Raw genomic sequence first — 55584 nt, 5'->3', positions numbered from 1 at the left:
AAGCTGGCCGGACTGCCCGTGGTCCCGGTGCCGGGCGGCCTGCGCTGGCAGCCCGTCGACTCCCGCGACGTCGCGGAGCGGCTCGTCGAGCTGGCCCTCGGCAAGCCCGCCGGGCTCGTCCCCGACCTGGCCGGACCCGCCGTCCTGGGCCTCGGCGACCTCACCCGCGACTACCTCCGGGCCCACGGCCGGCGCCGCCCGACGCTGCCGGTGCGGATGCCCGGCAAGGTCGGCCGCGCCTACCGCGCCGGGGTCAACCTCTCCCTCGACGGCGCCGTCGTGGGAGAACGGACCTGGGAGGCCTTCCTCGCGGAACGCGTGGGCTGAGACGCGGGAACCGAGGACCGGAAGAGGCCCTGGGGCCGGGACCCCGGCCCCGGCCCCGGCCCCGGCCCCCGGCCCCCGGTACCCGGCCGCCGTTCAGCCCGCCGCCCCCCGTCAGCCCGCGGCCGGGGCCGTCCCGATGACCACGGTCGCGTACCGCTCCTCCGAGGTGACCGCCCGCACCGCCAGCCCGCCCGACGTCAGGGCGGACGCCGTCAGCGGCGCCTGCCGGGCGCTGGTCTCGATCAGCAGCCGGCCGCCCGGGGCCAGCCACCGCACGGCGTCCGCGGCCACCCGCCGGTGCACGTCGAGCCCGTCCGCGCCCCCGTCGAGGGAGACCAGCGGCTCGTGGTCGCGGGCCTCGGACGGCATCAGCCCGATCTCCTCCGTCGGCACGTACGGGGCGTTGACCACGAGAACGTCCACCCGCCCGCGCAGCTCCGCCGGGAGCGCCCCGTACAGGTCGCCCTCCCAGACCGCGCCGCCGTACGGGGCCACGTTGCGCCGGGCGTACGCCAGCGCGGCCGGGTCGATGTCGGCCGCGTGCAGCTCGACCCCGCCCGGCACCTGCGAGGCCACCGCCGCCCCGAGGGCGCCGACCCCGCAGCACAGGTCCAGCACGACCGCGCCGGGCCCGGCCAGCGCCACCGCCTCCTCGGCCAGGAACTCGCTGCGCCGGCGCGGCACGAAGGCCCCCGCGCCCACCTCCACCCGCAGCCCGCAGAACTCCGCCCAGCCCACGACGTGCTCCAGCGGTTCACCGCCCGCCCTGCGGGCCACCAGGTCCGCCAGGTGGCCGTCGTCGGTGGCGGCCGCGACCAACAGGTCCGCCTCCTCCTCGGCGAACACGCAGCCCGCCGCGCGCAGCCGTTCCACGATCGTCAACACGTCACTCTTCTCCTGGTTTCTCACGATGGTGTCAGAGCGGAGGATCAGAAGATGTCCGGGCACCAGGGCCTGCGCGCGGTGCGGAAGACGGCGTCCGCGAGCTCCACGGCGCCCGGCCGCTCCCCGGCCACCCGGCCCAGCTCGGCCAGCCTGACCGCCGAGGCGTCGCCGAGGTACAGGGCGCCCAGCGCGGACACGTCGAGCCGCAGGTCCGCGGGCTCCTCCGTACGGACACACGTACCGGCGCCCGCGTCGAGCCGGTAGCGCCCGCCCGCCGGGCCGTCCGGGTCCGCGACCTCCAGGACGAGGGTCCCGGGCACGGCGTACGTCCGCGCGGACAGGGCCCGTACGACGTCCAGCACGCGCACCCACAGGAAGTCGGCGGCGGTCACCAGCCGGGCCGCGCGCGGGTCGGGCAGCAGGTCCGGCACGAGGCTGTCGGGGGCGCGGTAGCCGGTGCGGACCTTGAGCACCCAGTCGATGGAGCACAGGAAGTGCCACAGGGCCCGCTCCGCCCGCGGGGTCACGGCGATCAGGTCCGTGACGTACAGGGTCTGCTGCGGGACCTTCGCATCGGTCCAGTGGTCGTCGGCCCGGTAGGCGGCCAGCCCGGCCACCTCGCCGTCCGGCGTCCGGTACACCGCGAACATCTTCTGCTTGTAGGGGCGGTGGGACATCTGGGCCAGCCCGGTCACCAGGTCCCACCAGCGGTCGTCCCGCCCGATCGTGCCGTGCGCGGTCGCGCGCAGCCGCTCGTGCAGGGCGGGCCCCACCCGGCGCGCCTCCGCGGCGTCGACGAGGTCGATCCGGCTCCCGTCGGCGGGGAGCGGCCGGTGCCGGTCCAGCCCGGTGCGCGGGACGTCGATCTCCCACTCGGCGAGGGAGGCGGCGGGCCCGAAGCCGTAGCGCCCGTAGATCGGGTACTCGGCGGCTATCAGGGTGGCCAGGACGTCGCCGCGGGCCTGGGAGGCGGCGAGTTCGGCGGCCATCATGCGGGTCAGCAGGCCCTGGCGGCGGTGGGTGGCCAGCACGGTGACGTTGGAGACCGCGCTGCACGGGACGGTGGCCCCGCCGGGCACGGTCAGCTCCTGGGTGAAGGAGCGGAAGGTCGCCACGCAGCGGCCGGTGACGGGGTCGAAGCCGCCCTGCACGCGGGCGAGGTCACTGTGGGCGGCGCGCTGCGCCACATCGGATTCCGTCGGGGTGGCCGGGGTGAGGAATCCGGTGTTGAGGGTGGTCAGCCAGTCGGGAAGTTCGGATGCGGCGATCGGCCGGACGTCAGCACTCATAACCGGCCACGCTAACGGCCGTACCGCGCCGGGTCGCCCGAATTTCCGCTGGTGGGGCGGAGGGTGCCGACGGGGTGCCCGGGGGCCTGCCGGGGGGGCCGGGTCCGGCCGCTACGCCAGCAGGTCGTCCACCTGCGCCTCGCCCTCCCGGTAGCGGCGGGTGATCTCCGCGCTGGAGTCGTCCGCCGTGCGCTGGAGCTGCTGCCGGCGCCGCGAGACCTGCTGTTCGTACCCGACCAGCCGGCCCATCGCGTCGTGCAGTTCGGCGTCCGTGCGCGCGGCCAGGTCCGACAGCTCGACCTCGGACAGCATCTCCGCCGCCAGCAGCCGGAACTCCTCGTTGTGCGGGGTGCCGAGCGTGACGTGCCGGGCTGAGGCGCTGCGGCTGGAGGGGGCGTCGGCCAGGATCTCCGACAGCCGGTCCACCACCGGCGCCTCGGGGTCCGTACGGCGGGCGAGCTCGGCGCGCAGGATGTCGATGCGGCCCTGCAGGAGTCTGCGCACGTAGCTCAGGTCCGCCTCGTCGCGCTGGGCGTCGCGGCGCAGGGCGCGCAGTTCGGGCAGGCCGAGCGCGGTGGCGGGGGTGGTCGGCCCCGGGTCGCCGGTCCGCTGCGCGGGTGGCCGGGCCGCCGGTGCGGCGGCCTGTGGCACGGGTACTGCGGGTGCTGCGGGTACAGGTACGGAGGTACCAGGGATATTCATGTGAACGTGTCCGTCCCCTCGACCGGTGCTGGGGGCACCGCCTGCGTGCATGGTGCCACTCCGTGTGGTGTGGACGCAGTCCCACTCCACCCGATCGGCCCCGGACGGGTGCACGCCTGGTACACAGGTGGTATGCGAGCAGTGGTGCAGAGGGTGGACGGCGCGAGCGTCGTCGTGGCGGGCGAGACGGTCGGCGAGATCGTCGGCGAGGGCTTGTGCGTGCTGGTGGGGGTGACCCACGACGACACTCCGGAGAAGGCGGCGCTGCTGGCGCGCAAGCTCTGGTCGGTGCGGATCCTGGAGGCGGAGAAGTCCTGCAGCGACGTGGGCGCGCCGCTGCTGGTGATCTCCCAGTTCACGCTCTACGGGGACGCCCGCAAGGGCCGCCGCCCCACCTGGAACGCGGCCGCGCCCGGCCCGGTGGCGGAGCCGCTGGTCGACGAGGTGGTGGCGCAGCTGCGGGCGCTGGGCGCGACGGTGGAGACGGGCCGGTTCGGCGCGGACATGCGGGTCTCGCTGACCAACCACGGCCCGTTCACCATCGTCATCGACATCTAGGACGCTTCCCGGCGCACGGCCCGGCGCGCCACGCCACACGCCACGCCACACGCCACGCGGCGCTACGGCGCTACGGCGCTACGGCGCTACGGCGCTACGACGACCTCCTGCGCGGCGGCCGTGTTCCCGGCCAGCAGCGGGGCGTCGACCGGAACGTTCCGCTTGACCAGCGCGAGGGCGATGGGCCCGAGCTCGTGGTGGCGCACGGCGGTGGTGACGAAGCCGAGCTGACGGCCCTCCTCGCCGTCGGCCGCGAGCCGTACGGGCGCGCCGTGCGGCGGGAGCAGCACCTCGGAGCCGTCCAGGTGCAGGAAGACCAGGCGGCGCGGGGGCTTCCCCAGGTTGTGGACGCGGGCCACCGTCTCCTGGCCGCGGTAGCAGCCCTTCTGGAGGTGGACGGCGGTGCCGAGCCAGCCCAGCTCGTGCGGGATGGTGCGGTGGTCGGTCTCCAGGCCGAGCCGGGGCCGGTGGGCCTCGACGCGCAGGGCCTCGTAGGCGAGGAGTCCGGCGGCGGGGCCGTGCGCGGCGGCGAAGGCCTCCAGTCCGTCGCGCGGGAGGAACACGTCGCGGCCGTGGGCGGTCTCGCGCACGGGGTGTTCCGCGGCGATCTCGGCGATGGAGCCGGCCGGGAGGTGGACGACGGCGAAGGCGTCGGTGCGATCGGCGACCTCGACGCGGTAGAAGAACTTCATCGACTCCAGGTAGGCGATGAGCGCCTCCTGGGTGCCGGGCTCGACGTGGGCCCACACGGTCTCGCCGTCGTCGACGAGGTAGAGGGCGTGCTCGATGTGCCCGTTGGCGGAGAGGATCAGCGCCTCGGTGGCCTGGCCGGCCGGGAGGTCGCTGACGTGCTGGGTGAGCAGCAGGTGCAGCCAGGCGAGGCGGTCCGGTCCGGTGACGGTGACGACCCCGCGGTGGGAGAGGTCGACGAAGCCGCGGCCGTCGGCGAGGGCGCGCTGTTCGCCGTAGAGCTCTCCGTAGTGGGCGGCGACGCCCTCGTCACGGCCTTCGGCCGGTACGGCGCCGCTGAGGTGGAGCAAGGGGCTGCTGGTCATGACACCCAGCCTACGACCCCGCCGGTGTCCTCACTGAGGGCGCTCGGCGGCGCACTTCGCGCACCGGCCGAAGATCGCGAAGTGCTTCATGTCGGTCTCGAAGCCGAAGGTGGTGCGCAGCTTCGCGGTGAACTCGGCGGCGACGTCGAGGTCGGCCTCGATCACCTCGGTGCAGTCGCGGCACACCAGGTGGATGTGGTGGTGCCGGTCGGCGAGGTGGTACGTGGGGGCACCGTGCCCGAGGTGGGCGTGCGAGACCAGTTTCAGCTCTTCGAGCAGCTCCAGGGTCCGGTAGACGGTGGAGATGTTGACCCCGGAGGCGGTCTTGCGCACCTCGACGAGGATCTCGTCGGGGGTGGCGTGTTCGAGGGCGTCGACGGCTTCGAGCACGAGCTGGCGCTGCGGTGTCAGCCGGTAGCCGCGCTGCCGCAGGTCGGTCTTCCAGTCGGTGGTCGCCACCCGGCCAGTGTAAGCGCGGGAAGGGGACCGCGGGCCAGGCCGCGGTCCCCTTCCTTCGTCATCGTGCGCAGCGGCTCAGCGGGCTCAGCGGAAGAAGGCGATGCCGTCCTCGGGGAGCTCCGGGAGGTTGCGCGCCATGTCGGCGATCTCCTCCGGGGTGACGACCTTCTTGAGCTGGGCCGACATGTAGGGGCGCAGCTCGACCTCGGGGGTGGCCTTCTCCCCGACCCACATCAGGTCGCTCTTCACGTACCCGTAGAGGCGCTTTCCGCCGCTGTACGGGCCGGAGGCGGCCGTACGGGCCACCGCGTCGGTGACCACGTCGATCTGGGGCTTCTGGTCGGCGAGCTCGCCGTACCAGACCTCGACGACGCCCTGGTCGCGGACCATGACGATCTCGACCTTGCGGTCGGCGTCGATGCGCCAGTAGCCCGACTCGGACTCCAGCGGGCGCACCTTGTTGCCCTCGGCGTCGAGGACCCAGGTGTGGGAGGTGTACTCCAGGAAGTCCCGGCCGTCGTGGCTGAAGACGACTTCCTGGCCGAAGTTGCACTTCTCTTCACCGGGGAAGTCGAAGACGCCGGCGCCTTCCCAGTTGCCGAGGAGGAAGGCGAGGGGGACGAGGCCCGGGTTCAGGTCGGACGGGATCTGGATCATGGTTGGCTGCTCAGGCGATCTGTGGGAGGGGTTCCGGGGCGGTCGGCCGGTCGGCTGCTGCTCAGCGCTGACCCTGGTACAGCTTCTTGACGGCCAGGCCGGTGAAGGCCGTGACGCCGACGCAGACCAGGACCAGCAGGGAGGTGAAGACTGCCTCAAGCACGGTGTGCTCCTCGGAGGATTCGGTGCGGTGTACGGGCCGGTCCCCAAGCCTACTGGCCCGGGAACCGGCACACCGTAGGAGGTAGGCCGTACCGGCCCCGCCCCCGGATGGTCAGCCCAGCAGCTGGCCCTGGAGGATCACGGCCTGGTGCAGGGGGACGGCCGGCGCCGCGCCCTTGCGGCTCTGCAGGATCACGGCCTGGACGTCACCCGACTGCACGCAGCCGGCCCTGATCTGCTCGTCACCGAACGGGACGGATTCCTCCAGGACCTTCACGCCGTCGGCCGGCGGGGCACTGTTGGCGGTGCGGGCCTCGTCCCAGGCGTCGTCCCACCGCATCTGGCTGACGCCGTTCAGGTTCATCCCGGTGCCACAGCCCTTGAAGGTGTCCGCGAAGCCCGACGCGTGGAAGCGCAGCAGGTAGACCCGGGTCCGGACGCCGTCCGGGGTGGTCCAGCCACGGCCCACGATCTGGCGCAGCCCGTCGTCGGTGAAGTCCTGCTTCATCTTCGCGCGCGCGTCGGCCGCGTACTCCTCCAGGAAGGTGTCCACGGTCACGGCCGAGTCCTTCTCCGGCTTCAGCGCGGGGTCCGGGGTGGATCCGAGCGGGGCGGGCAGGAGCAGCTGGGTCAGGCCCGCGTAGTGGATGCCGTCCGCGTTGTCCGGGGCGAAGGGCACCGGAGCGCCGGGGGGCAGGGTGGGCTTGCCCAGCGCCGGGTAGGCCCAGCGGCCGTCGGACCGGGTCGACAGGCCCGGGATGTCGGTGCGCTCGGGCTGCACCAGGCCGTAGGCGGCCCCCGTGCCGGCGACGCCGAAGGCGAGGACGGCCGCGCTCCAGCGCAGGACGGCGCGCAGCACGCGGCGGTCCTTGGGGGGCGCGGGCGCCACGGGGCCCTCGGTGGGGGCCGGCGGGGGCTCGGGTGCCTCTGGGGCCGCGGGGGCTCCGAGGGCGTTCTGCTCGGTCACACGGACTCCCCGGGGGACTTCAGGTGGGTCAGCTGGTTCTTGAGGAACGTCGCGGCGTCGGACTTCGAGAAGCTGTCCTTGGGTCCGTAGGCGCGGAAATTGACCATCACGTCGCCCTCGACGGCCACGCAGTAGAGGGAGTCGATCCTCTCCTGCTTCTCCTCGCCCACGGCCAGCAGAGAGCACTTGGCATCCGGGAAGCCGTCCACCTTCGGCGCGTCGCGGTCATCGCCGATGAGGTCGAGGAGCTTCTTGGAGACCTCGGCGAACGCCCCCACGGCCCGCGGGTCGGCCTGCATGATGCGGATCTCCACCACCAGCCCTCTGTCACCGGTGTAGCTACGCCCGGCCAGGCCCTTGAGCTTGAGGTCGGCCAGCATGTCGTCGCGCTTCTTGCGTTCCGAGTTCGACAGGCCCTTGCGGGCTTCCTTGAAGCCCTCGGTGGCCTTGTCCCCGGAGACGAAGAAGTTGTTCCCGTCGCCCGCGAGGTCGGGCCCCGGAGCGAAGCCGGAGGGAACGGGGAGCAGCTTGCCCGAGAAGGCGCTCTCGGGCACCGGTTCGGGCTTCTTGACCTCGGGCAGCTTCCCGCCCGCCTCGACCCAGTAGGCGGTCGGCGCGGTCCGGTCGGCGTCCGCGAGGGCGGAGGACGCCCAGACCCCGCCGCCGACGAGGGCGAGCGCGGCCACAGCCACGGCCGTGAGAGTGACCGTCGTCCTACGGCCACCCGTCCGCGGGGTTCCGGCCGGGTCGGCCGGGGCCTCGGGTGCCGGGGTCGTCCCGGTCTGCGGCTCGGTCACAGTCGCTCCAGCTGTCGCTTGGCCAGGTCGATGACATCGCTCTCGGCTATCCGGCCGCCGCGCGTGTCGACGTAGAAGAGGTCCAGAACGATGTCACCGCGACGGACGATGGCCCGGCCCTCGCGGATCGGGGCGGAACCCGGCTCCTCATGGGTTTTCGACGCCACCCAGACGCGCCCGAGCTCCGCGGGGACGCCGGGGATGGCTACGCCGTCGTTGCCCGCGTTCCTCTCGAAGCGCATGTAGCCGCTCTGCGCCCTCTGGTAGCCGTTCGCGCCGGAGAAGTCGCGGAACTGCACCAGCCGCACCTCGACACGGATGTCGTCCTGCCTCCAGACGGTCGTCGCGAGGCGCCGGAAGCCGTCCTTCGACAAGTTGCGCAGGGCGCCGTCCGGCGTTCCGAAGGTTGTCGCGAAGGAGTCGAGGCTGTCGTAGCCGCTGTCCTCGGCCTTCGCCCCGGCCGGCACCTCGATCAGGAGCTCGGTGAGGTCGCCGTCGGTCTTGTGCCAGCGGTTGGCGTTGACCGTCTTCCACGTCGTGGTGTCGTCCGGCGCGAGCGCCTTGGGCGTGTCCAGCTTTTGCTGGGCCAGCGGGGGCAGCGGGGTGGGGTCTCGGTCGTACTGGACCGCGTAGCCGGTGGCGGTGCCGGCGAGGGCGCCGAGGACGACGGCGGCAGCGATCAGGAGGGTCGTGCGGCCCCGGCGCCGGGGCGGGCGCGCGTCAGGAGCCGGATCGTGCTCGTGTTCCAAAGGGGTCCCCCACAGGACTGGAGGCGTCGGGTTCGTTTACCCGCGCACACCGGAGACACCTTCGAGGGGGGAGCAGTTGTACGCATCTTTATTACGGTCTTATCTCCGGACGCGTTCAGTCCTCGCGGCGCCGTTTTCCGTCCAGTTCGTCCCACCACTCGTCCGATTTCGGATCGCCGGACGGGTCGTCCCACCAGCGGTCGTCGGGGCCCCGGCGGTTCGCGACCATCGCGGCGACCGGCGGGATGACCATGGCGACCACGCACATCGCCACCGCCGCCTCCACGGAGAACAGGCGCACGAAGGACCAGGCGGAGACGAAGAGGAACAGGCATCCGCCCATCAGCAGGAAGTAGGCGCGCCGGCGCCGGGCGTACATACCTCCAGCGTAGGGCCGTCCCCCGCCGGTGCAAGGGTCCGGACGGCACGAAGGGCCGCACCCCGGTCCAGTGGCGTCCAACCCCCGGGGGTGCGGCCCTTCGGCCGGTTCAGCTGGCGGTCGTTCAGACCGCGATCGCGACGTCCGTCACGCCGCCGGCCTCGGCGACCACGACGGCACGGTCGGCCTGGGCACCCGGGACGAGCGCGCGCAGCGTCCAGGAGCCGGTCGCCGCGTAGAAGCGGAACTGGCCGGTCGCGGAGGTCGGGACCTCGGCGGTGAACTCACCGGTCGAGTCCAGCAGGCGGACGTATCCGCTGACGGGCTCGCCGTCCTTGGTCACCTGGCCCTGGATCGCGGTCTCACCGGGCTTCAGCGTCGCGAGGTCGGGCCCGCCGATCTGTGCTCCACACATGTTCTCTGTCCTGTCCTAGAGAGGTTCTGCTGCTACGGGGCGCCGGGCGTCGCGTGCCCAGGCCTCCGGCGGGATTACTTGTTGGGGCCGAGCTCGATCGGCACGCCGACGAGCGAGCCGTACTCGGTCCAGGAGCCGTCGTAGTTCTTGACGTTCTCCTGGCCCAGGAGCTCGTGCAGCACGAACCACGTGAGCGCGGAGCGCTCACCGATGCGGCAGTAGGCGATGGTGTCCTTCGTGTCGAGGTCGACGCCCTCCGCCTGGTACAGGGCGGTCAGCTCGTCGTCGGACTTGAAGGTGCCGTCGTCGTTGGCGTTCTTCGACCACGGGATGTTGCGGGCGCTCGGCACGTGGCCGGGGCGCTGCGACTGCTCCTGGGGAAGGTGCGCCGGGGCGAGCAGCTTGCCGGAGAACTCGTCGGGCGAGCGGACGTCGACCAGGTTCTGGACGTTGATCGCGGCCACGACGTCGTCGCGGAAGGCGCGGATCGAGCTGTCCTGCGGCTTGGCCTTGTACGCGGTGGCCGGGCGGTTCGGGACGTCCTTGCCGTCGACCAGGTCGCGGGAGTCGAGCTCCCACTTCTTGCGGCCGCCGTCGAGGAGGCGGACGTCCTGGTGGCCGTAGAGCTTGAAGTACCAGTAGGCGTAGGACGCGAACCAGTTGTTGTTGCCGCCGTAGAGGACGACGGTGTCGTCGTTGGAGATGCCCTTGGCGGAGAGGAGCTTCTCGAAGCCCTCCTGGTCCACGAAGTCGCGGCGGACCGGGTCCTGGAGGTCGCTCTTCCAGTCGATCCGGACGGCGTTGGTGATGTGGTTCTTGTCGTACGCGGACGTGTCCTCGTCCACCTCGACGATGACGACGTTGGCGTCGTTCAGGTGGGCCTCGACCCAGTCGGCGTCGACGAGGACGTCGCTGCGGCTCATGGTGTTCTCCTCCGGGGCAGTGTGCGGCGGGGCGGTGCTGGTGCAGTGCAGCTGCGGGGCGGTGCTGGTGCGTACGTGCCGTTCCGGGTGGCGCGCTCGGGACCTGCGCGGGGAGCGACAGGGGGCAGGAGGCGGGAAGCGGGGGCGGTCACGCCGCGGATGAAGGGCCGTCGTCCGGCCGGTGGAGCGGAAGGCTCACACCGCTCAAATGGAGCGACAGAGCATGGCGGCGACGCGACACAGGTCTACTGCCCGCCGCTTCGTGAGGTCCGCCTGCTGATGCTTCATAGCCATGGATCGTAGGGACGAATCAGCCGCCCTGTCACCGGCGTGTCATATTCCGAGACAGGATCGTCCGCATGGCGGGATGAGAAAGCCCCGGACGGCCGCCTCGCGGCCCCCGGGGCTCTTCGCACGGCCCGTCCTTCTGCAGGTCGGACCGGGTCGTCTCACTATCCGGCCAGCACCACGTCCGTGCCGCTCAGCGTGACGTGTACACCCTCCGCGTCGGAGGTCAGCCCGGTGAGGCCGAGCCCGGACGGCAGACCCCCGTCGATGCGGCGATCGAAGTCGGTCCGCTTGCGGACCAGGCTCTCGATGCCCGGTATCCCCTCGCCCGGCACGGACTCCGCGCGGACCCTGACGACCTTCCCGTTCTTCCCGTCGTTCGCGTCCACCAGCGTGACGGTCGACACCACGTCACGGGTCAGGCGCTTGCCGAGGACCTCCACCGTCGCGGTCACCTTCACCTTGCCCGGCGCGCCGCCGTAGGTGAGGTTCACCCCGCTCTGGGAGGCCTCGGTGAGGTCCGCGTAGGAGATCAGCGCGGTGCCCTCCGCCCGCTTGGCGGTTCCACCGCTGTAGCCGGCGTTCAGCTTCACCTCGCGGAAGCTGGCGTCGAGCTCCGTCAGACGCGTCTTGCGGCCGTCGGCGGCGGCGTCGACGCCCTTCAGCTTCAGGTCCACCCGCTCCAGGTCGTGGCTGAGCGCCTGGGTCAGGAACGGGAAGCCGTGGATGTTCACCTCCACGCTCCCCGCGAGCCCCTGACGGGCCTGGAGGCGGTCGGCGAGCCGGTTCTCGGCATAGCCGACCGCCCAGCGGTCCGCGCCCACGAACAGGGCCCCCAGAACCACTCCGACGATCAGTACGAAGCGCAGGAAACGCAACGGACCCTCCCCCTACTTATCGGTACGTGCGTTCTAGTGGACCATGGTCCGCCGTCGGGACCCCGTCAGCCCACCACCCGGCCCAGCAGGTAGACGGCGGGCGCGGCGACCGCCAGCGGCAGCGCGACACCGGCCGTCATGTGGACGAACTTCGACGGGTAGTCGTACGCGGCCACGCGCAGACCCACCAGCGCGCAGACCCCGGCGGCCAGGCCGAGCAGCGCCCCGCCCGCCCCGATGCCGGTCAGTCCGCCCACCGCGATGCCCGCACCGGCCGCGGCGGCCAGCGAGACGCCGACGGAGGGCGCGGTCGGCAGCGGCAGGGCCCGCGCGAACACGGCGACGGCGACGGCGGCGGCGCCGACGCTCACCGCCTCCCCGTCGGCGGCGAGGAAGCCCGCGCACACGATGGCCAGGGCGGCGGAGGCCACCGAGGCCATCAGTCCGTACATCCGCTCGTCGGGGTCCGCGTGGCTGCGCAGCTGGAGCACCAGCGTGAGCAGCACCCAGGCCCCGATGGTGCCGATGATGGCGCCGGGGCCGTACGGCCGGTCCACCGCGAGCACCGCGCCGTCCGCGACCACGGCCCCGGCGAAGGCGAGGGCGATGCCCTGGCGGGCCGGCCACATGCCGTTGAGGCGGAACCAGCCGGCCGCGGTGAGCGCCTGGAGGGCGATCAGCGGCAGGAGCAGGGCGTACGGGCCCAGCACGGCGGCCCCGGCCAGCAGCAGCCCGAGGCCGGCGGTCAGCAGGGCCGACTGCGGACCGGGGTCGATGATCGGCGACCGGCCCTCGGCGCGGGCCTGGGCCGGGTCGACGGCGCGCAGGGTGTTCCCGCCCAGCGTGGGCGGGGAGTACTCGGCCTCCGGGCCTCCGGGCACGGACGCGGGAGCCTGCGGGGCCGCGGCGGCGGAGGGCACGGGCGGCAGGTACGCCGTCCGCTCGGCCGCCGCGTCGGGGGCGGGCGGCTGCGGCGGCAGGTAGGCCGTCCGCTCGGCGGCGGCCTCCGTCACCGGCGGCAGGTACGCCGTCCGCTCGGTGTCCCAGGCCTGCGGCTGCGGCGCCTGGGCCTGGACGGGGGGCAGGTACGCGGTCTGCTCGGCGGCAGTGTCCCGTACCGGCGGCAGGTACGCCGTCTCGGCGGCGGCGTCGGCTCCGACCCCCGGACCACCCGGCCACGGAGCCTGCGGCGCGGCCGCGGGCTCCCGTACCGGCGGCAGGTACGCCGTCTCGGCGGCGGCGTCGGCACCCGGAGCACCCGGCCACGGCGCGGCCGCGGGCTCCCGTACCGGCGGGAGGTAGGCCGTCTCCGCTGCGGCGCCGGGCACCGGGGACTGCTGCTGCCACGGCTCGGCCCGCTGCCGGTCCGGCGCGGCGTGCCGGCCGTGGGACTGGGCCTGCGGGGCCTCGTCGCGGAACCAGCCCTCGGGCGCCACCGGCTGCGGCTGCACCTGGGGCTGCTGGAACTGCGGGGACTGCTGCTGCTGGTGCTGCTGGTGCTGCTGCTGGTGCTGATGCACCGGCGGCAGATACGCGGTCTGCTCGGCGGCACCGCCACCGGCACCCACGCCGGCCCCCGTGCCGTCCGGCCACGGTACGGCGCCGGACGGAGCGGCCCACTGCTGCGCGGGCGGGCCCTGGGGAGCGGGCTGGGGCACGGCCGGGGCCTCGTCACGGAACCAGCCCTCGGGCGCCACCGGCTGCCCGGGCACGGCGCCCAACGGCGGGTGCACCGGCTGCTGGACCGGCTGCTGGACCGGCTGGTAGCTGGTGTCCCAGGTGTCGGACTGCCAGGTCTGGGTCCCGTACGGGTCCTCCTGCGCGGCCCGCTGCTGTTCTTCGGGAGTGCTCATGGTCTCCGCTCACCCGCCCGCGAACGGCGGGAGCACCTCGACGGTGCCCCCCTCGGTCAGCAGGACGGCATCGTGCGGGCGCTTGCCCACCGGCTCGTCGTTCACGAGGAAGGAGCAGCGCAGGAGCACCCGGGTCAGCTCCCCCGGATGGCGTTCCCGCACTGCGTCGAGCGCCTCGGCCAGGGTGCGCGCCGAGTACGGCTCCTCCGCCGTCTTGGCCGCGGCCTTCGCCGCCGCCCAGTAGCGGATGGTTCCGGTTGCCACTGCAGCTCCTCTCGTGGTCGGCTCCGTCGGCTCTCTACCGTCGGCCTCCATGATGACCCCTCCGGGTCACCACCCCGGCGTGCGCCAGCGCGCCCCGGGTGCGCCCGGGGATCCCTCCGGGGGTCCACCGATCCGGTGAAACCAGGGCATACGCAGGGGGAAGGCGTGGCAGGAACCACAGAATGCGGTGCACGGCAGCCCTCGGCCCCGAAAGGGAGGGTGGGCTATTCTGGCGGCGTAGAGGATCCGGGCAACGTAGCCCCCGGGTCCTTTTGTGCTTTCAGCACGTTGAACGAACCGAGAACAGTGGTATCCATCCGGACCCCAGGGCGCGGGGGCCGGGCCGGACGCCAGGCCAGTCGTACGAAGCAGTACCACGCACGTCCTCGACGGGACCGAGGAGGAACCGACGTGATGGACCAGCGAACCGTGCACCCGCACGTGCACGACCACCCGACGCGGGCAGGTGGTCGGGCATGAGTTCTCTCCTGCTGCTGACCAATGCCCTCCAGCCGTCGACCGAGGTGCTGCCCGCCCTCGGCCTGCTGCTGCACAACGTCCGGGTCGCCCCGGCCGAGGGTCCGGCCCTGGTGGACACCCCCGGCGCCGACGTGATCCTCGTGGACGGCCGCCGCGACCTGCCGCAGGTGCGGTCGCTGTGCCAGCTGCTGAGGTCCACCGGACCGGGCTGCCCCCTGATCCTCGTCGTGACCGAGGGCGGCCTCGCGGCCGTCACCGCCGACTGGGGCATCGACGACGTCCTGCTCGACACCGCCGGACCGGCCGAGGTGGAGGCGCGGCTGCGGCTGGCCACCGGCCGCCAGCAGCTGGGCTCCGACGACTCCCCGATGGAGATCCGCAACGGAGACCTGTCGGTCGACGAGGCGACGTACAGCGCGAAGCTGAAGGGCCGGGTCCTGGACCTGACCTTCAAGGAGTTCGAGCTGCTGAAGTACCTCGCCCAGCACCCGGGCCGGGTCTTCACCCGGGCCCAGCTCCTCCAGGAGGTGTGGGGCTACGACTACTTCGGCGGGACCCGGACGGTCGACGTGCACGTACGACGGCTGCGCGCGAAGCTCGGCCCCGAGCACGAGTCGCTGATCGGCACCGTCCGCAACGTCGGCTACCGCTTCGTCACGCCGGAGAAGGTGGAACGGGCGGCGGCGGCGGAGGCGGAACGGGCCGCGGCGAAGCAGGCGGCGGCCTCGGCCCCGCCGCAGGGCGCCGACCTGGCCGCCACGGACCCCCGGACGGAGGAATCCCCTGTGACCATCCACTCGGCAGGACGCCCTGCCCAGAGGTAGGTCACCCCGCGTAGACTGCCGCGCGTGGCCAAGGTGACGCGGGATGACGTTGCACGACTTGCGGGTACGTCTACCGCCGTCGTGAGCTACGTCATCAACAACGGACCCCGGCCGGTTGCCCCGGCCACGCGCGAGCGTGTCCTCGCCGCGATCAAGGAGCTGGGCTACCGCCCGGACCGGGTCGCGCAGGCGATGGCGTCACGGCGTACGGACCTCATAGGCATGATCGTCCCGGACGCCCGCCAGCCGTTCTTCGCGGAGATGGCGCACGCGGTCGAGCAGGCCGCGGCCGAGCGCGGGAAGATGGTCCTGGTCGGGAACTCCGACTACCGCGACGAGCGCGAGGTCCACTACCTGCGGGCCTTCCTCGGCATGCGGGTGTCGGGCCTGATCCTGGTCAGCCAGGGCATGAGCGAGCGCGCCGCCTCGGAGATCGAGGCGTGGGACGCCCGCATCGTGCTGCTGCACGAGCGGCCCGAGGCGATCGACGACGTCGCGGTGGTCACGGACGACATCGGCGGGGCCCAGCTCGCCACCCGGCACCTGCTGGAGCACGGGCACGAGTACGTCGCCTGCATCGGCGGGGTCGAGAACACCCCGTCCGTCGGCGACCCGGTCGCCGACCACGTCGAGGGCTGGCGCCGGGCCATGCTCGAAGCGGGCCGTTCGGTGGAGGGCCGGCTCATCGAGGCCCCGTACAACCGCTACGACGCCTACACGGTCGCCCTGGAGGTCCTGGCCCGGCCCGACCGGCCGACCGCGATCTTCTGCGCGACGGACGACCAGGCCATCGGCGTGCTCCGGGCCGCCCGCGAGCTGCGCATCGACGTCCCCGAGCAGCTGGCCGTGGCCGGCTTCGACGACGTCAAGGAGGCGGCGCTGACGGACCCGCCGCTGACCACGATCGCCTCGGACCGCCCGGCGATGGCCCGCGCGGCGGTGGACCTCGTCCTGGACGACGCCCTGCGCGTGGCGGGCTCCCGCCGCGAGCGCCTCAAGCAGTTCCCCTCGGCCCTGGTCATCCGCCGCTCCTGCGGCTGCCGCTGACCCTCCCGCGGCCGTCAGGACCGGCCCTGAGGGCCAGGTCCGGGCTCTCAGACCAGGTCAGGGCCAGGTCAGGGCCCTGATGGCCACGAAGAGGACGAGGGCCCCCAGGCCGACGGCGCGAGGGGCAGCAGCAGCGCCCCGATCGCCAGGCAGGTCCGGGCGAACACCGCACGATCCCCCCCTCCTTATATCGGGCATACGCGGTTCTGTCGGGCTTCTCAGCCGGGACTCAGGAAGCTCTCATGATCCGGCGGGACAGTCGGAGACATGACCGAGAGCTTCCGCCGCGAAGGCGAGTACCCGCAGGAGAACCGGCCGGCCCAGAACCCGCCCTTCGGCGAGGACTGGCAGCGCGGCCGCGACCGGTTGGCACAGGACACCGCGGCCGGGGCGTACCCGCCGCCGCCCGCGTACCCGCCGGCGCCGGCACCCGGCTGGCACGAGGCGCACCAGCCCCCCGTCATCCAGGGCGAGACCGTCCCGGCCGACGGCAACGGGGACAACGGCAACGGGGGCAACGGGGGCCACACCGGCAACGGCTGGGCCGCCTGGGGGTCCGCCGCCCCGGCCGCCCCCGCCCACGCGGCCCGCGCCAAGCGCCCCGTCGCGCTGCTCGCCGCCGTCGCCCTCGCGGCGGCCGTGGTCGGCGGCGGGACGGCCGCAGCCGTCCAGCAGTTCCTCGGCCACGACGGCTCCGCCGGCGGCGGCTTCAACGGCACTAACGTCTCCCAGTCCAGCAACGGCACCGTCTCGGGCGTCGCCGAGCAGGTCAGCCCCTCCGTGGTGCGGATCGACACCCGCACCGGCTCCGGCCAGGGCACCGGCTCCGGCATCGTGGTCACCGCCGGCGGCGAGATCGTCACCAACAACCACGTCGTCAGCGGCGCCTCCGAGATCCAGGTGACGATGAGCGACGGCAAGAAGTACGCCGCCAAGACCGTCGGCACCGACCCCGACAAGGACCTGGCGCTGATCAAGCTCCAGGGCGCGAGCGGCCTCAAGCCCGCCAAGCTCGGCAACTCCGACCAGCTGCGGGTCGGCGACGAGGTCGTCGCCATCGGCTCCCCCGACCGTCTCACCGGCACCGTCACCAGCGGCATCGTCTCGGCCCTGGACCGGGACGTGAACGTACCGAAGTCGGAGCAGCAGCAGTCCCCGCAGCGCGGCCAGGGCGGCGGCGGCTGGCCGTTCTCCTACGACGGGCAGCAGTTCAACGGGGACACCGGCTCGAACACCACCTCGTACAAGGCCATCCAGACGGACGCCTCCCTCAACCCGGGCAACTCCGGCGGCGCCCTCGTCAACCTGAACGGCGAGATCGTGGGCATGCCCTCCGCGATCTACTCCCCCTCCAGCGACAGCTCCGCCGCCGGCAGCGTCGGCCTCGGCTTCGCCATCCCGGTCAACACGATCAAGGCCGACCTCGACGGCCTCCGCAAGGGCGGCACGGGCGGCTCCGACTCCGGCACCGGCGGCGACGGCTCGGACAGCGGCCGTTCCGGCACCTCCTGGTTCTGATCCCGCCACCGGCTCCGCGCCCGGTACGGCCCCCGCCCCCCGGGGCGCAGCCGCACCGGGCCGCGGTGCTCCCGTGCGACGCTGGGGGCGGACCTCCGCGGGACGGATCCCGCACGTCCGCCGCCCACGCCCCCGGGCGCGACCGCGACCGCGGCCGCCACCCCGCGGACACCACCACGACCACCACCCAGGGACCCGCCGATGAACGCCGCCGAAGGCGAACCGCAGCGCATCCTCGTCGTCGACGACGAGCCGGCCGTCCGTGAGGCCCTGCGCCGCAGCCTCGCCTTCGAGGGCTACGGGACCCGGACGGCGGTCGACGGGCTCGACGCCCTCGACCAGGCGGCCACGTACGCCCCGGACCTGATCGTCCTGGACATCCAGATGCCCCGGATGGACGGCCTGACCGCGGCCCGCCGGCTGCGCGCGTCCGGCAGCGTCACCCCGATCCTGATGCTGACCGCCCGCGACACCGTCGGCGACCGCGTCACCGGCCTGGACGCGGGCGCCGACGACTACCTCGTCAAGCCCTTCGAGCTGGACGAGCTCTTCGCACGCGTCCGCGCCCTGCTGCGCCGCAGCTCCTACGCCGCCCCCTCCGCCGCACCGGAGAGCTCCGCCGACGTCCTGTCCTTCGGCGACCTGCGCATGGACCTCACCACCCGCGAGGTCACCCGGGGCCACCGCGCCGTGGAACTGACCCGGACCGAGTTCACCCTGCTGGAGATGTTCCTCGCGCACCCGCGCCAGGTCCTGACCCGCGAGCAGATCCTGAAGACCGTGTGGGGCTTCGACTTCGAGCCCAGCTCCAACTCCCTGGACGTGTACGTGATGTACCTGCGCCGCAAGACCGAGGCCGGCGGAGAGCCCCGCCTCGTCCACACCGTGCGCGGGGTCGGGTACGTCCTGCGCGCCGGCGAGGGCGGCCCCGAGTGAGCCCGGCCGCCAGATTCCGCGCGCTGCCGCTGCGCTCGCGGCTCGCGCTGCTGGTGGCGGTCGCGGTGGCGGTGGCGGTGGCGGCCGTCGCCGCCGTCGCCTGGGTGATGGTGCGCACCCAGCTGCGCGACCAGCTCGACCGCTCCCTGATGTCGACGAACGTCAGCGCGCAGGTCGCGCGGACCCTGCGGGAGGGCTGCGTCGTCCAGCCGCCCAAGCCCACGCAGCAGATCGCGGGGAACCTGAACGCGACCGTGCAGATCGTCCTGTCCGACGGCACCCGCTGCTGGGTGGGCGGGCAGCCCGACCTGCCCGTGACCGGCACCGACCGGCAGGTCGCGGCGGACGTGGAGGCCAAGCCCGTCCTGCACGACGTGACCACCCCCGACGGCGTCGACATGCGCGTGTACACCCTCCAGGCCAACCCGGCCGGGCCCGCCTTCGGCGTCTCCATCGCCAAGCCGCTGGGCGACGTGGAGAAGCCCCTGTCCACGCTGGCCTGGGTGCTGCTGCTGGTCAGCGGCGTCGGAGTGGTCGGCGCCGGGGCCGCCGGGCTGTGGGTGGCCCGGACGGGGCTGCGGCCGGTGGACGAACTGACCGGCGCCGTCGAACACATCGCCCGGACCGAGGACCTGACCGTACGGATCCCCGACCAGGGGGACGACGAGATCGCCCGCCTGTCGCGCTCCTTCAACTCCATGACGGCGGCCCTGGCCTCCTCCCAGGAACGCCAGGCCCAGCTGATCGCCGACGCCGGCCACGAACTGCGGACCCCGCTGACGTCCCTGCGCACCAACATCGAGCTGCTCGCGCGCAGCGAGGAGACCGGCCGGGCCATCCCGCCGGACGACCGGCGCGAGCTGCTGGCCTCCGTGAAGGCGCAGATGACGGAGCTGGCCGCGCTGATCGGAGACCTCCAGGAGCTCTCCCGCCCGGACGCGGCCCCGCACGCCCCGCTCGGGGTGGTGGCCCTGCACGAGACCGCCGCCGCCGCGCTCTCCCGAGTCCGGCTGCGCGGCCCGGAGCTGGTCTTCACCTCCGCGCTGGAGCCCTGGTACGTACGGGGCGAGGCGGCGGCGCTGGAGCGGGCGGTGGTCAACGTCCTCGACAACGCCGTGAAGTTCAGCCCTCCGGGCGCGGCCGTCGAGGTCTCGCTGCGCGCGGGCGAGCTGACGGTACGGGACCACGGACCGGGCATCCCGGCCGAGGACCTCCCGTACGTCTTCGAGCGGTTCTGGCGGTCCCCGTCGGCCCGCGCGCTGCCCGGCAGCGGGCTGGGCCTGTCCATCGTGGCCCGTACGGTCCAGCGGGCGGGCGGCACCGCCGTGCTGCGCGCCGCGGCCGACGGGGGCCGGGGCACGGAGGCGGTGCTGCGCCTGCCGGGCGCCCCGACGCCGCCGCCGTCGACCGCGTCAGTTGTGCCGGATCAGTGAGGCGACCAGGCCCGAGCGGGTGTTGGGGAAGTCCAGGGGGACGATGCCGAGGCCGGTGCGGCCGGCCAGTTCGCCGCCGTCGACGAAGGACTGGACCTGCGGGTTGAGCCGGTCGGAGTTCCAGCGCGGCGGCATGTAGGCCGAGGTGCTGACGTAGTTCACGAACAGCTTGCCGGGCTGCCCGACGGCCTTGCGGAACTGGTCCTCGATCTTGCCGCGCTTGGCGAAGGGTTCGGCGTTCCAGTCGTCCTGGACGTCGAAGACGTTGCCGTCGGCGTAGCGCAGGCCGGGCAGGCCGCCGTTGTCGGCGAGGAGCACCACCTTCCCGCGGGCCTGGCCCAGCGAGGCGGGCAGGGTGTCGGCGATGCGGAAGAGCGGGCGCCAGCCGCGGTGGTCGAGGTAGTCGTCGAACACGGCGCGGAAGGTGGCGTCGCTCTCCTCGGAGTACTCCTGCTTGACGCGCATCAGGACGGTCTCGGAGGGGTGCGCGGAGAGGAAGTTCCAGCAGGCCACGAGGACGTCCCCGAACATCAGGTCCTGGAAGAAGGCCGCGTGGTGGATGGCGAGGGAGCCGCCCGTCACCCGGCAGCGGACGTCCAGGAACCGGATCCCGGAGTCGAGCTGCTGGGCGATCGAGGTGTTCTGGCAGGCGACGTAGAGCCCGCCCTTGGTGGCGCCCGAGTCGTGGGTGCCGGGGATGGTCATCCGCTGGAGCGGGGTGGAGTCGGCGAGGCCGGCCATCCAGTCCTGGGTACCGAGGGTTCTCGCGGACGCGGGGGCCGCCGCCCCGAGTCCCGCGAACGCCGCGGCGCCCACCGCCGTCGCTCCGGTCAGAAACGCCCGCCTGTGCAGTGCCATGCCCGCCCCTTCGCCGCTCCGCTGTCGGGACGGGATTATGGCCTGCGCGGACCGGCCTTCACTACCCGTCGGTAGGCACGGATTCTTCGAGCAGTTCCACCATCCTGCGCAGCCCGCGGACGAGTTCGCGTCCGGTCGGTGCCTGCTCCGGATCGGTCAGGGCCTGCACCATCACCCCGCTGAGCAGCGCGAGGTGCACCGATCCGAGGGCCCGTACGTCCTCCTGCGCGACCGCTTCCTCGGACACCCCGGCCAGTTGCGCGGCGACCATGCGCCGGGACGCGCGCTGCCCCTCCGCCAGCGCGGCGAGCAGCTCGGGCGAGGACTGGGCGTGCACGAAGGCCTCGATGTTCGCGAGCCAGAGCCAGCGCATGTCGAGGAAGTCGCGGCTCTTGCGGTCCCAGGTGTCGGCGTAGCGCTCCTCGGGGGTGGCGCCCTGCCCGGCGAGCCGGCCCGAGCCGGCGGCCCATTCGTCGATGGCCGCGAACAGCGCCTGGTTGAGCAGGGCCTCGCGCGATCCGAAGTGGTAGCCGATCGCGGCCATGCTCACCCGCGCCGCCGAGGCGATGTCGCGCACGGTCGTGCGCGCGTACCCCTTCTCCTCCAGGCAGCGGCGCGCTCCGGCCAGCAGGTCCTCGCGATTTCCCATGCCGGGATCGTATCCGCGCCAACGTTTTGGGCATGCGCCCAAGACAAGCGTATTGCGCGCTTGCCCAAATACTGGCAGTCTTGATCACGTCACCGCAGGACAGACGCAGGACACACAGGGGAGAGCGGAACCATGCGCCACACGCTGACGATCGACGACCGCACGCTGTCGTACCTGGACTTCGGCGGCCCGGGCCGCCCGCTCCTCGCCCTGCACGGGGGCATGTCCGAGGGCCTCGCCTTCGCCGGCCTCGCCGAGGCCCTGGGCGACGCGTGGCGGGTCATCGCCCCCGACCAGCGCGGCCACGGCGACTCCGACCGGGCCCCCGACTACAGCCGCGCCGGATACGTCGCCGACGCCGTCGCACTCCTCGACCACCTCGGACTGGACGCGCCCGTCGCCCTCCTCGGCTACTCCCTCGGCGGGCTCAACGCCGTCCACCTGGCCGCCGCCCACCCCGACCGGATCTCGGCGCTCGTCAGCGTCGACGCCGCCGTCGAGATCAACCCGGTCGACGGCGCGTGGATGGACTTCCTGCGGGGCATGCGGTACTCCGCGCCCACCCGGGAGGAACTCCTCGCCGCGGCCGGGCCGGTCGGCTCCCAGTTCGTCGCCGAGGCGCTGCGCCCGCTGCCCGAGGGGGGCTGGCGGCTCCCGTTCCACCCCCAGGACATGCTCGACTCCGTCGAGGCCTGCCGCGGCGACCACTGGGACGCCTGGCTCGGGAGCGCGTGCCCGGCCGTACTGGTCCACGGCGTCCGCAGCACGTCGCTCCCGCAGGCACAGGCCGACGCGATGGTCTCCCGGCGGCCCGGGACCTCGTACACGCCCCTGGAGGGGGACCACTTCGTGCCGTTCACGAACCCGGAGGGCTTCCAGGAGGCCGTCGCGAAGTTCCTCGCGACGCTGTAGCCGCGTGCGGCAGACGCGCCGCGAAAACGCCGGAGGGGCGGCGGGCCGAACGGCCCACCGCCCCTCCGGGCGCGCTGTACGCGGGTGTTGCCCGACCTACTTGACGACCGTGATCCGGTCCGCCGCCGGCGGGGCGATCGGGGCCGCGGCCGAGGACTTCGCCAGGAGGTTGTTGAAGGCCTCCAGGTCGGGGATGCCGACCAGCTTGTTCTTGTGGTCCTTCAGGACGGTGAAGCCGTCACCGCCGCCCGCGAGGAACTCGTTCATCGCGACCCGGTAGGTCTTCGCGGGGTCGATCGCCGCGCCGTTCAGCCGCACCGAGTCCACGACGATCCGGTCCGCGCCCGACTTCGTCATGTCCAGGGTGTACGTGAAGCCCTTCGACACCTGGAGGATCTTCGGGTTCGGGCCGTTGACCGTGCCACTGACCTGCTGCTGGAGCGCGGTGATCAGCTGCGCGCCCGTCAGGTCGACCACGTTCATCAGGTTGTTGAACGGCTGGACCGTGTAGGACTCGCCGTACGTCACCACGCCGTCGCCCTCGGCGCCCGCGGCCTTGTACGCCAGGTCGGCACGGATGCCGCCCGGGTTCATGATGGCCAGCTGCGCGCCGCCCCGGTCGGCGGGGGACGTGGCGTCCAGCTGCGCGTCGGCGATCAGGTCACCGAGCGGCTTCTCCGGCGCCTCGGAGCCGCGGCCCGCGATGTCGGCGGAGATGTAGCCCATCGGACGGCTCGCGACCGGGGCCGCCAGCGCGTTCCAGCGGGTGATCAGCTCGGTCATGTCCGGGGCCTTGGGCAGGTCCCGGCTGACGACCTTGTTGACCGGCTTCGGCGACTTGACCGGCGTACGGACGATGTCCTTGGTCTGCCGGTCGTAGGTCAGCGTGGTGTCCGTGAACAACCGGCCGTACGAGGCGGCCGAGGTGACCGTGCGCGGGTTGCCCGCTGGGTCCGGGATGTTGCAGGAGTACGCCTGGTGCGTGTGGCCGGTCACCAGCGCGTCGACCTTCGGGTCGACGTTCTTGGCGATGTCGACGATGGCACCCGAGATGCCGGCGCCCGCGCCCGGGGCGTCACAGTCGTAGTTGTACGCGCCGCTCGCGGGCAGACCGCCCTCGTGGATCAGCGCGACGATCGACTTCACGCCCTGCTTGTTCAGCTCGGCCGCGTACTTGTTGATCGTCTCGACCTCGTCGCCGAACTTGAGGCCCTTGACCCCGTCGGCGGTCACGACGTCCGGGGTGCCCTCCAGGGTGACGCCGATGAAGCCGATCTTCACGTCCCCCTTCTTCCAGATGAAGGTGGGCGACATCAGCGGACGCTTGGTCTTCTCGTCCGTGACGTTCGCCGCCAGGTACTGGAACTGGGCGCCCGTGTACTCCTTGCCGTACTCGAAGCAGCCGTCGACCGGGTGGCAGCCGCCGTACGCCATGCGGCGCAGCTCGGTCTTGCCCTCGTCGAACTCGTGATTGCCCACGCTCGTCACGTCGAGCTTCATCTTGTTGAGGGCCTCGACGGTCGGCTCGTCGTGGAAGAGACCGGACAGCATCGGGCTGCCGCCGATCATGTCCCCGGCCGCGGCCGTGACGGAGTAGTCGTGGCCCTTGCGGGCATCGCGCAGCGCGGTCGCGAGGTACTCGGCCCCGCCCGCGGGTATCGCCTTGGTGGTGCCGTCTGCCTGACGTTCGGTCACGGTGCCGGAGGAGCCCTGCGGGGGCTCCAGCGTGCCGTGGAAATCGTTGAACGACAGCATCTGTACGTCGACGGTGCGGCCCGGAGCCGCACCGCCGCCACTCGCGGCACCGGCCGGCAGTGCGGCGGCGACCATCGCCCCGGCCCCGGCCGTGAGGGCGAGGGCGGACAGGGTCAACCGGCGGGCAGTGCGGTGCCGTTGTGGCTTCGCTGACATTTATTCCCCTTTGTGGACAGCGAGACAACTTGGGAGGTCCGCCGCAGCCTATTGTCAACGCGCGTAGCACGACAGGGGGTATCGGGTTGCGAGCTGGTTACGCACAGCCGTCCGGCACTCCGGCCGCGCTCGTGTCCGCGTCCAGGAACCCACGGGGCCCGGACCTGCGGAAGGCCCCAACCCCGGGCGGCGGTCGTAGGCTCAGAGCATGACTGACGCAGCAGCGGCCCTGGAGCCGGGACGGCACATCGAGATCCTCGACGAGCTGACGGAGGAACAGGCCGCATCCGTACTGGACCTCATCCACGAAGCGGCCCGCAGCGACGGCACCACCGCCGTCTCCGAACAGGGCCGCCTGCAGCTGCGCGGCGGCCCGCGCGAGGGGATCCGCCACTTCCTCCTGACCGACGCCGGCCGCCTCGCCGGATACGGACAACTGGAGGACACCGACCCGGTGGAGGCCCCCGCCGCCGAGCTCGTCGTGCACCCCGCGCTGCGCGGGCGCGGCCACGGCCGGGCCCTGGGCTCCGCCCTGCTGCACGCCTCCGGCAAGCGGATCCGGGTGTGGGCGCACGGCGGCAAGTCCGCCGCCCGGCACCTGGCACAGGTCCTCGGCCTGACCCTCTTCCGCGAACTGCGCCAGCTGCGCCGCCCCCTGGGCCCCGGAGCGGCCGGCCTGCCCGAGGCCGCCCTCCCGCCCGGCGTGACGGTCCGCACCTTCGTGCCCGGCGAGGACGACACCGCCTGGCTCGCCGCCAACGCCGCCGCCTTCGCCCACCACCCGGAACAGGGCGCGCTCACGCAGCGCGACCTGGACGACCGCATGGCGCAGCCGTGGTTCGACGCGAAGGGCTTCTTCCTCGCGGAGCGGGAGGGCGAGCTGATCGGCTTCCACTGGACGAAGGTCCACGCGGAGGAGCAGCTCGGCGAGGTCTACGTGGTCGGCGTCCGCCCCGGCGCACAGGGCGGCGGCCTCGGCAAGGCCCTGACCGCGATCGGCCTCCACCACCTGGCCGCGTCGGGCCTGCCCACGGCGATGCTCTACGTCGACGCCGACAACCCGGCGGCCCTGGCGGTCTACGAAGGCCTCGGCTTCACGACGCACGAGGTGGACCTCATGTACCGCACGGAGAGCTGAGGGGCGGGCGGCTGTTCGGGGTCGGGGGGCGGCGGGACTTTGGCTGGTCCGTGTCGGGGAGGGTTTGGGGGTTTCCCGTCAGTCTCATCGTCCTTCCGCGTCGGGCCGGGCTGTCAAGGGCGCTCCCTTCGGTCGCGTCGCTTCGCGATGGCCTTCGGCCACCCTTGACAGCCCGTCCCGCCACGGAATGCCAAAGACTGCCGGGAAACCCCCAAAAGAACGGTCCACGGGGAGATCTTCGAGGGGCGGGCATCCCAGAGATGTGCGACCCCTCCCCGCCTGGGCGGACCTGAGATACGGGCCGACATCCCCCTGATTCCGGGCCGGGTGCCGCCAGCCCACACGACACGGCGACCAGACCGTCCGGCAATGCCTTCAGGACGGCAGGCGCATCGGATCGCTACGCGCTTCGCACGGCATGGCGTCCGGCGGCCGTCTGGGGCTGGACATAAGCCGCCCAAGCAGCCCGTTGGTGCGCTTGGCGGGCGGCTGACGGCCGAATGGCGCCCTCCGGACACCCCAACATGCCTCTAACGCCCCCAGGGAAGCAGAAAGGGCCTGGGGGCCTTCATCCCAGCCCATGACGAGCCCTTCCCTGGCCGTGAAAGACCCTTCCCAACACCCGAGGGCCCTTCCCGACACCCGAGGGCCCTCCCTCCACCCATGAGACGTCTTGTCGGACTCTGAGGACGACTTTGTCGTCCTCAGAGTCCGACAGGCAGCACCAGCGCCCCTCCGAAGCCCATCCATCCCACGAAAAGGGACAAACAACCCGCGCTCGCGTGATGGATAGAGCCCCCGGGCCATGGGCGGCTTATGTCCAGCCCCAGACGGCCGCCGGACGCTGTGCCGAGTGAAGCGCGTAGCGATCTGACGCGTGCGGGGCCTGCCGGGCGCTCTGGTCGTCGTGTCGGGCGGTCTGGACGCCCCGGGCAAAGACCCATGGCCATTCGGGGCCCGAATGCGGGACTGGGCGGAGACGGCTCGCGCATCTCTGGGATGCCCGCCCCTCGAAGATCTCCCCGTGGACCGTTCTTTTGGGGGTTTCCCGGCAGTCTTTGGCATTCCGTGGCGGGACGGGCTGTCAAGGGTGGCCGAAGGCCATCGCGAAGCGACGCGACCGAAGGGAGCGCCCTTGACAGCCCGGCCCGACGCGGAAGGACGATGAGACTGACGGGAAACCCCCAAACCCTCCCCGACACGGACCAGCCAAAGTCCCGCCGCCCCCCGACCCCCGCCCAGCCCCCGCCCCGCCCCGCCCCGCCCCGCCCCAGCCGTGCGCCAGCCGGAGCCAGGAAGCCATACGCCATTAACCGGGCATTAAGACGCGCTTGCCAGTCTCCGGACATGCAGCCCCGCCTCCGCCTGACGGCGGACACTTCCGACGCGCCTGTCCTCCCCCGTGCGCGGAAGAATGGAGACATGAGCCACCAGCCGAGCGCGAGCCCCGCGGGCCCCACCGAGGTCCCCGCCCAGCAGCCGTCCCGCAACGCCGCCACCACCGGCCCCACCGGCCCCTCCGATGCCGCGGCCCCCGCGTCTGCCCTCACCCGGCCGTCCGTCGCGCAGACACCGGCGCAGGCCAAGGCCGAGGCCCAGGCGCAGACGGCCAGGACGAGGGCACGCCTCGGCTCCATAGCCGCGCACCGCCCCCACGCGGCGGACCTCGATCCCGACCTCGACGCCGATCTCGACGCCTACGAGGACAGGGACGACAGCGGCGAGCTGCCCGCGAACCGCTTCCTCGACCGCGAACGCAGCTGGCTCGCCTTCAACGAGCGCGTCCTCGAACTCGCCGAGGACCCGGCCACCCCGCTGCTGGAGCGCGCGAACTTCCTGGCGATCTTCGCGAGCAACCTCGACGAGTTCTTCATGGTCCGCGTCGCCGGCCTCAAGCGCCGCATCGCGACCGGCGTCGCCACCCGTTCGGCCTCGGGCCTCCAGCCCCGTGAGGTGCTGGACCTGATCTGGACCCGCTCGCGCGAGCTCATGGCCCGGCACGCCGCCTGCTACCAGCAGGACATCGCCCCGCAGCTCGCCGAGGAGGGCATCCACCTCATCCGGTGGCCCGACCTCACCGAGAAGGAGCAGGCCCGCCTCTTCACCCTGTTCCGCAACCAGATCTTCCCGGTGCTCACCCCGCTGGCCGTGGACCCCGCGCACCCGTTCCCGTACATCTCCGGCCTGTCGCTGAACCTGGCCGTCGTCGTGCGCAACCCCGTCAGCGGCCACCGCCACTTCGCCCGCGTCAAGGTCCCGCCGCTCCTGTCCCGCTTCCTGGAGGCCTCCCCGCAGCGCTACGTCCCGCTGGAGGACGTCATCGCCGCGCACCTGGAGGAGCTGTTCCCCGGCATGGAGGTGCTCGCGCACCACATGTTCCGCGTGACCCGCAACGAGGACCTCGAAGTGGAGGAGGACGACGCCGAGAACCTCCTCCAGGCCCTGGAGAAGGAACTCATGCGGCGCCGCTTCGGCCCGCCGGTGCGCCTGGAGGTCGAGGAGTCCATCGACCCCGGCGTCCTGGACCTCCTCGTCCAGGAACTGAAGATCTCCGCCGCCGAGGTGTACCCGCTGCCCGGCCCGCTCGACCTGACGGCCCTCTTCGGGATCTCCTCCCTCGACCGGCCCGAGCTCAAGTACCCGAAGTTCGTCGCCGGCACCCACCGTGACCTCGCCGAGGTGGAGTCCGCGTCCGCTCCCGACATCTTCGCCGCGCTGCGCGAGCGCGACGTGCTGCTCCACCACCCGTACGACTCCTTCTCCACCTCCGTGCAGGCCTTCCTGGAACAGGCCGCCGCCGACCCGGACGTCCTCGCGATCAAGCAGACGCTGTACCGCACCTCGGGTGACTCCCCGATCGTCGACGCCCTGATAGACGCCGCCGAATCCGGCAAGCAGGTCCTCGTGCTCGTCGAGATCAAGGCCCGCTTCGACGAGCAGGCCAACATCAAGTGGGCGCGCAAGCTGGAGGAGTCCGGCTGCCACGTGGTCTACGGCCTGGTCGGCCTCAAGACCCACTGCAAGCTCTCGCTCGTCGTCCGCCAGGAGGGCGACACCCTGCGCCGCTACAGCCACGTCGGCACCGGCAACTACCACCCCAAGACCGCCCGCCTGTACGAGGACCTCGGCCTGCTCACCGCCGACCCGCAGGTCGGAGCGGACCTCTCCGACCTGTTCAACCGGCTGTCCGGCTACTCCCGGCGCGAGACCTACCGCCGTCTGCTGACCGCCCCCAAGTCCCTGCGCGACGGACTCGTCTCGCGCATCGAGAAGGAGGCCGACCACCACCGGGCCGGCCGCCCGGCGTCCGTCCGCCTCAAGATGAACTCGATCGTCGACGAGGCCCTCATCGACTCCCTGTACCGGGCCTCCCGGGCGGGCGTCCCGGTCGACATCTGGGTCCGCGGCATCTGTGCCGTACGGCCCGGGGTCCCGGGGCTGTCGGAGAACATACGGGTCCGCTCGATCCTCGGCCGCTTCCTGGAGCACTCCCGGGTCTTCGCCTTCGGCAACGGCGGCGAGCCCGAGGTGTGGATCGGCAGCGCCGACATGATGCACCGCAACCTCGACCGCCGCATCGAGGCACTGGTCAGGGTCACCGACCCCGCCCACCGCGCGGCCCTGGACCGGATGCTGGAGACGGGCATGTCCGACGCCACCTCCTCCTGGCACCTGGGACCGGACGGCGAATGGACCCGGCACAGCACCGACGCCGAGGGCCAGCCGCTGCGGCACGTTCAGGAGATGCTCATAGACGCCCGGAGGCGCCGGCGTGGCTCAGCCAAACCATGACCCGACCGCAGGTGACGTGCTCGGCGCGTACCTGCGCTCCCAGGCCACCGCGTTCCTGCGGGGGTTGCGCGTGCACGAGGAAAGCGGGTCCGACGCGGCGGAAAGCAGCGAGGCGGCGCGCGGCCTGCGGGGGGCCGCGCGCCGTATCGCGGGGTCGCTGGGCACGTTCCGGGTGGTGACCGAGTCGGCGTGGGCGGACTCCCTGCGCACCGAGCTCGTCTGGCTCTCCTCCACCCTGGCCGACGAGCACGCGTACGCCGCCCGGCTGTCCCGCCTCATGGAGGCCCTGCAACGGCTCTCCGCGTCGCCCGAGGTCCCGGTGCCCCACGGCAACGGGACCTCCGCGGGGGCCCTCACCGTGGGCTCCGCGCGCGCGGGCGCCCTGCTGGAGCGCCAGCTCACGCTGGCGCGCACCCGCGCCCACTCCGCGACCCTCCACGCGCTCGGCTCCTCCCGCTTCCACGCGGTCGCCGACGCCGTCGCCGTGCTGGCCTCGGAGGTGCCGCTCGACGCGGTCGCGGCGCGGGGCCGGGTGGAGGAGGTCCTGGTGCCGCTCGCGGCGGTCACCGAGGACCGGCTGGGCACGGCCGTCGCCGCCCTGCCCGACACCGGCGAGAGCACCCCGTACTCGGCGCACGCGGACGGCTCCTGGCACGAGGTGCGCCGCCTGTTGCGGGTCCACCGGTACGCGCGGGAGGCGCTCGGCGGGGACGTGACCCGGCTCGCGGCGGCGGGCCGGGCGCTGGACGTGCACCGCGACGCCTCCGAGGCCGCCACCGCCTCGGCGACGGCCGCCCGCACGCCCCGGATCGCCCCGGCCACGGCCTACGCCCTGGGCGTCCTCCACGCCGACCAGCGCCACGCGGCCCTGGCGGCCCGCCTCTCGTTCCACCACATCTGGCACCCGGTCCCCACGGCCTCCACGGCCTCCTGACGCCCCCGGCCCCCGCCCCGCCCCGCCCGCCCGGATCCGGGCGGGCGGGCCCGGACACGGGCCGGCACGCCCCGGGCCGGGCCGGGCGGGGCAGGCGAAACGGTGGAAGGGTGGATGAAGGACCCTTGTGCGCAGGGGCCCCTCCGCACTGCGGACGTCACCGAACGGCGGACGCCACCACACCACAGGCGTCACCGCACCACGGGCATCACCGAACGGCGGACGTCACCGCACGGCGGACCTCACCGCACCGGTCCCCGCCCCAGCGGCGGCACGGCGAATTCCGGCCACCCCCACCGGCGGCCCGAGAAGGTCACGGCGGGATAACGGGCGGATAACGCCCGATTGCGCCCAGGTACAAACCACCCCAACCGCACCGGGCCGTCCGCCATGGTTCACCGTCCGTTCACCAACCCCCGTCGACCGCTTCACCTGTTCTGCCTAATTTCAGTACCGCACGGTGCGAGCCGCTGGAAAAAGCAGGGCACCCGCACCACACGACCCGTAGTCCTCTTCGCACGCCGCCCCGATACAGAAAGCGGCCGGCGGCTTCTGGAAGGAACTCCCGAAAAGTGAAGCTTCAGCGCAAGAACATGCTTCGTGCCTCCGCCCTCGGGGCGCTTGTCGTGTCCGGCGCCCTGGTCCTCACGGCGTGCGGCTCGGACGACAACACGAAGACCGACGCCGGTGGCACCACGAAGGCCTCCGCCCCGGCCCCGGGTGACGTCAAGTGCGACGGTGCCAAGGGCAAGCTCCTCGCCTCCGGCTCCTCCGCGCAGAAGAACGCGGTCGACCTGTGGGTGAAGAACTACATGGCCGCCTGCTCCGGCGTCGAGGTGAACTACAAGTCCTCCTCCTCCGGCGAGGGCATCGTCGCCTTCAACCAGGGCACGGTCGGCTTCGCGGGCTCGGACTCCGCGCTGAAGCCCGACGCCGTCGAGGAGTCGAAGAAGGTCTGCACCGGCGGTCAGGGCATCGACCTGCCGATGGTCGGCGGCCCGATCGCGCTCGGCTTCAACGTCGCCGGTGTGGACAAGCTGAACCTGGACGCCGCCACGATCGCCAACATCTTCAACGACAAGATCAAGAAGTGGGACGACGAGGCGATCAAGAAGCTGAACCCCGGCGTCACGCTTCCCTCCACCGCGATCCAGGCGTTCCACCGCTCCGAGGACTCCGGCACCACCGAGAACCTGGGCAAGTACCTCAAGGCCGCCGCTCCCGACGCCTGGACGTACGAGGCCGCCAAGAAGTGGCCGGCCCCCGGTGGCCAGGCCGCCTCCGGCTCCGCCGGTGTCGCCTCGCAGGTCAAGGCCGTTGACGGCGCGATCGGCTACTTCGAGCTCTCCTACGCCAGCTCGCAGAACATCAAGACCGTCGACATCAACACCGGCGCGGCCGCCCCGGTGAAGGCCTCCTCCGAGAGCGCCTCCAAGGCCATCGCCGCCGCCAAGATCGCCGGCACCGGCTCCGACCTGGCGCTGAAGCTCGACTACACCACCAAGGCCGAGGGTGCGTACCCGATCGTCCTGGTGACGTACGAGGTCGTCTGCGACAAGGGCAACAAGGCCGAGACCCTGCCGACCGTGAAGTCCTTCCTGAACTACACCGCCTCGGACGCGGGCCAGAAGGTCCTCTCCGACAACGGCTACGCGCCGATCCCGGCCGAGATCATCACCAAGGTCCGCGACGCCATCAACTCGCTGTCCTGAACCACTGAGCCTCGGGGCCCGGGCCGATCCCGTCCGATCGGCCCGGCCCGGAGGCCCCTCCCCTCCACCCAGGGGATCCGGTGCACCGCCGCCAGGGGGCATTGCCCCCCACCAAGACCGGAAAGACCATGGTTTCCACCACACCCACGCAGATAGACCAGGCTCCGCCGGTCACCAAGAGCGGAAGGTCCACCGGCCGCGCCGGTGACAAGATCTTCGCGGGGCTCTCCAAGGGCTCCGGCATCCTGCTCCTGGTGATCATGGCGTCGATCGCCGGTTTCCTCACCTACCGCGCCTCGATCGCCCTGTCGAAGAACGAGGGGAACTTCCTCACCACCTTCGACTGGAACGCGTCGGCGAACCCTCCCGTCTTCGGCATCGCCGTCCTGCTCTTCGGCACCGTCGTCAGCTCGATCATCGCGATGGCCATCGCGGTTCCGATCGCGGTCGGCATCGCCCTCTTCATCTCGCACTACGCGCCGCGCAGGCTGGCCGCCCCCATCGCGTACGTGGTCGACCTGCTGGCCGCCGTGCCCTCGATCATCTACGGCATCTGGGGCGCCCTCTTCCTGGTGCCGCAGCTGAACGGGCTGAACCTCTGGCTCGACGAGTACCTCGGCTGGACCTACGTCTTCGACAAGACCCAGGTCGGCGTCGCCCGCTCGCTCTTCACCGTCGGCATCCTGCTCGCGATCATGATCCTGCCGATCGTGACCAGCGTCAGCCGCGAGGTCTTCCTCCAGGTCCCGCGCATGAACGAGGAGGCCGCCCTGGCCCTCGGCGCGACCCGCTGGGAGGTCATCCGCATGTCGGTGCTGCCCTTCGGCCGCTCCGGCGTCATCTCCGCCTCGATGCTCGGCCTCGGCCGCGCCCTCGGCGAGACCATGGCCGTCGCCACGGTCCTCTCCCCGAGCTTCCTGATCTCCGGCCACATCCTCGACCCGGGCGGCGGCACGTTCGCGCAGAACATCGCCGCGAAGTTCGACGAGGCCAACGAGTTCGGCCGCGACGCCCTGATCGCCTCCGGCCTGGTGCTCTTCCTGCTCACCCTGCTGGTCAACGGCGCAGCCCGGCTGATCATCGCCCGACGCAAGGACTTCTCGGGGGCGAACGCCTGATGAGCCACGCACTCCAGGACCAGCGGCCGGCCCCGGCCCACAAGTCCGCCGCCCCCGCCCGCCTGACCCGCGGCGGCCTGCCCCGCTGGGCCCCGGCCGGCATCGCGGCCCTCTCGATCGCCCTCGGCTGCGGCATCGGCGCCGTCGCCGGCCTCGACAGCAAGGTCCAGTGGGGCCTGATCGCCTCGATCCTGTTCGTCGTGATCACGTACACCGCCAGCGCGGTGGTCGAGAACCGCCGCCAGGCCAAGGACCGGATCGCGACCTCCCTCGTGTGGGTCTCGTTCGTCCTCGCGGTCATCCCGCTGCTCTCGCTGATCTGGATCACCGTCAGCCGGGGCCTGAAGGCGTTCAGCGCCGACTTCCTCACCCACTCGATGAACGGCGTCACCAGCTTCGATCCGGGCGGCGGCGTCTACCACGCGCTGCTCGGCACCATCGAGCAGGTCGCCCTGGCCGCCCTGATCGCCGCGCCGATCGGCCTGCTGACCGCCGTCTACCTGGTCGAGTACGGCAAGGGCAAGCTCGCCAAGGCCGTGACCTTCTTCGTCGACGTCATGACCGGCATCCCCTCCATCGTCGCGGGCCTGTTCATCCTGACGACCTGGAACCTGGCGCTCGGCTTCGGCCCCTCCGGCTTCGCCGGCGCGATGGCCCTGTCGATCCTGATGATGCCCGTCGTGGTCCGCTCCACCGAGGAGATGCTCAAGCTCGTCCCGAACGAGCTGCGCGAGGCCGCCCTCGCCCTCGGCGTACCGAAGTGGCGCGTGATCCTGAAGGTCGTGCTCCCCACCGCCATCGGCGGCATCGCCACGGGCCTGATGCTGGCCGTCGCCCGCATCGCCGGCGAGACCGCCCCGATCATGCTCCTGGTCTTCGGCACCCAGCTGATCAACGGCAACCCCTTCGAAGGTGCTCAGTCCTCGCTCCCCCTGTACATCTGGGAGCAGTACAAGGTCGGCAGTGACGCCTCCTACGACCGGGCATGGGCCGCAGCGCTCGTCCTGATCGCCTTCGTCATGATCCTCAATCTGGTGGCCCGCGGCATCGCCCGCTGGAAGGCCCCGAAGACCGGTCGCTGACGCGACCCCCTGAAAGCGAAGTGACCCCTCATGGCGAAGCGAATCGACGTCAGCGGACTGTCCGCCTTCTACGGCACCCACAAGGCCATCGATGACATCTCGATGACCGTGGAGCCGCGCTCCGTGACCGCCTTCATCGGCCCCTCCGGCTGCGGCAAGTCCACCTTCCTGCGCACCCTGAACCGCATGCACGAGGTCACCCCCGGCGGCCGTGTCGAGGGCAAGGTGCTGCTGGACGACGAGAACCTCTACGGCACCGGCGTGGACCCCGTCGCGGTGCGCCGCACGGTCGGCATGGTCTTCCAGCGCCCGAACCCGTTCCCCACCATGTCGATCTTCGACAACGTGGCGGCGGGCCTGCGCCTGAACGGCCGCTACAAGAAGTCCGAGCTGACCGACATCGTGGAGAAGTCCCTCCAGGGCGCCAACCTCTGGAACGAGGTCAAGGACCGTCTGAACAAGCCGGGCTCCGGCCTCTCCGGCGGCCAGCAGCAGCGCCTGTGCATCGCCCGCGCCATCGCGGTCGAGCCCCAGGTCCTGCTGATGGACGAGCCCTGCTCGGCCCTGGACCCGATCTCCACCCTCGCCATCGAGGACCTGATCGGCGAGCTGAAGGAGCGCTTCACGATCGTCATCGTGACGCACAACATGCAGCAGGCCGCCCGCGTCTCGGACCGCACCGCCTTCTTCAACCTGGCCGCCGTCGGCCAGCCGGGCAAGCTGATCGAGATCGACGACACGGACCGGATCTTCTCCAACCCGTCCGTCCAGGCGACCGAGGACTACATCTCCGGCCGCTTCGGCTAGACCGGACCAGACCTCATGCGGCTCCGCCGCGTGACCCGCACGTCCTGCGGTGCTGCATGGCGGTGCCACCGCAAGGCGAAAGAAAAGGGCCGGCTCCCCCTGGGTGGGGGGAGCCGGCCCGCTTTCGTACCCGCGCGCTACACGAAGGCGAGGTCCACGATCCAGAAGCTGAGCGCCGCCACCAGGGCGGCGGCCGGCATGGTGATGAACCAGCCCAGGATGATGTTCTTGGCCACGCCCCAGCGGACCGCGTTGACGCGCTTGGTCGCGCCCACGCCCATGATCGCCGAGGTGATCACGTGGGTGGTGGAGATCGGCGCGTGGTAGAGGAAGGCTGAGCCGAACATGATCGAGGCACCGGTGGTCTCCGCCGCGAATCCCTGCGGCGGGTCCAGCTCGATGATCTTGCGGCCGAGGGTGCGCATGATGCGCCAGCCGCCCGCGTAGGTGCCCAGCGACAGCATCACGGCACAGACGATCTTGACCCAGATCGGGATCGGCGCGCCCGCGTCCTGCACGTCGGCGATGACCAGGGCCATCACCACGATGCCCATCGTCTTCTGGGCGTCCTGGAGGCCGTGGCCCAGCGCCATGCCGGCCGCCGACACCGTCTGCGCTATGCGGAAGCCGCGCTTGGCCTTGTGCGGGTTGGCCCGGCGGAACATCCACAGGATGGTGACCATGACCAGGTAACCGACGATGAGGCCGACCACCGGGGAGAGGAACATCGGGATGACGACCTTGTCGAGCACCCCGGACCAGATGACCTCGGTCCCACCGGCCAGGGCCGCGCCCACCATCCCGCCGAACAGCGCGTGCGAGGAGGACGAGGGCAGGCCGAAGTACCAGGTGATCAGGTTCCAGACGATCGCGCCGACCAGAGCCGAGAAGAGGATCCACATGCCCCGGTTGCCGTGGGGCGTCTCGATCAGGCCCTCACTGACCGTCTTGGCCACGCCACTGCCCAGGAAGGCACCGGCGAGGTTCATCACCGCGGCCATCGCCAGCGCCGCGCGCGGCGTCAGGGCCCGCGTCGAGACGGAGGTGGCGATCGCGTTCGCCGAGTCGTGGAAGCCGTTCGTATAGGTGAAGCCGAGCGCGACACCGATGGTCACGATCAGAGCAAAGGTGTCCACGTGGTTCAGGACTCCTTGACCGCGATGGTCTCCACCGTGTTCGCGACGTGCTCGAACGCGTCGGCGGCCTCTTCCAGCACATCGACGATCTGCTTCAGCTTCAGCACCTCGATGGCGTCGTACTTGCCGTTGAAGAGCTGGGCGAGCAGCTTGCGGTGGATCTGGTCCGCCTGGTTCTCCAGCCGGTTGACCTCGATCCAGTACTCGGTGAGGTTGTCCATGGTCCGCAGGTGCGGCATGGCCTCCGCGGTCAGCTCGGCCGCCCGCGCCAGCACCTCGATCTGCTGCTCGACGCCCTTGGGGAGCTCCTCCACGTTGTAGAGGACGACCAGGTCGACGGCCTCCTCCATGAAGTCCATGATGTCGTCGAGGCTCGACGCGAGGTTGTAGATGTCCTCACGGTCGAACGGCGTGATGAAGGAGGAGTTCAGCTGGTGGAAGATCGCGTGCGTCGCGTCGTCCCCCGCGTGCTCCGCCGCCCGCATCCGCTCCGCGATCTCGGCCCGGGCGGAGGGATCCGCTCCGAGCAGTTCCATCAGGAGCTTGGAGCCCGTGACGATGTTGTCCGCGGATGCGGCGAACATGTCGTAGAAGCTCGTCTCCCTGGGGGTCAGACGAAATCGCACGTGAGGTCCTCGGGGTGCATTGGATTCGGTCAGGCTGATGCTAGGCGCATCCCCCGGCCACGGCTAACCGGCACGGTTCCCCAGTGTCCTCCATCGGGCACAGTGGGCGGGACGAACCCCTGTCCCTCGGACCGGGGCGAAGTACCCTATACCCATGAGGGGTATGTATCCCTCATTCCGGACCACGGGAGGACCCATGACGACCATCGAGGCGGAGGGCTCCGGAGCCGAGACGGGCACCGCCCCCGGCACCCTGACCCACGAGGGCGGAGCCGTTCACGGCTACCACCACCAGAAGGACGAGCACCTCAAGCGGCTGCGCCGCATCGAGGGCCAGATCCGCGGCCTCCAGCGGCTCGTCGACGAGGACGTCTACTGCATCGACATACTCACGCAGGTCTCGGCGAGCACGAAGGCCCTCCAGTCCTTCGCCCTCCAACTGCTGGAGGAGCACCTGCGCCACTGCGTCGCGGACGCGGCCGTCAAGGGCGGCACCGAGATCGACGCGAAGGTGGAAGAGGCCACGAAGGCCATCGCCCGCCTCCTGCGCACCTGACCCCCGGCGGCGGCGCCGCACCCGCGGCTCCGCCGGGAACCGGAAACAGGCACTAAAGACAGATGCCCATCAGGACCTCGTCGATCCGGTCCTGACTCAGTCGTTCCTCCACGGCCGTCGAGGCCGCGATGATCAGCTCACCGCACAGCTCGATCTCGGCGAGTGCCACGTGGTCCTGCACCGTCGTACCGCCCGCGGGAGTCACGCGTGTCACCTCTCTCTGCCGCCCTCGCCCGTCGGCGCTCGGCCTCCCAGCGTAGGGACCGCACGTCGTTCCGCGCATGACACGGATGGACCATTTCCGGATAGCGGGGTCATGGCCCGGACGCACCGTCCGGGCCCGCCGGACCGGCTACTCGGCGATCTTCCCGTCATAAATGTCCGCGCTTGCGGGCAATACGACGGTCACCGGCGTGCCGAACCCGTACAGCAGCGTGGTCGAGGAGACATCGATCACGCCATTCTTGACGTACGTGAAACGGTGCCTGACCTGCCGCAGGCGCCCCTCCTCGTCCAGGTAGGCGTCGAAGGGCACGCTGTCCTTGCTGAACCCTTTCGCCGCCGCCTCCAGGGCCCCCTTGACCCCCGGCGAGGCGCTCTGGGCCGCCCGCCCGATGTCCGTCGTACCCCGGTAGTGCCGCACCTTGGTGCCCGACACCTCGGTGACCCCCACGTACGTCACCTCCTGCGCGCCGCGCAGCAGCTCGGCGGCGGCCAGCGGATCGGTGGCCCCGCCCGTGACGAGGTTCCCGTCGGAGAGGGCGGCCGTGTCGAGCCGCACCCACTTGTCGTCGGGCACCCCGGCGCCCCGGTTCTTCATGTAGAGCGCGCCGGGGACGAGCAGCTCGGTGATGGGGCGGTGCTCGGGCTTGCCGGTCACGTCGGCGGGGAGCATCACCAGCAGCTGCCCCATCCGCTTCCTGAAGTCGACGCCGCCCTCGCCGCGGATGGTGACCCGGGTGCCGCCGGTGGCCATCTCCATGGCCGTACGGGCCTGGGCGCTGCCGGTGGCCACGAGTGCGTCGGCGGCCCCGCGGACGGCCGCGCCGGGATCCCCCGGCGGCCGGTCGTCGCCGGCCGCCGCCGCGGTTCCGGTTCCCGTACCGCTCGCGGCACCGCATCCGCCGAGGGCGGCGACGGTCAACGCCACGCAGACCGCGAGCACCGCCCTGCCCGCACGCCTTCGCCGCCGCCTGTGCTGGTGCACCACCATCGCCTGCCAACCCCCAACGCGTGACCGCTGTTTGCCCGAGGCCCCCACCCGCTCCGGTTAACGAGGTCCGGGGTTTCCCGTCACGGCCGGGGAGTGGCCGAGACCCGTACCGGGCCCGGTCCGACCGGGTACCGTGGGGACGTGGATCCGCACACCCAGGCGACTCAGGTCCCTCCGTTTACCGCCGTGCCAGCTCCGCGTCACCCCGTGGAGTCCGCGCAGCCGACGCCCGGCCACATCACCAGCACCGCGGAACGCGGCTCCTTCTGTCTGGCCGTCTGCAGCTGCGGATGGACCGGGCCGGCCCGCCGCTCCCGCGACCTGGCCCGCAGGGACGCCACCCGGCACACCGCGGACTAGACCCGGGCCCGGGTGCGGGCGCTGGCGCGGCGGGCCCGGCACGATGCGGGACCCGGAGCGGGTGCGAGCCCGGAGCGGGTACGGGCCCAGCGCGGGTACGGGCCCAGCGCGATGCGGGGCCCGGAGCGGTGCGGGCCCCGGCGCGGTCGCCCCGCGTCCGGGTGTGTCGCCCGTTCGGACGGCCCGGGTGGCCGGGTGACCCGGGACCGGCTGCCCTGGAGTCATGCCAGGTACCGCACCCCGCCTCGCGGCCCTCCTCTGGGCCCTGCTGATCGCGCTCACCCCGGCCGCGGCGGCCTGGGCCCGTCCCGTGGGCACGGCGGACGGCCCGGGCGACGTGGCACTGGCGATCGGGGTCACCACCGCCGCGGCCGTGGCCACCGGCCTGTGGCTGCGGTCCCGCTACCGCCGTGACGACCCGGAGGATTCCGGCGCGGGCCACGGGGACGGGGGCGCCGGGGACGGCGACCGGTGAGTCCCCGCCCCCGGCCCCGGCCGGCCGCGGTGCGGCTGTGCTTCGGGGCGGCGGTGCTGTGCCTGCTGGCAGCGGTCCTGCTCGCGCTGTGGAACTCGTACGCGGGCTGACCGCGCCCGCGCCCGCTCCCGCCACTCCCGCCGCTGCCCCCGCTACGCGGCGAGGTCGCTCTCGGCCGGCCGCTGCGCGAGCTCCACCGGCCGGGCCACGACCCGTTCCCCGGCCCTGACGAGCCGCCCCGCCCGCGGGGCGCGCGCGAGCGCCCGTACCAGCGGGGTCAGCGCGGCCATGGCGAGGGGCGCGAGGAGCAGCACGACGGCGGTGCCGAGCGCGAACCCGCCGATGACGTCGGTCGGGTAGTGCACACCGAGGTAGACCCGGCACACCCCCTCGGCGAGCGCGAGCCCGATCCCGACGAGCCCGAGCCGACGGTTCGCCAGGAACACCCCGACGCCGAGGGCCATCATCAGGGTGGCGTGGTCGCTGACGAAGGAGTACCCGGCTCCCGGCCCGCCGGCCATCCCGCCGAGCACCTCGAGCCCCTCGTGCTGGACGAAGGGCCGCGGGCGCGCCACGAACCCGCGCAGCGGAACGTTCACGAGCAGCGCGAGGGCGGCGGCGAGCGGTGCCCAGACGAGCGCGGCGAAGGAATCGACGGCCGTCGTCTCGTCCTGCCGCCGGGCCCCGCGCCAACACCACAGCACCAGCAGGACCATGGCCAGCGGCAGCCCGTACCCGCCGACGAGCGCGACGCCCCGGTCGAACCAGCCCGGGGCGTGCCGGGCCAGGGCGTTGATCTCGTACAGCAGGCTGACATCCACATTCGGCCCACCTGTTGTGAGTCCAGCCATGCGACGCGGCCCCTTGCTTGCCTAGGTCCCCTGTGGGCGCACGCCGGTGTGCGCCCCTCCAAACCCCCCGCCGATCAAGTCTCGTGTTCATGGAACGCCCGTTCTGGCAGGTACGTTCCACCCTCCACCGAATGATCACTCCAACGTTATCCAAGAGTGATTCGCCGACGCAGCTCAAGGCCTGCGGTTCACGGAGTGTCGCTAGGCCGCCGGAGTGGCGGCCGCCCGCTCCGGAAGGGCCGCGGCCCCGTCCTTGGTCACCCGCGTGGCACCGAAGTAGTCGGGAGTGTCGATCTTGTCGAAGCGGATGACCGCGCCGGTGTACGGGGCGTTGATCATGTACCCGCCGCCCACGTACATGCCGACGTGCCGGATCTCCCGAGAGTTCGTCAGATCGTCGGAGAAGAACACGAGATCACCGGGCAGCAGTTCCGCCCGCGAGGGGTGCGAACCGGCGTTGTACTGGTCGTTGGCCACACGCGGCAGCTCGATCCCCACGGTCTCGTACGCCGCCTTGGTCAACCCGGAGCAGTCGAACCGCCCGTTCTGATCGGGCGTCCCGTTGCCACCCCACAGATAGGGCGTCCCGAGCTGCTTCTGCGCGAAGTAGATGGCCCCGGCGGCCTGCTGCGACGGCGCCACCCGGCCGACGGGCCGGGCGAAGCTCTTCTCCAGGGAACGGATGGCCTTCACGTAGCCCTGGGTCTCGGTGAGCGGTGGCACGCCCCCGGCCTTGATGACCCGGTAGGGACCGGCGTTGTAGGCGGCGAGCATATTGTCCGATGCGTCTCCTGGCACTCCCGCGACGTCCTTGGCCAGTTGGCAGTCGTACGAGGCGGCCGAAGGGATCGCGTCCTTGGGATCCCAGATGTCCCGGTCACCGTCGCCGTCGCCGTCGATTCCGTACGTGGCCCAGGTCTCCGGGATGAACTGGGCGATACCGCGCGCGTCCGCGTGGCTGACCACATCGGGCTTCCAGTTGCTCTCGGTGTACAACTGGGCCGCCAGCATGGCCGGATTGAGCGCGGGGCACAGGTTTCCCCACTTCTCCACCAACGGCTGGTAGATCGCCGGAACCGCCCCTTTGACCAGCGCCACGGCGCCCTGCCTGCCGCCCTTCGTGAGACCCGCCGCCGCCGAGTACGTGCCGACGACCAGCAGCGCGACGAAGGCCAGGCACACGCCGATCCCGATCCCGCTTGCCACCCAGAATTTGCGCACCCGTCAACACTGCCGCATAACAGGTCGCCTGACAGTGCATTCATCAGTCTGTCTTGACGTTATTTCACCGGAAAGCCGGTGCAGTAGAGGCTGCTGTATTCCCTGAGGCCCCGGACTCGATAGAAGAGCACGGTCCAGTCGCCCGGATCGTTGGCCACCGGGATGGCCGGGAAGTGCCTCGTGTTCCCGCCGTTGTCCACGAGCTGTGTGGCGAAGTCGTCCGGGTAGGTCAGGTAGACGCCGCCGTCGGAGGTCTTCTGGGTGAGGTCGATCGGCTTGCTGGTGTAGCCGATGCTGCGGTTGTAGTCACGGACGTTCTCGAACGGCCGCTGGGTCGTCGAGTCGATCTCGTGCGGCGGCTTGACGCCGACGGAGACGAGGTAGGGCCCCTTTTCCTGATGATATGGCTTCAGCATCACATGGATCTTGACCTTGCCCGCGACCGCCTTCGCGTTGGGGTCGGCGGCGTCCACCGCGGAGCCCACCAGGTACTGCGCCCGCTCCTCCGGCGGCAGGTTGCAGCTCCCCTCACCGGGCGCGGTGCCGGTCCACAGGTCCCGGGACACCGTCGCGGGCTCGATGTGATCCGGCACGGACCCGGAGCCTCCGGTCGGTCCGGACGAGGCCGGGCCCGGGGCCGGGTCCGACGCCTGCGGCCCCGAGGGCGAGGAGGCCGTACCGCTGGGCGCGCCCTGGCCCGCCGGCGTGGCCCCACCGGACGGCGGTCCGCCCGCCCGGGCACCATGGCCGTCCTCCTTGTCCTGGAGCAGCAGGTACCCGCCCGTCCCGAGCCCGCCCACCAGCAGGCCCGCCACGACCGCCACCGCCCAGCGGGGCACGGCCCGCGTCCGCTCCGTGGCGGGCGGGGTCGCGGGCACGTACGTCGGCACGTAGCCCGGAGTGCCTGCGGGCAATCCCGGCCCGATGGTGGACGGCAGCGTCCCCGGGACCTGGCCCGTACCGCCCGCGGTCGCCGTGAGCGAGGCGTAGACCGGGTCGTCGACCAGCGCCGAGTCCACCGCGCAGCGGCGGATGATCTCGGCGAGGGCGGGCCGGGCGCCCGGCTCCGCCACCACGCAGGCCTGGATCAGCTCGGCCAGCTCGGGCTCCACGCCCGCGACGTCGATCTCCCCGTGCACGGCGCGGAAGTTGACCGTCGTCGGATCACCGGTGCCGTACGGGGCCCGCCCCGTGGCCGCGTAGGCGATCGTGGCACCGAGGGCAAAGATGTCGGCGGCGTCCGCGGCCTCACCCCGCAGCAGCACCTCGGGGGCCGTGTAGCCCGGGGTGCCGGGAGCGGAGCCGGCCTGCGTCAGAGCCGTCTCGGCCACGCCCTTGGCGATGCCGAAGTCGATGAGCTGGGGCCCCTGTGCGCCCAGGATGACGTTCTGCGGCTTGAGGTCCCGGTGCGTGACCCCGTACGCGTGCACGCTCGCCAGCCCCTCCGCCAGCGCGGCGAACAACCTGCGGCAGGCGGCGGCGGGCAGGGCCCCGAACTCGCGCACCGCGTGGCTGAGCGTGGGCCCGGCCACGTACTCGGTGGCGAGCCAGTACGGCGGCGCCGCCAGCGACGCGTCGATCAGGTTCGCCGTGTAGGCGGAGCGCACCGCGCGGACCGTCTCCGCCTCCCGGCGGAACCGCGCGAGCGCCTCCGGGTGCCCGGTGATCTCCTCTTTGATCACCTTGATGGCCACCAGGCGACCGCCGGGCGACCGCCCGAGGTACACCTGCCCCATGCCCCCGGCCCCCAGCCGGGCCAGCAGCGTCTGCGCCCCTATATGGGCCGGGTCGTTGTCTCTCAGCGCCTCCACCCGCACGAGAGTGCCATACGGACTGTGCTGGCCCACAAGGGGATTGGCTTCAGCGCTCCGCGACGAACAGGCTCTGCGCCCCCCGCCCGATCGGCCCCTTCTCGTCGTGCAGCCGGGCGTCGGCCAGGCCGATGCCCGCCGCGTCCACGCTCGTCCGGGACTCCACGCAGACCCACTCCCCCACCGGGTGCCGGTGCACGTGCACGGTGAGGTCGCCGTTGACGAACACGAACCGGCCGAAGTCCATGACCGCGCTGATGCCGTTGCCCGAATCGGCGGCCACCAGCACCCGGTCCAGCGGCCGGACCTCCTCCCCCGCCACCAGCGGCACCCTCATCCGCATCCAGCAGGTCCCCGGCCCCGGCTCCGTGAAGGACCCGTCCGTGAACCGGGCCTCCACCGAGGAGTGGTACCCCTTCTCCCACGGCACCGGGAAGAACGGCGACGCCACCGCCTCCCCCGGAGTCGGCACCACCGCCCCCGGGACCACCGCCGGCACCGGCTCCCCCGCCACCCGGATCCGCAGCGCCCGCGCCAGCATCACCGGCCCGGAACCGCCCTCGGGCGTCAGGGCCGCCTCGACCAGCTCGGTGTTGCGGCCCGCCCGCAGCACGCTCGTGGTGATCTCCAGTCCGCCGATCGGCACCGGCCGCAGGATCTCGTACGTGACGCGCGCGATCCGCATGTCCTCCCGCGCGCCCGCCCGCTCGTCGATCTCCCGCGCCAGCAGCGCGGCCGGCGGCCCGGCGTGCTGCGAGCCCGCGTCCCACGGCCCGCGCGTGGCCTCGCCCGCCACGAACCGCCCCGCACCGATCCGCTCGTAGAACCCGTCCTCAGCGTCCATGACGCTGCACGCTACCCACAGGTAACTCCGGGCACCAGCCCCTCGCCGCCGGCCGCCGCGCCCCGCTCCCGCCCAGCGCCGGCCGAGTGCCCGCTCAGCGCGCGAAGCCCAGCCCCACACCCAGCCCCACCAGCACCGAACCGATCGCCCGGTTCAGCGCCTTCTGCGCCTTCAGCATCCGGTCGCGCAGCCGCGAGTCCGAGAAGAACAGCGCCACCGCCCCGAACCACACCAGGTGCGCGGCCGACATGAACAGCCCGTATCCCACCTGCTGCCACGCCGACGTCCCCGGATCGACGACCTGCGTGAAGGTCGACACCACGAACAGCGTCGTCTTCGGATTCAGCACGTTCGTCAGGAACCCGGACCGCAGCGCACCCAACGGGCTCAGCCCCGGCTTCGACTCCAGGTCCACGGTCAGCCCGTCCGGCGCCCGGAAGGTACGGATCCCGATCCACACCAGGTACGCGGCACCCGCCAGCTTGATCGCCGTGAACAGGGCGGTCGACGAGGCGATCAGCAGACCGACGCCCAGCATCGTGTACGAGACGTGCACCAGCACGCCGGCCGCGACCCCGGCCGCCGCGAACAGCCCGGTGGGCCGGCCGTACAGGTAGCTGTTCCTGACCACCATGGCGAAGTCCGCCCCCGGACTGATCACCGCGAGCAGGGTGATGACTGCAACTGCGATCACTTCTGTCATGTACAGATGCTCACCGCCCCCGCCCTGCGGATCAAGGCACTCCGGCCGCGAACCCGTCGCCCCGTCCCTCCGGTCACAATGGAGGGGTGTCCACCACCGCCCGCCCCGCGCACCCCCCGCTCCCCGTCCTGCAGGCCGACTGCGGCAACTGCTTCGCGTTGTGCTGCGTCGCCCTGCCCTTCGCCAAGTCCAACGACTTCGCCGTGAACAAGTCCGCCGGGACCCCCTGCGGGAACCTCCGGCAGGACTTCCGCTGCGGCATCCACACCCGGCTGCGCGACCAGGGCTTCCAGGGATGCACCGTCTTCGACTGCTTCGGGGCCGGACAGCAGATCTCCCAGGTCACCTTCGGCGGCCGCGACTGGCGCGCACACCCCGAGACCCGGGCCGAGATGTTCGAGGCCTTCCCCGTCATGCGCCAGCTGCACGAGCTGCTCTTCTACGTGGCCGAAGCGCTCGCCCTCCCCGCCGCGGCCCCCGTCCACCAGGACCTGCGCACGGCCCTGGCCCGGACCGAGGCCCTCACCCGGGCCGACGCCAAGGAGCTGACCGGCCTCGACGTGGGCACCCTGCGCCAGGACATCAACCCCCTCCTCCTCAAGGCGAGCGAGCTGGTGCGCGCCAAGGCCCCGGGCCGCCGCAAGAACCACCGCGGCGCCGACCTGATGGGCGCCCGCCTCGCGGGAGCCGACCTGCGCGGCGCCAACCTGCGCGGCGCCTACCTGATCGCCGCCGACCTCGGCCGCGCCGACCTGCGCACCGCCGACCTGATCGGCGCCGACTTCCGCGACACGAACCTCCGCGGGGCCGACCTGCGCGACGCCCTCTTCCTGACCCAGGCCCAGCTGAACGCCGCCCGGGGCGACGCCGCCACGCGCATCCCCCCGTCCCTCACCCGCCCGTCCCACTGGCAGTAGGCCGGGCGCCGCGGCGCCGTACCCGACCCCTGGCCCCTGACCCCTGACGCCCGGCGCCCGGCGCCCGCCGTGCGCGCGTGCGCCCCTCGCGCTCCCACCCGCCCTTGTCCCCGTACGGTGAGCGACCCAACCGGAAGATGACGCTCCGCTACGGGGTCACCCCGCCAAGCGGCGCCGCGCCCGGCCCCGACTCCGGTCACGGCGCCGCACCCCGGGACGGCCGGCGTCAGTAGGGCCGGACCACGGCCATCCAGCCCAGCGTGCAGACCAACGCCGTCGTGCACGAGTTCTCGTAGATGTCCCCGCCCGCGGTGAGCACCTTCACGTACACCCGCGGACCGCCCACCCGCACCGACACCCCGCACGCGTCGCGCGGGAAGCCCGGCGTCCTGGCCCGCGTCAGGTCCTGCCAGCGGTAGGGGGCCGTCGGCGTGGCCCTCGCCCCGACGTACGCCCTCCCCCGGCTCAGCACGGCACTGAACTCCGAGGCCCCCGGCCCCGAGGCGGTGTCGACGTCCGCACACGGCCCGTGCGGCCCGGCCGGACCCCGGTCACCCTTCGGCCCCTTGGGCCCGCGCGGCCCGGTGCACCCCCCGCCCGTGAAGGCCCGGCCGTCGCCCTTCCCGCACCCGTACCCGTACGCGTACCCGTACTCCGGCCCGGCCTCCGCGGCCGCCGCCCGCACCGGTACGGCCACCAGCCCGCACAGCAACGCCACGGCCACCCCGGCGGCCAGCCGGGCCCTGCGGCCCGGCTCCATCGCGGAACCCATCAGGCCCCTCCTCACATGTCACGTCGTCAGGTCGTCAGGCCGTCACGGCCAACGACCGCGAGCCTCCCCCCAACCCGCCGCAAAGATGGAAAGACTGACGGAATGTCGGACAAATGTCAGCGGGACGGCCCAACGACACGCGCCCCACTGCGCCGAACGGCCGCCCCTCACCCGGCCCCGCGCACGCCGGGCCGACAATCATTGCCCGGGGTCACCCACCGTGATACACAGAGTGACCAGGTCAGGGCGCGCGGGAGGGGCGCACGCCGGGAGATCGGGTAAAGAGAGCCGCCAAGTCGACGACGGCGGCGGTTTCATCAGCGAAGATAGTGCGTGACCCCTGCCGTCGGGCACGGGCTACCGGAACTACCCATACAGGGGCGGTGAGTTACATGATCCTGGCAGCCGAAAAGGGCGACATCACCACCATCATCGGCGGAATCGCCCCGAACTGGGGGCCGTTCGGCAGTCTCGGCAACGAAGCGAAGGTCATGATCGAGGTGGTCATGGCCGTAGCGATCCTCCTCTGCCTCGGCATCGCCATCTGGGGCGCGGCCAAACAGCGCATCGGCGCGACCGCACTGCGCGACACCTTCAGCGCGGAACAGGGCAAGGGCCTGATCGTGGCCGGCCTCACGGGAGTCTTCATCATCGGCTCCCTCGGCACCCTCTTCACGATCGTCTACGGAATGGCCGTCTAGCCGGAACGGCGCGGCCGGCCGCACCCTGATGACGAATCACCACACCGCGCCTGAGCGGGAACGAGCGCTACCGTCGTACGACGCGGAGGGGGCGGACACGCAATGAGCAACGACGACCATTACGGCGGCGGCGACGTCGGCGGCACGGGCCAGACCCGCACCCGCCTCCCCGACTCCCCCTCCGACCCCTACGGCACCCCCCGCCGCACCCCCCGCGCCTCCCGCGGCCTGGTGACGGTGGTCGGCGTCGTGGTCCTGCTCGTCGCCGCCATCGCGTTCGCGAACCAGTCCTCGGACTCCCCGGGCGGCGACACCTCCTCGGACAAACCCCCGACCACCACGTCCACGGCCCCGACGGGCACGTCCCCGGTCACCACCAAGACCGCAGGCATCCCGAAGGGCTTCGCCCACGACGAACAGGGCGCACAGTCGGCGGCGGCGAACTACGCGGTGGCCCTGGGCTCGGACGGCATGTTCGATACCGTGCGCAGGAAGACGATCACCCAGGCCGTCTACACCCCCGACACCGTGGAAGCCCGACAGGGCGAGCTCGACCGGCTCTACACCGACCAGGGATTCCTGACCCGCATCGGTCTCGACGCCGGTGGCAAGGCACCCAAGGGCCTGATGTTCGTCTCCCGTACCAACCCAGCCGGAACCAAGGTGGAGAAGATCGAAGGCGATACCGCGACGGTCTCCGTCTGGTCGTCATCGCTCTTCGGCATCGCGGGCGAGGGGTCCAAGAACCCGGTCTCCGAAGGCTGGTACACGTACACGTTCGAGCTCCGGTGGGTCAACGACGACTGGTGGGTCTCGAACTTCACTCAGAAGGACGGCCCGGCTCCCGTGGGCCGTGACCAGAGAGCAGCCTCAGCCGAGGACATGACCGCAGCCGTGTCGCAGTTCGGAGGGCTCACCTATGCGCGCTGACAGCCGTCGCGGCCTGTCCCTCATGGTCATTGTCGCAGCCATGCACACCGGCGTCATGCTCCTGGCGACCCGGGCGATGGCGGCACCGCCGAGCCCGACCCCGCAAACCACTCCCCCCGGAACCCCGCAGGCGACCAACAACCCCTGCGAACTCATCAAGGCGCCTGCCCGCGACTACTGCGAAAACGGCACCGGCCCCGCGTCCAGCGGTGCCCCGCGCACCGGCCTGTCGCCGGGCGACCCCGGCACCGACGCCCTCAACCCCCTGGCCTCCCTGGCCAAGGGCTGCGCCGATGCCGCCGCCTGGATCGTCAACAAGCTCAGCGAAGCCGTCAAGGGCACCGCCAACGTCGACTTCACCAACCCCGCCTTCCTCAAGCAGTACGCCGTCGTCTTCGCCGCCTCCACCATCCTCACCCTCGTCCTCTGGCTCCTCGCCGTGGCCAAGCGCGCCATCCGCGGCGTCCCCCTCACCACCGCCCTCTCCGAAGCCATCGGCTTCCTCTGGCTCACGGTCCTCGCCTCCGCCTTCACCCCCCTGATCCTCTACACCGTCGTCTCCGCCACCGACGGCGTCACCGAGGTCATCGCCTCCGCCACCGGCAGCCAGACCGACGTCTTCTTCGGCTCCTTCTCCGAAGCCCTCAAGAAGGGCAGCGACATCGGCGGCGGCCCGATCATGCTGGTCGTCGTCGCCCTCGTCACCGTCCTCGCCGCCGGAGTGCTCTGGCTGGAGCTCGTCATCCGCGCCGCCCTGCTCTACGTCGGCGCCCTCCTCGGCACCGTCGTCTACGCCGGACTCGTCGACCGCAACATGTGGGGCCACGTCCGCCGCTGGGCCGGCATCATGATCGCCGTCATCCTCGTCAAGCCGGTCATCGTCATCGTCCTCGGCCTCGCCGGGGCCCTCGCCGGCGAGAAGGGCCCCGACGCCTTCTCCGCCGTCGTCTCCGGCCTCGCCATCATCCTCCTGGCGATCTTCGCCTCCGCGATGATCTACCGCTTCGTCCCCGGCTTCGGCGACGAGATCGCCTCCGCCCGCAGCAACCGCTCCAAGGCCACCGACGGCGCCCAGGCCGCCGCCGTCATCAGCTCCCCGGCCTCCCTCGTCTCCCAGGGCATCAAGACCCACAGCAGCCGCGGCGGCGGTGCCCACCGCGCCTCCGGCGGCTCCACCGGAGGCGACGCCAACCAGATCTCCGGAGGCATGGCCGCCCACAGCAGCCGCGGCTCCGGCAGCGGGTCCGGCGGCGGAACCGTCCCCTCCGCCGCGCCCCCGCCCCGCACTGGCTCCAGTACGAGGAACACAGGAGGTGACGGGCGTTGACGACCCAGTCCCACCAGCTCCACCCGATCGCGCCCCGCCGCACGTATCTCATCGGCCGCGCCAGGCCGAACGCGATCGTCGGCAAGAACCGCGAAACCGGCGAGATCGCCCTGATCATCGTCGGCGCGTTCTTCGGCATGATGAGCGGACTGCTCGTCCCCGACCTCACCCTGCGCATCGTGAGCCTCGCCGGCTTCCCCATGCTCGCCCTCGCCGCCGTGTACGTCCCCTACAAGGGCCGCACCTTCTACCGGTGGTTCGAGATCAGCCGCAGCTACAAGCGCACCCTGCGCCGCGGCACCACCTACCGCTCGCCCGCCATGGAATCCGGCACCCGCGCCGCCGACGGCCGCGAGGTCGAGGTCGGCCCGCCCCCCGGCATCGGCCGCATCAACTGGCTCGCCGCCCCCTTCGGCCCCGACGAGATCGCCGTACTCCTCCACGCCGACCGCCGCACCGTCACCGCCGCCATCGAGATCGAGGGCCCCGGCGTCGGCCTGCGCGACAGCGAGGACCAGGAAGCCCTCGTCGACCGCTTCGGCACCCTCCTCAAGCACGTCGCCAACGGCGACGGCTTCGTCACCCGCCTCCAGATGCTCGCCCGCACCCTCCCCGCCGATCCCGACGCCCACGCCAAGGACGTCGCCCAGCGCGGAGACACCCAGGCCCCCGGCTGGCTGCGCGACTCCTACGACCAGCTCCAGTCGATGGTCTCCACCTCCTCCGAGCAGCACCGCGCCTACCTCGTCGCCTGCATGCACTTCACCCGCGACCTGGCCGCCGAAGCCGTCGCCATCGCCCGCGCCTCGACCCCCCACAAGGGCCGCAAGCTCGACCGCGACGCCGGCCTCGCCATCGTCATGGCCCGCGAACTCACCGACATCTGCGCCCGCCTCGCCGAGGCCGACATCCGCGTCCGCCAACCCCTCGGCCAGGGCCGCCTCTCCTCCCTCGTGCACTCCATGTACGACCCCGACCACCCCATCGACCACATCCAGGCCATGACCAAGCGCAACGCCTGGCCCGCCGAACTCGACGCCGTCGAACCGACCTACCTCCAGGCCAAGACCCGCGAGTCCTCCACCCGCGCCCCCTGGTGCCACGCCACCGCATGGGTCAAGGAATGGCCGATGACCCCGGTCGGCGTGAACTTCCTCGCCCCCCTCCTCGTCCACACCCCCGACGTGATCCGCACGGTCGCCGTCACCATGGACCTGGAACCCACCGAAGTCGCCATCGAGCGGATGCTCACCGAGAAGACCAACGACGAGGCCGACGCGAGCCGCGCCGCCAAGATGAACCGCACCGTCGACCCGCGCGACATCGCCGCCCACGGCCGGCTCGACCAGAGGGGTGAAGATCTGGCCAGCGGCGCTGCCGGAGTCAACCTCGTCGGGTACATCACGGTGTCCTCGCGTTCACCGGAAGCCCTCGCCCGCGACAAGCGCACCATCCGCGCCTCCGCCGGCAAGTCCTACCTGAAGCTCGAATGGTGCGACCGCGAGCACCACCGCGCCTTCGTCAACACCTTGCCGTTCGCCACCGGCATCCGACGCTAGCTGGAGGGAACGGCCGCCCCATGCGAGATCCCATGTCCGCCCTGACGGACGCCTTCACCAGCTTCCTCTTCGGCAAGGTCGAAACCACCCGCCTGCCCGTACGCACCTCCACCGGCCAGGCACAGGCCGTCTACCTGCCCACCGCGGCCCCCGGCCTCGGCGACTCCGGCGTCATCATCGGCCGCGAGGTCTACAGCGGCAAGGGCTACATCTACGACCCCTTCCAGCTCTACGGCCAGCAACTCCCCGCCCCCCACTGGCTGGTCCTCGGCGAATCCGGCAACGGCAAGTCGGCGCTCGAAAAGACCTACGTCCTGCGCCAGCTCCGCTTCCGCGACCGCCAGGTCGTCGTCCTCGACGCCCAGGGCGAGGACGGCGTCGGCGAGTGGAACCTGATCGCCCAGCAGCTGGGGATAACCCCCATCCGCCTGGACCCCATCGCCGCCAACGACGACGGGATCCGCCTCAACCCCCTCGACCCGGCGATCACGACGACCGGCCAGCTCGCGCTGCTCCGGACCATCATCGAAGTCGCCATGGGCCACGGCCTCGACGAACGCTCCGGCTTCGCCCTCAAGGTCGCCCACGCCTACGTCGTGGACGCCATCCGGGACCGCCAGCCCGTCCTGACCGACATCGTGGAACAACTGCGCCACCCCGAAGCCGAATCCGCGCTGGCCATGAACGTCGACATAGACGACGTCCGGGCCTGGGGCCTCGACGTCGCCCTCGTCCTCGACCGCCTCGTCGACGGCGACCTGCGCGGCATGTTCGACGGCCCGACCACCGTCGGCATCGACCTCGACGCGCCCCTGATCGTCTTCGACCTCTCCCACATCGACCGCAACTCCATCGCCATGCCCATCCTCATGGCGATCGTCGGCGTGTGGCTGGAACACACCTGGATCCGCCCGGACCGGAAAAAACGGATCTTCCTGGTCGAAGAGGCCTGGCACATCATCAACAGCCCCTTCGTCGCCCAGCTGTTCCAGCGCCTCCTCAAGTTCGGCCGCCGCCTCGGCCTGTCCTTCGTCGCCGTCGTCCACCACCTCTCGGACGTCGTCGACGGCGCGGCCGCCCGCGAAGCCGCGGCCATCCTCAAGATGGCCTCGACCAGAACCATCTACGCCCAGAAGGCCGACGAGGCCCGCGCCACCGGCCGGGTCCTCGGCCTCCCCCGGTGGGCGGTGGAAATCATCCCCACCCTCACCCCCGGCATCGCCGTCTGGGACGTCAACGGCAACGTCCAGGTCGTCAAACACCTGATCACCGAAACCGAACGCCCCCTCGTCTACACCGACCGCGCGATGACCGAGTCCTCCACCCCCCAGCAGCTCCCCGAAGACCTGCTGGCCGCCGAACTCGAAGCGGAGGAACGCGCCCTGTACATCGAGCGCCAGCGGGGCGCCGGCCCCGGCTCGGCCGCCACGGTGGCCTGACCATGCCCGATGCCAGACGTACGGAGCCCCCGGCGCGAGCCGGCGGCATCCCCGACGGAGTCCTGGTCGGCCTCCTGGCCTTCCTCCTCGGCCTGGCCGTCCTGGTCTGGTCGGCCACCGGCCTGGCCGCCCTCTTCTCGAAGGGCGCCTGGCCGTCCACGGTCACCTTCACCCGCACCCCGGGGGCCGTCCGCGCCCTGATAGCGCAACCCCACGACATCGCGGCGGCCTGGCCCGACACCGCCCCGGCGGCGCTGTCCGGGTGGGGCCTGTTCTGGGGCCTGTTCATCAGCCAGCTGCTCGTGATGCTGGTCCTCACGATCTTCACCATGGGCGTGGTGGCCCGCACCAGGGCCCGCCGCCACACCCCGACCCCCACCACCGCGGCACCCCGGCACCCCGACCTCAAGACCCAGGCCCACGCCCCGGCTCCTGCCCACGCCCCGGCTCCTGCACAGGCACAGGCACAGGCACAGGCACAGGCTGCAGCGTCGGCCCCGGAGCCGGATCCGATCCCAACCCAGGGGCCCGCACCCACCCCCGTGCCCGAGGCCGTCGTCACGCCGACCACGCCCCGCCCCGCCCCCGTCGACGAGGCCTACCGCTACGGCTACGGCTACGCCCCGAGGCCCCCGGCCCCGGCCGCCCACCTCGCCACACCCACCGCACCCACCCCGCACACCACCCCCGCCCGCCTCACCTACGCCACCCCCACGGAACGCCACCGCCTCGCCGCGCAGGCCGTCGCCTCCGCCGAAGGCGCCGTCCTCGTCGTCACCTCGTCCCCCGCCCTGTGGTCGGACACCAAGGACGCGCGGGCGAAACTCGGACCGGTCCTGCTCTACGACCCCTCGCACCTGTGCGACACCCCGGCCCGCATGCACTGGAACCCCGCCGAGGGCTGCGCCGACCGCGACACCGCCGCCGCACGCGCGATCGCCCTGCTGGCCCCCGTACGCCCCCAGGCCCGCCTGGACGCGGCCGTCGCCGACACCGCCGAGACCCTCCTGCGCAGCTGGCTCCAGGCCGCCGCCCTCGACGACCGCCCCTTCAAGCAGCTGCACCGCTGGGCCCAGGGCAACTCCGCCCAGGACCCGGTCCGCATCCTGCGCACCCACCTCCAGGCGGCCCCCGGCGCGGCCGGCGAACTCGAAAGCGCCCTCACCGGGCACCCCGAACGCCGCGAACAGGCCCAGTACCTCACCGCCCGGGCCCTCTCCTGCCTGACCTCGATCCACATCCGCGAGGCCTGCACCCCGAACCGCACGGATGCCCTCACCCTCGCATCGTTCCTCGCCGAAGGGGGCAGCCTGTACGTGGTGGGCGAACCCCTCGAAGACCCCCGGACCCACCCGGGTGCGATGCCGCTGCTGACCGCACTCGCCTCCAGCGTGGTCGAGCACGGCCGGCGCGTGGCCGTACGGTCATCCGCCGGTCGGCTCGACCCACCACTGACCCTGGTCCTGGAGGACGTCGCGGCCGTGGCGCCCGTACCCCAGCTCCCGGAACTGCTGACGGACGAGACGCTCCCGCTCCTCGCCCTGTGCCGCAGCCGCGAACAGGCACGGGCCCACTGGCCCCACGCCGACCTCCCCTGAACCGCCGCTACGCCCGCCGCGCGACCCCGTACTCCAGTTCCCGCGCGCCGGAATCCCCGGGCACCGGTACGGTCCGCCCGCTCGCCTCGAACCCGTAGCGCCGGTAGAACGCCCCGGCCCGCGCGTTCTCCTCGTGCACGAAGAGCCGTACGCGGGCCAGCTCGGGCCCCTCCAGCGACCAGGCCCACTCCAGCGCGGCCGTGAACAGGGCCTCGGTCAGCCCGGTCCCGCGCTGCTCCTCCCGTACGAAGACCCCCACCAGATGCCCCTGCGAGGCCTCGACGGGGTTCCCGAAGAAGTCGGTCGTCCCGCCCTCCTCGACCAGCACGGTGACGGAGCCGTCCCATCGCCCGTCGGCCGCCTCGGCGACGAACTGCCGGGCGGCCCGCCCGCTCGCCGCCCCCGCGACCCGCCCCTGCCAGAACTCGTCGGGCCGGGCCTGCGCGTCCTCCAGCGTGTCCAGGAAGGCCACCGGAGCCGCCGGATCCCGCAATGCGGCGATCCGCAGCTCCTTGGCCTTCTCCCACTCATCGGCCTGCACCGTACGTATCACATGCTGCTCCATGGCCGGATCCTAACCACCCGCCCCCACCGCTCTGTTGCAGACTGCACCCATGCACCGACCGCACCCACCTCACCCACCGCACGCCGAACCCCACACCCGCGCGATCGCGCACGTCACCGCGCTCGCCTCGGGTCCCACCCTGGACCCGACGCTCCCGGTCACCCTGAACTTCCACCCTGACCGCTTCCTGAACGACCGTCCGGTGCTCACCGCCCTGGCCGAAGACGGTGTGTACCGCTCCCAGTTCGTCACGGGCACCAGCAACGGCGGACTCACGGCCCACCCCGGCGGAGCGCGCTGGCAGTGGGAGAGCCGGATATTCGGCGGCGCCTACGACACCGCGCCGGCCGAGGCCCGCCCGGTGTACGGCGCCCTCAACTTCCGCCGCTCCGAGGCCGGCGCCGCCCCCCGCTTCGGCTCGGCCCACTTCCGCCTCGCCCCGGAAACCCTGTCCCGGACCACCTTCTGCTACCCGGACAGCTATCTGGAGCCGGAGTCCTTCGGGGTCGCCGACCGCATGGCCCTGATCGCCCTGGCCGAAGCCGACGACCAGGACGCCCTGGACGACTACATCGAAGCCCAGGTGCACACCCCGGTCCGGCTCGACCGCGACGTCTCCGCCCTCGTACTGGACCCCAGCTACCGTGACACGGAGATCGAGGCGGCAGCGGCGGCCCTCCCCTGCCCCACGGAATGGCATCCGGGCTTCCGCCTCACCGTGACGGAACTGCGGCGGCACCCCGAGTACCGCGGCCAGGAATTCGTCGACCTCGGCGGATCCATCGCGGTGGCCGGCGTCCTGACTCCCCGCATCCTCGGCGAGGCGGCCCGTACCGGCGACCACGACGAGCAGGCCCTGAAGCGCGTCTGGCATTACCTGGCCCGCTTCGGCCTCTGCCGGAATTGAATCGGCCCGTAAACGCAGAAAAGCCCCGCACCATAAGGTGCGGGGCTTTCCCACAATGATTGTTCGGCGGCGTCCTACTCTCCCACAGGGTCCCCCCTGCAGTACCATCGGCGCTGAAAGGCTTAGCTTCCGGGTTCGGAATGTAACCGGGCGTTTCCCTAACGCTATGACCACCGAAACACTATGAAGTTGACCAACCGGGCATGGACACGGTTCGTTACTTCAGAACTAACACAGTGGACGCGAGCAACTGAGGACAAGCCCTCGGCCTATTAGTACCAGTCAGCTCCACCCGTTACCGGGCTTCCACATCTG

At 72.0% G+C, this 55584-nt stretch carries 56 protein-coding genes and 1 rRNA gene (1 of these 57 only partly in view); 26 read left to right on the top strand and 31 right to left on the bottom strand.

The window, feature by feature from the left end; genetic code table 11:
- On the top strand, positions 1-327 hold the 3' end of the coding sequence (locus tag ACZ5D2_RS18715) for an SDR family oxidoreductase (protein ID WP_371677433.1). 453 nt of this gene lie to the left of the window's left edge; only the last 327 of its 780 coding nucleotides appear in the window; the start codon falls outside the window, past its left edge; it ends in the stop codon at positions 325-327.
- Between the two features lie 111 nt (positions 328-438).
- On the opposite strand, the gene ACZ5D2_RS18710 is transcribed toward ACZ5D2_RS18715, so the two are convergent.
- From ACZ5D2_RS18710 to ACZ5D2_RS18700, 3 genes are all read right to left on the bottom strand, one after another.
- Positions 439-1209 (bottom strand): putative protein N(5)-glutamine methyltransferase, encoded by a 771-nt coding sequence (locus ACZ5D2_RS18710; RefSeq protein WP_371681206.1) that lies wholly within the window; start codon positions 1207-1209, stop codon positions 439-441.
- A 47-nt stretch (positions 1210-1256) separates the two neighbouring features.
- Positions 1257-2501 (bottom strand): GNAT family N-acetyltransferase, encoded by a 1245-nt coding sequence (locus ACZ5D2_RS18705; RefSeq protein ID WP_468930509.1) that lies wholly within the window; start codon positions 2499-2501, stop codon positions 1257-1259.
- 111 nt (positions 2502-2612) lie between these two features.
- Entirely contained in the window at positions 2613-3203 is a 591-nt protein-coding gene (locus tag ACZ5D2_RS18700) for an RsiG family protein (RefSeq protein ID WP_371677435.1), read from the bottom strand.
- A 132-nt stretch (positions 3204-3335) separates the two neighbouring features.
- Here ACZ5D2_RS18700 and dtd point away from each other — a divergent pair, with 132 nt between their 5' ends.
- Positions 3336-3761, top strand: coding sequence for a D-aminoacyl-tRNA deacylase (gene dtd / locus ACZ5D2_RS18695; protein ID WP_214939324.1), 426 nt, complete (start codon positions 3336-3338; stop codon positions 3759-3761).
- Between the two features lie 86 nt (positions 3762-3847).
- Here dtd and ygfZ read toward each other — a convergent pair whose 3' ends face one another.
- The 13 genes from ygfZ to ACZ5D2_RS18630 all read right to left on the bottom strand — a co-directional run bounded on the left by ygfZ (position 3848) and on the right by ACZ5D2_RS18630 (position 13607).
- The gene (gene ygfZ, locus ACZ5D2_RS18690) at positions 3848-4816 is read right to left on the bottom strand and encodes a CAF17-like 4Fe-4S cluster assembly/insertion protein YgfZ (protein ID WP_371677436.1); all 969 of its coding nucleotides are present in this window, start codon (positions 4814-4816) and stop codon (positions 3848-3850) included.
- A gap of 30 nt (positions 4817-4846) precedes the next feature.
- The gene (locus ACZ5D2_RS18685) at positions 4847-5275 is read right to left on the bottom strand and encodes a Fur family transcriptional regulator (protein ID WP_266840638.1); all 429 of its coding nucleotides are present in this window, start codon (positions 5273-5275) and stop codon (positions 4847-4849) included.
- 84 nt (positions 5276-5359) lie between these two features.
- Positions 5360-5932: a heme-binding beta-barrel domain-containing protein gene (locus ACZ5D2_RS18680; protein ID WP_030232302.1), complete on the bottom strand. Its 573-nt coding sequence runs from the start codon at positions 5930-5932 to the stop codon at positions 5360-5362.
- A gap of 274 nt (positions 5933-6206) precedes the next feature.
- Positions 6207-7061, bottom strand: a complete 855-nt coding sequence (locus ACZ5D2_RS18675) for a hypothetical protein (RefSeq protein ID WP_371677437.1) — start codon at positions 7059-7061, stop codon at positions 6207-6209.
- Complete coding sequence (locus ACZ5D2_RS18670) at positions 7058-7753, bottom strand: hypothetical protein (RefSeq protein WP_371677438.1); 696 nt, start codon at positions 7751-7753, stop codon at positions 7058-7060. Before ACZ5D2_RS18670 ends, ACZ5D2_RS18675 begins: the two co-directional genes overlap by 4 nt.
- Positions 7754-7854: 101 nt before the next feature.
- Entirely contained in the window at positions 7855-8607 is a 753-nt protein-coding gene (locus ACZ5D2_RS18665) for a hypothetical protein (RefSeq protein ID WP_468930499.1), read from the bottom strand.
- 115 nt (positions 8608-8722) lie between these two features.
- Positions 8723-9067, bottom strand: a complete 345-nt coding sequence (locus tag ACZ5D2_RS18660; protein WP_468930497.1) for a DUF3099 domain-containing protein — start codon at positions 9065-9067, stop codon at positions 8723-8725.
- Between the two features lie 43 nt (positions 9068-9110).
- Positions 9111-9401: a DUF1416 domain-containing protein gene (locus ACZ5D2_RS18655; protein WP_030030422.1), complete on the bottom strand. Its 291-nt coding sequence runs from the start codon at positions 9399-9401 to the stop codon at positions 9111-9113.
- A gap of 74 nt (positions 9402-9475) precedes the next feature.
- Complete coding sequence (locus ACZ5D2_RS18650) at positions 9476-10324, bottom strand: sulfurtransferase (RefSeq protein WP_356212979.1); 849 nt, start codon at positions 10322-10324, stop codon at positions 9476-9478.
- Between the two features lie 204 nt (positions 10325-10528).
- Positions 10529-10612, bottom strand: coding sequence for a putative leader peptide (locus ACZ5D2_RS18645; protein WP_359921537.1), 84 nt, complete (start codon positions 10610-10612; stop codon positions 10529-10531).
- 164 nt (positions 10613-10776) lie between these two features.
- Complete coding sequence (locus ACZ5D2_RS18640; RefSeq protein ID WP_371677441.1) at positions 10777-11490, bottom strand: LmeA family phospholipid-binding protein; 714 nt, start codon at positions 11488-11490, stop codon at positions 10777-10779.
- A 65-nt stretch (positions 11491-11555) separates the two neighbouring features.
- A complete protein-coding gene (locus ACZ5D2_RS18635) occupies positions 11556-12818 on the bottom strand; it encodes a hypothetical protein (protein ID WP_468930671.1) in 1263 nt (420 codons plus the stop codon).
- A 534-nt stretch (positions 12819-13352) separates the two neighbouring features.
- On the bottom strand, positions 13353-13607 hold the full coding sequence (locus tag ACZ5D2_RS18630; protein ID WP_030718384.1) for a MoaD/ThiS family protein: 255 nt from the start codon (positions 13605-13607) through the stop codon (positions 13353-13355).
- A 476-nt stretch (positions 13608-14083) separates the two neighbouring features.
- On the opposite strand from ACZ5D2_RS18630, the gene ACZ5D2_RS18625 reads away from it, so the two are divergent.
- The 5 genes from ACZ5D2_RS18625 to ACZ5D2_RS18605 all read left to right on the top strand — a co-directional run bounded on the left by ACZ5D2_RS18625 (position 14084) and on the right by ACZ5D2_RS18605 (position 19845).
- Positions 14084-14911 (top strand): response regulator transcription factor, encoded by an 828-nt coding sequence (locus ACZ5D2_RS18625; protein ID WP_371677442.1) that lies wholly within the window; start codon positions 14084-14086, stop codon positions 14909-14911.
- A 24-nt stretch (positions 14912-14935) separates the two neighbouring features.
- Positions 14936-15958, top strand: a complete 1023-nt coding sequence (locus ACZ5D2_RS18620) for a LacI family DNA-binding transcriptional regulator (protein ID WP_030232265.1) — start codon at positions 14936-14938, stop codon at positions 15956-15958.
- 267 nt (positions 15959-16225) lie between these two features.
- The gene (locus ACZ5D2_RS18615) at positions 16226-17476 is read left to right on the top strand and encodes a S1C family serine protease (RefSeq protein WP_468930490.1); all 1251 of its coding nucleotides are present in this window, start codon (positions 16226-16228) and stop codon (positions 17474-17476) included.
- A 201-nt stretch (positions 17477-17677) separates the two neighbouring features.
- On the top strand, positions 17678-18412 hold the full coding sequence (locus ACZ5D2_RS18610) for a response regulator transcription factor (RefSeq protein WP_371677444.1): 735 nt from the start codon (positions 17678-17680) through the stop codon (positions 18410-18412).
- Positions 18409-19845 (top strand): sensor histidine kinase, encoded by a 1437-nt coding sequence (locus ACZ5D2_RS18605; RefSeq protein ID WP_371677445.1) that lies wholly within the window; start codon positions 18409-18411, stop codon positions 19843-19845. Before ACZ5D2_RS18610 ends, ACZ5D2_RS18605 begins: the two co-directional genes overlap by 4 nt.
- Here the strand turns inward: ACZ5D2_RS18605 and ACZ5D2_RS18600 are convergent.
- Together ACZ5D2_RS18600 and ACZ5D2_RS18595 are read right to left on the bottom strand one after the other, a co-directional pair.
- On the bottom strand, positions 19825-20703 hold the full coding sequence (locus ACZ5D2_RS18600) for a phosphatidylinositol-specific phospholipase C (protein ID WP_371677446.1): 879 nt from the start codon (positions 20701-20703) through the stop codon (positions 19825-19827). The genes ACZ5D2_RS18605 and ACZ5D2_RS18600 overlap by 21 nt on opposite strands.
- A 61-nt stretch (positions 20704-20764) precedes the next feature.
- Positions 20765-21352, bottom strand: coding sequence for a TetR/AcrR family transcriptional regulator (locus tag ACZ5D2_RS18595; RefSeq protein ID WP_371677447.1), 588 nt, complete (start codon positions 21350-21352; stop codon positions 20765-20767).
- A 132-nt stretch (positions 21353-21484) separates the two neighbouring features.
- Here ACZ5D2_RS18595 and ACZ5D2_RS18590 point away from each other — a divergent pair, with 132 nt between their 5' ends.
- A complete protein-coding gene (locus ACZ5D2_RS18590; RefSeq protein ID WP_468930486.1) occupies positions 21485-22264 on the top strand; it encodes an alpha/beta fold hydrolase in 780 nt (259 codons plus the stop codon).
- A gap of 96 nt (positions 22265-22360) precedes the next feature.
- Here the strand turns inward: ACZ5D2_RS18590 and ACZ5D2_RS18585 are convergent, their stop codons facing one another.
- Positions 22361-24175 (bottom strand): bifunctional metallophosphatase/5'-nucleotidase, encoded by a 1815-nt coding sequence (locus tag ACZ5D2_RS18585; RefSeq protein WP_371677449.1) that lies wholly within the window; start codon positions 24173-24175, stop codon positions 22361-22363.
- Between the two features lie 208 nt (positions 24176-24383).
- On the opposite strand from ACZ5D2_RS18585, the gene mshD reads away from it, so the two are divergent.
- The 7 genes from mshD to pstB all read left to right on the top strand — a co-directional run bounded on the left by mshD (position 24384) and on the right by pstB (position 34758).
- Positions 24384-25313, top strand: a complete 930-nt coding sequence (mshD, locus tag ACZ5D2_RS18580) for a mycothiol synthase (protein ID WP_371677450.1) — start codon at positions 24384-24386, stop codon at positions 25311-25313.
- Positions 25314-26735: 1422 nt separating this feature from the next.
- Positions 26736-29105 (top strand): RNA degradosome polyphosphate kinase, encoded by a 2370-nt coding sequence (locus ACZ5D2_RS18575; protein ID WP_371677451.1) that lies wholly within the window; start codon positions 26736-26738, stop codon positions 29103-29105.
- Positions 29086-30039, top strand: coding sequence for a CHAD domain-containing protein (locus ACZ5D2_RS18570; protein ID WP_468930481.1), 954 nt, complete (start codon positions 29086-29088; stop codon positions 30037-30039). The genes ACZ5D2_RS18575 and ACZ5D2_RS18570 overlap by 20 nt, the downstream gene beginning before the upstream one ends.
- A 572-nt stretch (positions 30040-30611) precedes the next feature.
- On the top strand, positions 30612-31751 hold the full coding sequence (gene pstS / locus ACZ5D2_RS18565) for a phosphate ABC transporter substrate-binding protein PstS (RefSeq protein WP_371677453.1): 1140 nt from the start codon (positions 30612-30614) through the stop codon (positions 31749-31751).
- Between the two features lie 128 nt (positions 31752-31879).
- Complete coding sequence (gene pstC / locus ACZ5D2_RS18560) at positions 31880-32869, top strand: phosphate ABC transporter permease subunit PstC (protein WP_371677454.1); 990 nt, start codon at positions 31880-31882, stop codon at positions 32867-32869.
- Positions 32869-33951 (top strand): phosphate ABC transporter permease PstA, encoded by a 1083-nt coding sequence (pstA, locus tag ACZ5D2_RS18555; RefSeq protein ID WP_371677455.1) that lies wholly within the window; start codon positions 32869-32871, stop codon positions 33949-33951. The genes pstC and pstA overlap by 1 nt, the downstream gene beginning before the upstream one ends.
- Positions 33952-33981: 30 nt before the next feature.
- Positions 33982-34758, top strand: coding sequence for a phosphate ABC transporter ATP-binding protein PstB (gene pstB, locus ACZ5D2_RS18550; protein WP_266840607.1), 777 nt, complete (start codon positions 33982-33984; stop codon positions 34756-34758).
- A gap of 137 nt (positions 34759-34895) precedes the next feature.
- On the opposite strand, the gene ACZ5D2_RS18545 is transcribed toward pstB, so the two are convergent.
- The gene (locus ACZ5D2_RS18545) at positions 34896-35894 is read right to left on the bottom strand and encodes an inorganic phosphate transporter (RefSeq protein ID WP_371677456.1); all 999 of its coding nucleotides are present in this window, start codon (positions 35892-35894) and stop codon (positions 34896-34898) included.
- 5 nt (positions 35895-35899) lie between these two features.
- Positions 35900-36520 (bottom strand): DUF47 domain-containing protein, encoded by a 621-nt coding sequence (locus ACZ5D2_RS18540; protein WP_030240555.1) that lies wholly within the window; start codon positions 36518-36520, stop codon positions 35900-35902.
- Between the two features lie 196 nt (positions 36521-36716).
- Between ACZ5D2_RS18540 and ACZ5D2_RS18535 the strand changes: the two genes are divergently transcribed.
- A complete protein-coding gene (locus ACZ5D2_RS18535) occupies positions 36717-37076 on the top strand; it encodes a metal-sensitive transcriptional regulator (RefSeq protein ID WP_030240557.1) in 360 nt (119 codons plus the stop codon).
- Positions 37077-37128: 52 nt separating this feature from the next.
- Here the strand turns inward: ACZ5D2_RS18535 and ACZ5D2_RS18530 are convergent, their stop codons facing one another.
- Together ACZ5D2_RS18530 and ACZ5D2_RS18525 are read right to left on the bottom strand one after the other, a co-directional pair.
- Entirely contained in the window at positions 37129-37281 is a 153-nt protein-coding gene (locus tag ACZ5D2_RS18530; RefSeq protein WP_167456795.1) for a hypothetical protein, read from the bottom strand.
- Positions 37282-37428: 147 nt separating this feature from the next.
- Complete coding sequence (locus tag ACZ5D2_RS18525; RefSeq protein WP_371677457.1) at positions 37429-38289, bottom strand: SCO4651 family lipoprotein; 861 nt, start codon at positions 38287-38289, stop codon at positions 37429-37431.
- 186 nt (positions 38290-38475) lie between these two features.
- Between ACZ5D2_RS18525 and ACZ5D2_RS18520 the strand changes: the two genes are divergently transcribed.
- Entirely contained in the window at positions 38476-38649 is a 174-nt protein-coding gene (locus ACZ5D2_RS18520) for a hypothetical protein (protein ID WP_371681428.1), read from the top strand.
- A gap of 223 nt (positions 38650-38872) precedes the next feature.
- Entirely contained in the window at positions 38873-39124 is a 252-nt protein-coding gene (locus tag ACZ5D2_RS18515; protein ID WP_371677458.1) for a hypothetical protein, read from the top strand.
- A 152-nt stretch (positions 39125-39276) separates the two neighbouring features.
- Here the strand turns inward: ACZ5D2_RS18515 and ACZ5D2_RS18510 are convergent, their stop codons facing one another.
- The 5 genes from ACZ5D2_RS18510 to ACZ5D2_RS18490 form a co-directional block, all read right to left on the bottom strand.
- Positions 39277-39975, bottom strand: a complete 699-nt coding sequence (locus ACZ5D2_RS18510; protein WP_371677459.1) for a phosphatase PAP2 family protein — start codon at positions 39973-39975, stop codon at positions 39277-39279.
- 201 nt (positions 39976-40176) lie between these two features.
- Positions 40177-41196 (bottom strand): C40 family peptidase, encoded by a 1020-nt coding sequence (locus ACZ5D2_RS18505; RefSeq protein ID WP_030240565.1) that lies wholly within the window; start codon positions 41194-41196, stop codon positions 40177-40179.
- Between the two features lie 59 nt (positions 41197-41255).
- Complete coding sequence (locus tag ACZ5D2_RS18500; RefSeq protein WP_468930470.1) at positions 41256-43007, bottom strand: serine/threonine-protein kinase; 1752 nt, start codon at positions 43005-43007, stop codon at positions 41256-41258.
- A gap of 49 nt (positions 43008-43056) precedes the next feature.
- Positions 43057-43851, bottom strand: coding sequence for a thioesterase family protein (locus ACZ5D2_RS18495; RefSeq protein WP_371677461.1), 795 nt, complete (start codon positions 43849-43851; stop codon positions 43057-43059).
- Positions 43852-43945: 94 nt separating this feature from the next.
- Positions 43946-44554: a LysE family translocator gene (locus ACZ5D2_RS18490; protein ID WP_266840593.1), complete on the bottom strand. Its 609-nt coding sequence runs from the start codon at positions 44552-44554 to the stop codon at positions 43946-43948.
- An 86-nt stretch (positions 44555-44640) separates the two neighbouring features.
- Between ACZ5D2_RS18490 and ACZ5D2_RS18485 the strand changes: the two genes are divergently transcribed.
- Complete coding sequence (locus ACZ5D2_RS18485) at positions 44641-45471, top strand: pentapeptide repeat-containing protein (RefSeq protein WP_371677462.1); 831 nt, start codon at positions 44641-44643, stop codon at positions 45469-45471.
- 226 nt (positions 45472-45697) lie between these two features.
- Here the strand turns inward: ACZ5D2_RS18485 and ACZ5D2_RS18480 are convergent, their stop codons facing one another.
- Entirely contained in the window at positions 45698-46243 is a 546-nt protein-coding gene (locus tag ACZ5D2_RS18480; RefSeq protein ID WP_468930467.1) for a hypothetical protein, read from the bottom strand.
- Positions 46244-46635: 392 nt separating this feature from the next.
- Between ACZ5D2_RS18480 and ACZ5D2_RS18475 the strand changes: the two genes are divergently transcribed.
- From ACZ5D2_RS18475 to ACZ5D2_RS18450, 6 genes are all read left to right on the top strand, one after another.
- Entirely contained in the window at positions 46636-46944 is a 309-nt protein-coding gene (locus ACZ5D2_RS18475; protein ID WP_008742356.1) for a hypothetical protein, read from the top strand.
- A gap of 102 nt (positions 46945-47046) precedes the next feature.
- Positions 47047-47874 (top strand): hypothetical protein, encoded by an 828-nt coding sequence (locus tag ACZ5D2_RS18470; protein ID WP_468930464.1) that lies wholly within the window; start codon positions 47047-47049, stop codon positions 47872-47874.
- A gap of 22 nt (positions 47875-47896) precedes the next feature.
- Positions 47897-49201, top strand: a complete 1305-nt coding sequence (locus ACZ5D2_RS18465) for a hypothetical protein (protein ID WP_468930461.1) — start codon at positions 47897-47899, stop codon at positions 49199-49201.
- On the top strand, positions 49198-50760 hold the full coding sequence (locus ACZ5D2_RS18460; RefSeq protein ID WP_371677466.1) for an SCO6880 family protein: 1563 nt from the start codon (positions 49198-49200) through the stop codon (positions 50758-50760). Before ACZ5D2_RS18465 ends, ACZ5D2_RS18460 begins: the two co-directional genes overlap by 4 nt.
- Positions 50761-50780: 20 nt before the next feature.
- Positions 50781-52199 (top strand): ATP-binding protein, encoded by a 1419-nt coding sequence (locus ACZ5D2_RS18455; RefSeq protein ID WP_371677467.1) that lies wholly within the window; start codon positions 50781-50783, stop codon positions 52197-52199.
- 2 nt (positions 52200-52201) lie between these two features.
- On the top strand, positions 52202-53797 hold the full coding sequence (locus ACZ5D2_RS18450; protein WP_468930458.1) for a type VI secretion protein: 1596 nt from the start codon (positions 52202-52204) through the stop codon (positions 53795-53797).
- 7 nt (positions 53798-53804) lie between these two features.
- Here the strand turns inward: ACZ5D2_RS18450 and ACZ5D2_RS18445 are convergent, their stop codons facing one another.
- Entirely contained in the window at positions 53805-54362 is a 558-nt protein-coding gene (locus tag ACZ5D2_RS18445; RefSeq protein ID WP_371677469.1) for a GNAT family N-acetyltransferase, read from the bottom strand.
- A 49-nt stretch (positions 54363-54411) separates the two neighbouring features.
- On the opposite strand from ACZ5D2_RS18445, the gene ACZ5D2_RS18440 reads away from it, so the two are divergent.
- Positions 54412-55269 carry a DUF3626 domain-containing protein gene (locus ACZ5D2_RS18440; RefSeq protein WP_371677470.1) on the top strand — a complete coding sequence of 286 codons (858 nt, stop codon included), beginning with the start codon at positions 54412-54414 and terminating at the stop codon, positions 55267-55269.
- A gap of 61 nt (positions 55270-55330) precedes the next feature.
- On the opposite strand, the gene rrf is transcribed toward ACZ5D2_RS18440, so the two are convergent.
- Positions 55331-55447 (bottom strand): 5S ribosomal RNA (rrf, locus tag ACZ5D2_RS18435).
- Positions 55448-55584: the final 137 nt, after the last annotated feature.

The organism is Streptomyces sp. NPDC031479 (assembly GCF_055581065.1).
The sequence above is the reverse complement of the archived record's forward strand: the minus strand, read 5'-3'. Positions and strand labels throughout refer to the sequence as shown.

What these genes read in the sequence shown, in the direction of transcription:
- ACZ5D2_RS18705 (WP_468930509.1), bottom strand. Translation starts at nt 2,501, where the DNA reads ATGAGTGCTGACGTCCGGCCGATCGCCGCATCCGAACTTCCCGACTGG.
- ACZ5D2_RS18700 (WP_371677435.1), bottom strand. Translation starts at nt 3,203, where the DNA reads ATGAATATCCCTGGTACCTCCGTACCTGTACCCGCAGCACCCGCAGTA.
- dtd (WP_214939324.1), top strand. Translation starts at nt 3,336, where the DNA reads ATGCGAGCAGTGGTGCAGAGGGTGGACGGCGCGAGCGTCGTCGTGGCG.
- ygfZ (WP_371677436.1), bottom strand. Translation starts at nt 4,816, where the DNA reads ATGACCAGCAGCCCCTTGCTCCACCTCAGCGGCGCCGTACCGGCCGAA.
- ACZ5D2_RS18680 (WP_030232302.1), bottom strand. Translation starts at nt 5,932, where the DNA reads ATGATCCAGATCCCGTCCGACCTGAACCCGGGCCTCGTCCCCCTCGCC.
- ACZ5D2_RS18655 (WP_030030422.1), bottom strand. Translation starts at nt 9,401, where the DNA reads ATGTGTGGAGCACAGATCGGCGGGCCCGACCTCGCGACGCTGAAGCCC.
- ACZ5D2_RS18650 (WP_356212979.1), bottom strand. Translation starts at nt 10,324, where the DNA reads ATGAGCCGCAGCGACGTCCTCGTCGACGCCGACTGGGTCGAGGCCCAC.
- ACZ5D2_RS18645 (WP_359921537.1), bottom strand. Translation starts at nt 10,612, where the DNA reads ATGAAGCATCAGCAGGCGGACCTCACGAAGCGGCGGGCAGTAGACCTG.
- ACZ5D2_RS18625 (WP_371677442.1), top strand. Translation starts at nt 14,084, where the DNA reads ATGAGTTCTCTCCTGCTGCTGACCAATGCCCTCCAGCCGTCGACCGAG.
- ACZ5D2_RS18615 (WP_468930490.1), top strand. Translation starts at nt 16,226, where the DNA reads ATGACCGAGAGCTTCCGCCGCGAAGGCGAGTACCCGCAGGAGAACCGG.
- ACZ5D2_RS18610 (WP_371677444.1), top strand. Translation starts at nt 17,678, where the DNA reads ATGAACGCCGCCGAAGGCGAACCGCAGCGCATCCTCGTCGTCGACGAC.
- ACZ5D2_RS18600 (WP_371677446.1), bottom strand. Translation starts at nt 20,703, where the DNA reads ATGGCACTGCACAGGCGGGCGTTTCTGACCGGAGCGACGGCGGTGGGC.
- ACZ5D2_RS18595 (WP_371677447.1), bottom strand. Translation starts at nt 21,352, where the DNA reads ATGGGAAATCGCGAGGACCTGCTGGCCGGAGCGCGCCGCTGCCTGGAG.
- ACZ5D2_RS18590 (WP_468930486.1), top strand. Translation starts at nt 21,485, where the DNA reads ATGCGCCACACGCTGACGATCGACGACCGCACGCTGTCGTACCTGGAC.
- ACZ5D2_RS18585 (WP_371677449.1), bottom strand. Translation starts at nt 24,175, where the DNA reads ATGTCAGCGAAGCCACAACGGCACCGCACTGCCCGCCGGTTGACCCTG.
- mshD (WP_371677450.1), top strand. Translation starts at nt 24,384, where the DNA reads ATGACTGACGCAGCAGCGGCCCTGGAGCCGGGACGGCACATCGAGATC.
- ACZ5D2_RS18575 (WP_371677451.1), top strand. Translation starts at nt 26,736, where the DNA reads ATGAGCCACCAGCCGAGCGCGAGCCCCGCGGGCCCCACCGAGGTCCCC.
- pstC (WP_371677454.1), top strand. Translation starts at nt 31,880, where the DNA reads ATGGTTTCCACCACACCCACGCAGATAGACCAGGCTCCGCCGGTCACC.
- pstA (WP_371677455.1), top strand. Translation starts at nt 32,869, where the DNA reads ATGAGCCACGCACTCCAGGACCAGCGGCCGGCCCCGGCCCACAAGTCC.
- pstB (WP_266840607.1), top strand. Translation starts at nt 33,982, where the DNA reads ATGGCGAAGCGAATCGACGTCAGCGGACTGTCCGCCTTCTACGGCACC.
- ACZ5D2_RS18535 (WP_030240557.1), top strand. Translation starts at nt 36,717, where the DNA reads ATGACGACCATCGAGGCGGAGGGCTCCGGAGCCGAGACGGGCACCGCC.
- ACZ5D2_RS18525 (WP_371677457.1), bottom strand. Translation starts at nt 38,289, where the DNA reads ATGGTGGTGCACCAGCACAGGCGGCGGCGAAGGCGTGCGGGCAGGGCG.
- ACZ5D2_RS18515 (WP_371677458.1), top strand. Translation starts at nt 38,873, where the DNA reads ATGCCAGGTACCGCACCCCGCCTCGCGGCCCTCCTCTGGGCCCTGCTG.
- ACZ5D2_RS18510 (WP_371677459.1), bottom strand. Translation starts at nt 39,975, where the DNA reads ATGGCTGGACTCACAACAGGTGGGCCGAATGTGGATGTCAGCCTGCTG.
- ACZ5D2_RS18495 (WP_371677461.1), bottom strand. Translation starts at nt 43,851, where the DNA reads ATGGACGCTGAGGACGGGTTCTACGAGCGGATCGGTGCGGGGCGGTTC.
- ACZ5D2_RS18490 (WP_266840593.1), bottom strand. Translation starts at nt 44,554, where the DNA reads ATGACAGAAGTGATCGCAGTTGCAGTCATCACCCTGCTCGCGGTGATC.
- ACZ5D2_RS18480 (WP_468930467.1), bottom strand. Translation starts at nt 46,243, where the DNA reads ATGGGTTCCGCGATGGAGCCGGGCCGCAGGGCCCGGCTGGCCGCCGGG.
- ACZ5D2_RS18475 (WP_008742356.1), top strand. Translation starts at nt 46,636, where the DNA reads ATGATCCTGGCAGCCGAAAAGGGCGACATCACCACCATCATCGGCGGA.
- ACZ5D2_RS18470 (WP_468930464.1), top strand. Translation starts at nt 47,047, where the DNA reads ATGAGCAACGACGACCATTACGGCGGCGGCGACGTCGGCGGCACGGGC.
- ACZ5D2_RS18465 (WP_468930461.1), top strand. Translation starts at nt 47,897, where the DNA reads ATGGTCATTGTCGCAGCCATGCACACCGGCGTCATGCTCCTGGCGACC.
- ACZ5D2_RS18455 (WP_371677467.1), top strand. Translation starts at nt 50,781, where the DNA reads ATGCGAGATCCCATGTCCGCCCTGACGGACGCCTTCACCAGCTTCCTC.
- ACZ5D2_RS18450 (WP_468930458.1), top strand. Translation starts at nt 52,202, where the DNA reads ATGCCCGATGCCAGACGTACGGAGCCCCCGGCGCGAGCCGGCGGCATC.
- ACZ5D2_RS18445 (WP_371677469.1), bottom strand. Translation starts at nt 54,362, where the DNA reads ATGGAGCAGCATGTGATACGTACGGTGCAGGCCGATGAGTGGGAGAAG.
- ACZ5D2_RS18440 (WP_371677470.1), top strand. Translation starts at nt 54,412, where the DNA reads ATGCACCGACCGCACCCACCTCACCCACCGCACGCCGAACCCCACACC.